Here is a 57,671-nt window from a genome sequence, read left to right as displayed (position 1 = left end):
GCGCGACGCCGGCGTTCCGGATGCGGCGCTGACCCTGGTCGAAGACCTGCGTCGCGAAACCATGCTGGAACTGCTGCAGCTCAACGATGTGATCGACCTGGCCATTCCGCGCGGTGGCGAAGGGCTGATCCGCTTCGTTGCCGAACATGCGCGCGTGCCGGTGATCAAACACTACAAAGGCGTGTGCCATCTGTACGTGGACCGCGCCGCGCAGTTGCAGCGTGCGGTGGACCTGCTGGTGGACGGCAAGTGCAGCCGCCCGGCCGCGTGCAATTCGCTGGAAACGCTGCTGGTGCATGCGGAAGTGGCCGCGGCGTTTCTGCCCTTGGCAGGCAAGGCACTGGCCGAGCGAGGCGTGCAGCTGCGCGCCGACGCCCGCGCGCGGCAGTGGCTGCCAGAAGCTTCCGAAGCGACCGAAGACGACTATGCGGCCGAATATCTGGACCTGATCCTGGCGGTGCGGGTGGTCGATGATCTGGAACAGTCGCTGGCGCATATCCAGCAGTACAGCTCGGATCACACCGAGGTAATCGTCACCGAGGATGCAGCGGCGGCCGAACGCTTCGTGCAGGCGCTGCGCTCGGCGGTGGTGATGGTGAATGCCTCGTCGCGTTTTTCCGACGGCGGCGAGCTAGGGCTGGGCGCGGAGATCGGGATCTCGACCACGCGGCTGCATGCCTACGGGCCGATGGGGCTGGAGGCGCTGACCGTGGAGCGCTTTGTGGTGCGTGGTGAAGGGCAGACACGACACCCGGTCTGAGGTGTGCCTGGCCCGGTAGCGCCGAAGAGAACGGCAGGAGCCGTTCTCAACGTCGCTTAGCGACGGCCCGAAGGGCGGACGCCAGGACGGCGGACGTAGCGTTGGCCGGCCCAGGCGATCCGTGGGCCGGCCAACGGCCGGCGCTACCGGGGTTTCCGATTACCGCATCACTTCATAGCCAATACGCCGGTTCGCTGCGCGCCCGGCCTCCGTGCTGTTGTCACCCACCGGCCGGTTCGACCCGAACCCGCGTGCCGCCAGCCGCTCCGCGGGTACGCCGGAGGCAATCAAGGCATCCGCGACCGCCCGGGCACGCTGCTCACTCAGCAGCTGGTTGCGGGCGGCGTCGCCCTGGCTGTCGGTATGCCCACCGACCTCCACGCGGGTACCGGCGGGTGCGCCTTCGATCGCATCCGCGGCCTGGCGGATGATGTCCTGGCTGCTGCGGGTCAGGTTGGCCGAGCCGGTGTCGAAGCGCACCGTGGTGAGGTTCAGCGCTTCGGTCAGCTCGCTGGCGCTGTAGCCGGCTTTCAGACCCTTGATCGCTTCCACGCCACGATCAAACAGACCTTCCACCTTCACCTTCGGCAACTGATCCCGGAACATCGCGCTGACGGCCACGCGTTCGGCTTCGGGCAGGGCGGTGGTGTCCAGCTTCACCGCATCGCCATTGAAGGCGAACTTCAGGCCCTCTGCTTTCAGACCGGGCAGCATGGCTTTCAGCCGGTCAAGCCACGACGCCGGTTTGACGCTGGCGTCGACGTCCAACCGCGCAGTGACCTTGTCGCTGCCAAAGGTGGACTTCAGCGCGTCCAGCAGCTGGAACTTTTCCGCGGCGGTGGCCAGGGTCCCGCTCACGTCCACCTTGCCGCCACTGTGCTGGAAGGCAAACGTGGGCGCGCCGACCGACTGCGCGGTGCCATCGGTCATGGCGACCGGGGCGGTGGCGGCGGCAGGTGTTCCCAGCGGCGGTGACTTGCCGCGCATCTGCCAGCCGCAGTACGCCAGGGCCAGCAGCGCCAGCACCGGCAGCAGCCAGCGCCAGAAGCTGCCGCGCTTCCGGTTGCCGCGCAGGTGAGTGACCTTGCTGTCGCCCCAGTCGAGCTTGCCCGCCAGGCCGGCCAGACCACTGGGAAGGCCATTGGGAATGGTGCCGCCGGCGGTGACCGACCGGACAATCAGGGGCAGGGCACCGGCCAGCGCTGTGCCGATGAAACTGCCTGGAACGCCGGCTTTTTCCGCGATTGCGTTGACGTCACGCACGCCCAGCGCGTTCTGGATCTGCCCGGCATTGATGTCACGCATGGCGGGGCTGCCGCTGAGCCAGGATTCGAAGATGCCTCCGAGCCCGGCCTTCTGGAACAGTTTCTGGAACCCTTTGAAGCCGTCTGGCCGGCTGAAGATGTAGCTGGCGAGAACGCCGACGAATTTGCGGCTGTTGTCGCCAAGGCCGGTGGCCCGGGCGACCTGATCGATCAGGTTTTCGACGAATGACATGAACGTGCCCTCACATGGATGTGCGGGCGGGTGTCTCCCCATCAGCAGCATACGCCTGTTGTGGGGAAAAGCGGCCATTCAGCCGGTCGGCCACCCGATTGACGCGCATGGCGCGTCACTACGCGGGGTTCGGGGCCGCGTAGGGACGCGCCATGCGCGTCCGAACGGAATGCCGGGCCGGGTTACGCCAACCGCGCGACCGGTTCGGCCCCGTCCAGACCCTGATGGCTCAAGCCCACCGGGCGGGCGTGGTCGTCCATGTGCAGGGTGAAGGCCTTGCCGGACAGCAGCTCGGCGGCCAGCGCCGGGCTCGCACCCAGCTCGCGGGCCATCTCCTCGCGGGTCACGTCCTGGCGCGGGTTGCGTCGTTCCTTGCCGGCAAAGCGGAAGCGGTTGTACTCGGCCCAGGCGATCAGCAGCACCGCCGAGCACACCAGCATGATCGGCAACGCGATCACCAGGAACGGGTCGATGCTCTGCTTGTACTCATACAGCTGCAGCCACGCCAGGTGCCCGCCCAGCAGCCACGAAATCGCGGTCACCAGCGGAGCCCACAGGTAGAAGTAGAAGCCCCAGAACGCCAGGGTCACGAAGCCCCAGGCGGTGCGCTGCAGGCGCGGTTGGTTGCGCGACTTGCGGATCAGGCGCGAGTCGAAACGGCGGCTGGATTTGGGCGTGGTGTTCATTTGATACCCCGGTCAGGACTGACCCACACAGCCCGCTTGCCACGGCGCTTGAACAGCGTCTTGGGCAGGGCCACCAGGGTCGTGAACAGACTGATGAGCCAGTACGCCATCGGGTACCAGATCACCCAGAAGTAGTTGCGTCCAATATGTGTTTCGTAACGGCGGTCGATGATCAGGCTGCTGGCAAACTGCAGCAGGCACACCAGCGCCAGGATCACGCCATGCCACTGGGGCAGCAGCGTGGCGATGTACAGCTCGTTGGGCAGCGGCATGAACTTGCCCAGTGCCCACAACACCACGATCGCCAGCATGGTGTAAGCCCAGAACACGCTCAGGATGTACTCCAGCAGCACGCCCCACATGCGCCGCTTGCGCCAGCTGAACAACGAACGGCCATGCCGCAGCAGCACTTCCACGCCGCCCTGGGCCCAGCGCAGGCGCTGCCGCCACAGACCCTTCAGGGTTTCCGGCATCAGAATGAAGCACAGCGCGTTGGGTTCGTAGCGGATGTCCCAGTGGTCCAGCTGCAGGCGCCAGCTGATGTCGATGTCCTCGGTCACCATGTCGTCGGCCCAGTAGCCGATGCGGTGCAGGGCGGTGCGGCGGAAGCCGGCAATCACCCCGGAAATGGTGAAGATGCGACCGTACACGCGCTGCGCGCGCTTGATCATGCCGATGATCGAGGAGAACTCGGCCACCTGCAGGCGGCCCAGCAGGGTGGAGCGGTTGCGGATGCGCGGGTTGCCGGTCACCGCGCCCACGCGCGGTCCGGACGTCAGGTGCCAGACCATCCAGTGGGTGGCGTATTCCTCCAGCATCGCATCGCCATCGATGCACACCAGGTACTCCGAGCGCGCCGCCAGCGCGCCCATGCGCAGCGCATTGGCCTTGCCCAGGTTGCGGTCCAGGTGCACCACGCGCAGGCGCGGGTGCTTGGCGGCCAGCACGTCCAGGCGTGCACCGGTGTCGTCGCGGCTGCCATCGTTGATGGCGATCACCTCGAAGTCCGGGTACTTCTGCGCCAGCGCCGCGCCGAGTGTGTCTTCCAGGTTGTCCGATTCGTTGTGGCAGGGAATCAGGATCGACGCGAACGGGTAGTGGTCCATCGGCGGCGGGTTGTCGCGGTCACGCGCCTTGCGCTCGCGGCGGAAGAAGTAATAGAGCCCGCCGGACATCCAGAAGAACGCCATCACCATCGGATAGAAGAAGGCGAACTGGAACAGGAGATAGACGAAGGGGTGCATGGCGGGGCCTCACTTCTCCGGATACGGGAAGTTGCGCGTCGACATCGCCGCACGCGCGTCCTTGGTCGACGGTTTGCCGGCGATGAAATCATCCGGGTACCAGGCGAAATGGCGCACGCCCTGCGCCTGCAGCCGGCGGATCTGCGCGCGCAGGCGCTCGCCCGGAATGGCTTTCTGGGTACGCCAGTCCACGGTCTGCAGCTCGAACATGGTCTGGCTCAGCTGCGGGTCGTGTTCGCGCACCGCCACCACCAGCCGGTCCAGCCACTTCTCGGGATTGCGGCTGCCTTCCATCCACGGCATTGCCATCAGCGCGGTGTGGTCATACGCCTTGTTGAACAGGTCCAGGCGCTGCGCGAACCAGCTGGCGCTCTGCGGCTGCAGCACCGGTTGCGCGTACAGGTTGCGCACCGTGGCCAGCTTCGGCCGCCAGCGCTGCGCGGCATTGCGCAGTTCCAGGGTGAAGTCGATCAACGCCTGGGTGCGTGCGCCGTCGGTGCCTTCCTGCGGCAGGTTGCTCAGCTCGGTATCGCGCAGATAGGCATCGTCGTGGAACAGCAGCCCCTCGAAGTACGAGTTGATCGCCAGGTCTTCGTAGATGTCGTCAATGATGTGACGCACCTTCGGGTTGGTGAAGTCCAGACGGAAGATGCCGTCGCTTTCCGGGCTCTCGATCGCCAGCGCCTTGCGGATCGCCGGATCCTTCAGTTCGAAGCCCAGCACCGGCAGCCACGCATAGACCTTCACCCCGGCGCGGGTCTTGAGCTGCCACGCCACGCGGTTGAACAGGTCCGCACGCATCGGCAGGTGTCGGTTGGGGTAGTACAGCGCATCTGCCGAGCCATTGCCGTCCGGGTCGGCGAAGGCCTGCAGGAACACATGGGTCGGGCCCACCGTTTTCACGCGCTCGATCAGCGCGTCCAGGTTCTTGCCCTGCTGCACCGGGTCGGCGTCGTACACCGCATCCAGGTCGATCTGCAGTGCACGCACGCCGTCACGTTCGACGTCACGGCGCAGTTCATAGGCCATGTTGGTCACGGTCGGGTTGCCGGTGACCAGCAGGCGCGCCAGGCCGTGCAGGTCGCGGGTCACCGGCGTGCTGCGGCCTTCCAGGTCGAACGACACCGGCATGCCCAGGTCTTCGGCAATCTTGTTGCTCAGCGCGTTGTAGGCCGCATACGGCCACACGATCGCCTTCGGGCTGACCCCGACGTTGTCGCGGATGCGCTTCACGCTCAGCGCCAGGTCGGTGCGCAGACGGTTCTCGTACTGCTGCGCGGTCTCGTACTGGCCGGTAGCCGGGAAGTACGTACGGGTGATCACCGCCGGGGTCTGGTTGCCCTGCGGGTTGGACTGCACGCCGTGGTGCTGGTTGTCGGTGTGGCTGGCCAGCTCCACCAGCCCGCTGCGCTGCATCTCGCGCACCTGTGCCCAGGTCAGGAAGTCGTCATGGCCGAACGGGCGGTAGCCATAGTCGATGGTGCGGCCCGGGGCCATGTCCACGTAGTCGGTGATCACCGCCACCAGCGCCGGGTAGTTGTAGGCGCGCAGCAGCGGGAACACCTTGGTGTAGACACTGCGCAGGCCGTCATCGAAGGTCAGCAGCACCGGCTTCGGCGGCAGCGGCGCACCGCCCTGCGAAGCGGCGATCAGCTGCGATAGCGACACCGGGTGGTAGCCATGCGCGGCCAGCCAGTCCAGGTGCGCGGCGAAGTTCTGCGTGCTCACCGCATACGCGTCCGGGTCGCCCTTCACCGCCACGTCGTCGCGCACGTCGTGGTAGCTGAGCACCAGCAGGCCGTTGTCGGCCGAATCCAGAACGCGGGCGGGCAGCTGTGCCGGCACCGGTTGCGCCTGTGCATTGCCCAGCACTGCCAGCAGGCCCAGCAGGGCAATGGTGATGAAGCGCTTCAAGTCCATGTGTCGCATCTCATTGCCCCCAGCGCAGACCGGCGTCGAAGCCGATGTGTCGTTCACGTTGTCCGTCGTAGACCGGTCGCGACCAGCTCACGCCATATTCGAAAATGCGGCCGTCGGCCAGCTGCCATTCGTGCCGGTACTCGGCCGAGGGAATCAGCGCGCTGCCATAGCCCTGCTGCCAGTAGTTGCCCACCGAAACGGTCAGGCGATGGCGGAAGTGGCGCTCGTAATGCCGCCACAGCTGCTGGTCCACGCGCAGCCCGATCTCCACCGAGCGATCTTCAGAAGGATTGAAGTAGGGCACGTCATCCAGGCTGCCGCGGCTGGCGTACACGCTGCCCAGGCCGTCCAGCAGCACGGTGGGGCGGGTCAGCAGGCGCTGCTGGATGCTGGTGGTGACCGTGTCGCGGCGGTTGCCGTCGTCGTAGCGGTACTGGCTGCCGCCAATGCTCCACTGGGTACGCTCGCTGCGGTGGTAGTCCACCGCCACCGCCACGCTGTTGGCGGTGATGCCGGATACGCGCGCCTGCATCGAGGCGTCGGCGTCATTGCGCGCGGCGGTGATGCCGGCATGCCAGCGGTCGTTGAACTGCCAGCCAATGCCGCCGCTCAGGCCGGTATCGCCCACATCGTCGTTGGCGCGGTTGACGAAGGCTTCCGCATCCAGCTGGCCGAAGCGGTAGCGCGTACCGGCACCCAGTCGCAGCGGGTTGATGGTCTGGTCCTGGAAGTCCACGCTGCGGCGGTCGGCGAAGGCCACCAGCCGCCAGCGGTCGTCCAGAATCGGCGACTGCACTTCCACGCCATAGCGGCCGTCGTTGTTGCCCAATGGCGACGCGCCACCGCCACCTTCGCTGCGGCCACCTTCGGCGTAGGCATGCAGCTGCCAGCCACGGTGTGCGCGCCAGGCGCGGTCCATGCGCTGCACCGAGGGCTGGTTCGGATAAGCCTCCAGCAGCGAATCGTGGATCGGCCGGGCGAGGTCGTCGCGCTGCAGTTCCACATAGGCATCAATCTGGCCGATGCGCGCGGACACGTCGCGCGGGTCCAGCGTGGTCGCCATGCCGTAGCGTTCCAGCCCGCGTCGCGGCCAGCCGCGCATCATGTACACGTTGCCCAGCGAGGACTGCGTGCCGCCGTTACCCGGGGCCATTTCCACCATCGCTTCCAGATCGCGCTGGGCGGTCGGCAGGTCGCCGGTGTAGGCACGCACCATCGCCAGGTTGAGGTCGGCCTCGTAGCGCGGCCAGTTGGCGTAGGGCGCACGCGCGCCATTGGCCCAGCGCCAGGCCGGTTCGGCCGCGCTCCACTTCTTCAGCAGGTTGATCGCCTCGTAGGGCTGCTCGTCTTCCAGGTAGGCGTAAGCCAGTTCCGAATGCACCTCGCTCTGGCCTGGGTCGGCTTTCAACGCCGCTTCCAGGACGGGAATGGCTTCGGCCGGATGCTGGGTGGCCATCAGCGAATCGCCGACCGCTGCTTTCACGTAGTCCGGAACCAGGTGGCCTTCAGCGAGCAGGGCGCGGTACTCGTCGCGCACCTGGGCATGGCGGCTGAGGCGGTTGAGCAGGATCAGGCGATCGTAGCGCACACGCAGCGGCGCGGTCGCGGCGGTCAGGCCGTCACGCTGCAGCATGGCGTCCATCTGCGCCAGCGCTGCTTCGGCTTCGTCCAGGCGGGTGTCTTCGCTGGTCGCGTACGCCAGGCTCCAGCCCACCCGCTTGGCCAGGTAGTTGGCTTCAAATCGCTGCTTCTGCGCGTCGTCAAACAGCTCCGGGCGCTGCTGGTACAGCTGCCAGGCACGGTGCGCGTTGCCGATATCCGAAAGGGTCAGCACCTGCAGGCGGTACAGCAGGTCGTCGTTCGGAATGTCAGCCTGGGCGCGTTCGATCGCCGCCAGCGCATCCAGCCAATGGGCCTGGTCGCGGTACTGGCTGATTTCGGCCAGGTGTTCGGCGCGGGTCGCGGCCGAAACCGGGGCGGAAAGGCAAAGCGTGGCGCATGCCAGGCTGACGGCAAGCGTCAGCGGCCGGTGGTTGTACATGGAGCCCCCAGAGCGTCCTTTCAAAAATGTCGGTGTGCGAAAAGTGTGACGCACATCACATGCCAATCGTGCCCGATTTCTCATATGCGCACAAATCGTTAACACACGGAAGGTAGTCCGCAATCCGGCCAACGGACGCAGAAAACTGGTCAAGCTGTTGATTACCAAGACCTTCCGGCCGCCGCCACGGCGCTGTTCCGGGGGTCGATACACCCTGAAGCAGTTCAGCCAGACCGGACCGCTCCCACGGGTCCGGGTCACTGACCTGCCACTCAGGTCAGTTTTGGACACGCTACGTCAGGTGATGCCTACGGTGTGTGTACACGCGCCACCGGTAGGTATCGACCGTTGGTCGATACACCCTCACCAATGGTCTTCCAACTTCTGCGGCTTGCACGCCACCCAAGACGCACCCAGCAACACACACAGACAAACCCCAAGGAACCCGAACGGCAACACCCACCCACCACTCACATCATGCAGCCACCCAAACAACAGCGGCCCAAGGCAGCTGAAACTGTAGCCCACCCCCTGCATGAACCCCGACAGCGCCGCCGAGCCGGCCGGCGTACGCGTTCTCAGGTTAATAAGCGTCAACGCCAACGGGAAGGTAGAGGGCCCCCCCCCCAGCAGCGCCACCCACAACCAGGGTGCCTTCATCGGCGCGAACAACAGCCCCGCAAACGCGATCACAAACGCGCCCACCCCGATCAGCACCAGCGGGAAGGGATTGCGCAACCGCACCGCCAGCGCCGGCATGGTCAGCGAAGGCAGCAATCCCAGCGCAGCGAACACCGCCACCATCAGCCCGCCAAACCCCGGCGTGGCCCCGGCTTCCACCACGATGCGCGGCAGCCAGGTAAACATCGAATAGGTCATCAATGAGGTCATGCCGAACATCAGCGACATGCCCCAGCCCAACGGCGTGCGCCAGACCTTGCCATGTGGCTGTGCACCGGCATCAACGGCCGGCTCCAGCGGATCCGGGTGCGGCCGGCGGCGGGCCAGCATCAACCAGGGTAGGGCGGCGGCAATGGCCAGCAGCGCCCAGATGCCCAGCGACACCCGCCAGCCCGCCTGTTCGGCAAGCGGCACGGCCAGCAGGGCGGGCAGCATGGTGCCCAGCTGCAGCACGGTGATGTACAGCGTGCTGACGGTGCCGACGCGGTTGGCGAAGTAGCGCTTCACCAGCGGCGGCACCACCACGTTGCCAATGCCCATGCCAGCCAGCGCAACGATGGAGCCGAACAGCAGACTGGTGATGCCGACCGAGCAGGAGCGCAGCACCAAGCCGGCGGCGGCCAGACCCATGGCGAGCAGGGCGGTGCGCTCCAGCCCGAAGCGGCGGGCCAGCATCGGCGTAGCCATGCCGAACAGCGCGAACGAGGCCGTGGGCAGCATGCCCAGCACACCGGTCATGGTTGTGCCAAAGCCGAAGGTGCGGCCGAGCAGGTCCAGCAGCGGGGTGACAGAAGTGACGGCCGTACGCAGGTTTACGGCAGCCAGCAGAATGGCGGCAAACGCCAGCACGCGTCCGTGCAGCAGGGACGCGCTGTGGGGTGGGGGAGTAGTCATGGCGCAATTGTACCTGTGCCCCGTAGAGCCGGGCTCGCCCGGCTGCTTCACTCCAAAAAAAGCCCGAAGGAGCATCGCCCTCCAGGCTTCAGAGATCAAGCGCTACTCAAGGCGCGGGCGGAGCGGCAGAAGTCGTAACCTTGGCGCACCCAAGATTCCGTTGCGCAGACTTGCCATGCATCAGGTAGGAGCCCACCAGCTGCAGCCCGGGCCGAACAATGGAGCCCGGCTGGTAAGTCATGAGCTCATCCAACGGAATAGCGTTGAAGGTCACGCTCTTGGCGGTCGTCCGCAGTTCGATCCAGAATTCGTTTCCTTCCATATCTTTGTCACATCCGGGGTCGTCGGTAAGCAGTATTCGGACTGCGGAAGGAGCATTTTCCAGTTGAAGGGAGTGCGTGGTGTTAGCGGAGCACGGTCCCCATGGGTTGTCGTGGTCTTCATCTCCTTCCTTCACGTCCAGGGAATGATATTGCCTGCGCGCCACCGTGCTCTTGGGTACCGCAAACGTGCACGGCAAGTTGGTTTTCCAGTGCGAGAGAATGACTGAGCCGGCAGTTTGTTGAGGCTCGTCGGTAAAGATCACGTCAGCGCAAAGGACCCGCCCCTCTCTCCAGCCCGCCAGAACTTTTTGTAGGCAGCTCCCATGCGCCAACCAGCTGTCGTCCGGCCGGATAATCAGCTTGGTTTCGTTCAAGTAAAGATAGGAGGCTCCTGCGTCGTAATAGCGGCTCTCGTAAACCTTGATCCGGGTCAGTGCCGATTCGGCGGGTGCTACTACCAACTTCATCTCCTGTCCCCACTTATCAGGCACAAGGTAGCGAATGAATTGGGATCTTGCGGGGATTCCCGCAAGTTTGGCGTGGACGCAATGGAAGTGAAACCCCTCAGTGCTTATCCACGTGCTTCGGCCTATTTGATTGAAATCGTCACAGGAAAGCAGTTGCAGTGGCCAATAATGGTACGCCAGTAAAGATTCACCTCCTGTTATCTCAAGTGTCTGCGAATTGCTGAGTGGTCTGTTTTTTCCATCAGACTCTGATGTCGATGGAGTGGGCAAAGTACCGCACCCGGTGAGCACGCAGAGGGCAGCAAGGATCAGGGGGCTGTGCCGATTGATAATGCTGCGACAGTAAGGGACGCGTTTAGCGCATTTCATGAGGATTACCTCTGGAAACTGCAACGCAGTGCCGAGGCCGGATGTTGGGTCTCCGGCGGCTGGTCCGCGTTCGCATTTCCCCCGCAGGTTGAGAATAGGCGCAGGGGCAACTGTCTGGCAAGCGGCCTCGCAGTGGCTGCAGCCCAGAGTAGGGCAGGTGAGAAGCGAGGGGGATTTATTGGTCCGAGGGTGGTTCGTAGATTGCTTGGGCCGGTGCAATGGCGGGTTCGGCGCGCGTGGAATCCATGGCCCGCTTCGATCCGGGTCATGCGTTACCGAATGGTGATTGTTTCAGGGGCGTCGTCTTGCGACCGACGCTACCGGGCGTGCTACGGCCCGAAGGGCACCGGCGACGGCAGTTGGGTACAAAAAAGCCCGGAGGACTTTCGTCTTCCAGGCTTGAATGTGACCATTGGATGGTCGGGGAGACAGGATTCGAACCTGCGACCTCTACGTCCCGAACGTAGCGCTCTACCAGACTGAGCTACACCCCGAAGGAGCCGACAAGGATACGGTGTGAAGGTGTTATCGGCAAGTTTTATTTCACGGTTGCCGGGCATGGCCCGGCACTACGTGGGTGGTTCGATTGTGCGGAGCCGGGCAGAGCCCGGCTCTACGGGGTGGGTCAATCGGCGGTGCCCTGCTCGCGGGCTTCGTACCACATGCCGTTGAGGATGGCCGCGGCCGAGGCCAGGCCGGTGCCGAGAATCCAGGCGAAATACCACATGATCGTTCTCCTTTAGCCGGGCAAGCCCGGCTCTACATTAATATGCGTTCGGGTTGTCGGCCATGTCTTCGGCCGTGGTCTTGCCCTTCATCACCCGATAGACCCAGCTGGTGTAGGCAATGATGATCGGCAGGAAGATGATCGTCGCCACCAGCATGATGAACAGCGTCAGGTGGCTGGACGAGCTGTCCCACACCGTCAGGCTGCCGCTCGGTTGGCTGCTGGAGGGCAGCAGGAACGGGAAGATCGCAAAACCTACGGTCAGGATGATCCCGGCAATCGAGGTGCCCGAGGCCAGGAAGGCCGCCATGCCACGACGCTTGCGCAGCAGCACCGCGCTGGCCAGCGCACCGCCCAGGCCCAGCACCGGGAAGATCCAGGTCCACGGCATGCTGCTGTAGTTGCGCATCCAGCCGCCTGCGGCCGCGCCGATCTCCGCCGTCTTCAGCAGCGGGTTGGTCGGACCATCGGTCACCACCTGCGAGGTGATCTGGTAACCCGGCAGGCCGAAGGCCACCCACACACCGGCCGCAGCGAACAGCACGAAGCTGAGGATCGCGGCGATGCTGCCGTAGCGGGCCGAACGCTCGGCCACCGGGCCGTCGGTCTTCAGAACCAGCATGGCGGCACCGTGCGACACCATCATCGACACACCGACCAGGCCGGCAATCAGCGCGAACGGGGTCAGCAGGCCGAAGAACGTGCCGGTGTAGAAAATGCGCATGCTGTCATCGAAGTGATACGGCACGCCCAGCAGCACGTTGCCCACCGCCACGCTGGAAATCAGTGCCGGCAGCAGACCGCCCACGAACAGCACCCAGTCCCAGTTGTTGCGCCAGCGCTGGCTCGGCATCTTGCTGCGGTACTTGAAGCCCACCGGACGCAGGATCAAGCCGAACAGCATGGCGAAGATCGCCAGGTAGAAGCCCGAGAAACTCACCGCGTACAGCGGCGGCCAGGCGGCGAAGATCGCGCCACCGCCCAGCACCAGCCAGACCTGGTTGCCTTCCCATACCGGGCCGACGGTGTTGATCACCAGCCGGCGCTCATCATCGGTTTTCGCCACGAACGGAAGCAGGGTGCCCACGCCCAGGTCGAAGCCGTCCATCACCGCCCAGCCGACCAGCAGGATGCCCAGCAGCAGCCACCAGATCACGCGCAGCGTGGTGTAATCAAGTCCAAGAATTTCCATGGTGTGTCTCCTGCCTTATGCCTGACCGGGAGCCGGTGCGGCGGCAATGGGGGTAAGCGGCTTGCGGTCGGGCTGCAGCGAAGGAAGGATGTCGGCCGGTCCGGTACGGATCGCCTTCAGCATCAGCTTCACTTCAATCACCAGCAGAATCGTATAGGTGACCGTGAACACCGCCAGGGTGGTCAGGATTTCGTGCAGCGCCAGGCCCGAAGCGGCGTAGAAGGTCGGCAGCACGCCGTCCACCGCCCACGGCTGACGGCCATACTCGGCCACGAACCAGCCGCATTCGATCGCAATCCACGGGGCCGGCATGCTCCACACTGCGAGCTTCAGGAACCAGCGCTTCTCGTGGAAGGTGTTGCGGCACGAGTAGTAGAAGGCCAGGGCGAAGAAGGCGATCAGGTAGAAGCCCAGCGCCGCCATGATGCGGAAGGTCCAGAACAGCGGAGCCACGCGCGGCACGGTGTCCATCGCCGCCTTGGAAATCTCTTCCGGGGTGGCGTTGAGGATGTCGTCGCGGTAGCGCTTCAGCAGCAGGCCATGGCCCAGGTCCTGCCAGTGGCGGTCGAACATCTCGCGCGCTTCAAGGTCGTTCTTGTCCTTGCGGATGCGCTCCAGCGCCCCGTAGGCCAGCTGCCCCCCCTTGATGCGGTGTTCGGCGCGTTCCACCAGTTCCAGGATGCCGGGAATCGGCTGGTTCAACGAACGCGTGGCGATCAGGCCCATCACATACGGGATCTTGATTGCGAAGTCGTTGCTCTGGGTGGTCTGGTTCGGAATGCCGAAGGCGGTGAAGTCGGCCGGGGCGCGCTCGGTTTCCCACATTGCTTCAATCGCGGCCAGCTTCATCTTCTGGTGTTCGCTGGCGGCATAACCGCTTTCGTCACCCAGCACCACCACCGAAAGCGAGCTCAGCAGGCCGAAGGCGGCGGCCACCGCGAACGAACGGCGGGCCATGTCCTTGTGCTTGTTGCGCAGCAGGTAGAACGCGCTGATGCCCATCACGAAGATCGCACCGGTCACGTAGCCGGCACTCACCGTGTGCACGAACTTGGCCTGGGCCACCGGATTGAACAGCACGGCAGCGAAGTCCACCACTTCCATGCGCATGGTTTCCGGGTTGAACACCGCACCGGTCGGGTTCTGCATCCAGCCGTTGGCGATCAGGATCCACACCGCGGAAAGGTTGGTGCCCAGCGCCATGAACCAGGTCACCGCCAGGTGCTTGACCGGGCTCAGCCGCTTCCAGCCGAAGAAGAACAGGCCGATCAGGGTGGCTTCCAGGAAGAACGCCATCAGGCCTTCAATGGCCAGCGGAGCACCGAAGATGTCACCCACGTAGTGGCTGTAGTACGACCAGTTCATGCCGAACTGGAATTCCATCACCAGGCCGGTGGCGACACCGATGGCGAAGTTGATGCCGAACAGCGTGCCCCAGAACAGGGTCATCTGACGCCAGACCTGCTTGCGGGTCATGACGTACACGCTTTCCATGATGGCCACCATGAAGGACAGGCCAAGCGTGAGGGGAACAAAAAGGAAGTGGTACATCGCGGTCAAAGCAAATTGCAGCCGCGACAGCTCTACGACTGTCGAATCAATCATGGCCTGGCTACCTCGTTGGGGGGTTTTGCCGTTTTGGGGTGGCGGGAAGGGGTCTACGTGATGAATTCTGTGACCGGCAACTTCTACGAGCCTTGATTCAGATCAATGAAGCGGCATTCAGCGAGCGCGAAGGTACACATCCCCCTGCGACCGCGTGCCGCACCGGGAGCTTGCGCCAGACCCTATTACAATGTCTGGCATCGCCCCGATGGCCGCCAGTGATCCATTTTGAGCATATCTCCCGACGCGCCCCCCATCGAGACTTCCACCCTGCGCCGCCAGCGTCTGGCATGGCTGAATGGGCTTGCCGTCACAGTTCGGGGCCGGCAGCGGGCGGCCGCTCTGTGCATCTGTACGTCCGGGGCGCTGCTGATCGGCCAGGCGGCCGCCATTGCCTGGCTGATCCAGGCGGTACTGGTGGAACACCGTCCGCTGGCGGAGGTGGGCCCGGTGCTGCTGGGCCTGCTGGCCGTGCTGGCGGTACGCGCGCTGCTGGGCAGCGCCACCCAGGCGGCGGCGGGTGATGTGGCTGACGCCGCCCGGCTGACGCTGCGCGAGCGGGTGTACACCCGGCTGCTGGGGCGGGGCCCGTTGTGGCTGCGCCAGCAGCGAACCGGCGAATTGGGCGAGCTGATGCTGGCCCACGCAGATGCCGTGGAAAACTACTACTCCGGCTACCAGCCGGTGCGGATTGAAGTGGTGGTGGTGCCGCTGCTGATCGCTGCCGCCGTGGCCTGGGTGGACTGGGTGGTTGCGGTCATTCTTATATGTACCGCACCGCTGGTGCCGTTCTTCATGATGCTGGTGGGCTGGGGGGCGGAAGCCGCCGGCCGCGCCCAGCTGGGTGAACTGGCCCGCATGAGCGGGCACTTTGCCGACCGTATCAAAGGGCTGGGGCTGCTGCGCCTTTACGGGCGGGGGGAGGCTGAGCTGGAAGGCGTTGCGGCCGCGGCCGAAGGTGTGCGCGAGCGCACCATGAAGGTGCTGCGCATTGCTTTCCTTTCTTCCACCGTATTGGAATTCTTTGCGTCAGTCAGCGTGGCGATGGTGGCGCTTTACCTGGGCCTGAGTTATCTCGGCCTGATGTCGTTGCATGCCACGGTGCCCACGCTGGGCGCGGGGATGTTCTGCCTGCTGCTGGCCCCGGAGTTCTATGCGCCGTTGCGGCGGCTGGCCGCGCATTACCACGACCGCGCCAATGCCTTGGCGGCTGCGGCGGAAGTGGAAAGGTTGCTGGGCGAACTGCCGGATGCGCCAGCGGCCAACGGTACGGCGGCTGTGCCGCGTGCACCGGAACTGGCCGTGCAGCATGCGCCACCGGTGGTGGTGCGCGACGTGGTGCTGCGTCCGCTGGGCGCACCGCACAACGTGATTGAACGGCTCTCGTTCCAGATCGAGGCCGGCCAGCGGTTGGCACTGGTTGGCCCCAGCGGCAGCGGCAAGAGCACGCTGCTTGAGGCGTTGGCCGGGTGGTTGCCACCGGAAGGTGGCAGCATCGTGCTGCGGCCGGGGCTGGAAGTCGGCTACGCCGGGCAGCGGCCTTATCTTTTCCACGGCAGCATTGCCGACAATCTGCGCCTGGCTGATCCCGGTGCCACGGATGCGCGTCTGCTTGCCGTGGCCGAAGCTGCGCAGGTGATGCGTTTCGCGCATGCGTTGCCGCAGGGACTGGATACCGTCATCGGTGAGCGCGGCTTTGGCCTGTCCGGAGGTGAAGCGCGGCGCATCGGATTGGCGCGGTTGCTGCTGCGTGACCCGCAGTTGCTGCTGCTGGACGAACCGACCGCCTTCCTCGATCCGGATACCGAGATGGCGTTGTTGCAGACCTTGGCCGCCTTCGCGCGCGACCGCAGCGTGGTCATCGCCACGCACAGCGAGGTGGCAATGCGTTGGGCGGATACGCGCCTGGAACTGACGACACTGGCCGCCCCGAAGTGGGGGGCGCAGGCATGAGCGCCGCACGCACCGATGGCTTGAAACAGGTGTTCGCCCGCCACCGTGGCCGCCTGCTGCTGACCGTGTTGCTGCTGTGGACCACCATGCTGGCCGGCACCGCGTTGCTGGGGCTGTCTGGTGGTTTCCTCACCGCCGCCGCGCTGGCCGGTGCCGCAGGGTTGGGCAGTGGTTTCAATTTCTTCTCGCCCTCGGCCGGCATTCGCGGACTGACCATGGCGCGGATTGTGTCGCGCTATTTCGAGAAGCTGGTCGGTCACGACGTCACCCTGCGCATTGCCCGCGACCTGCGCGTGTGGTTCTTCCGTCGCGCGCTGCCGCTGGCTCCGGCCAAGTTGGCTGGCGTTCGCACCGGTGAACTCCTGGCGCGGCTGTTGAGCGACATCAATGAGGTGGACGGCCTGCTGGTGCGCGCCATCGGGCCGTTGATCGCACTGGGTGGGGTGTCGCTGGCTGCGGTTGGCTCGGCGGCCTTGATCTACCCACCGGCGGCCTTGCTGCTGGCGGTGCTGGCACTGGTGATCGGGCTGGGCGTGCCGTGGTTCACTGTACGCGGTGCCGGCGCGCATGAGCGCGACCGCGCGCTGCACCGTGCACAGCTGCGCACACAGGCGTTTGAAGGGCTGGAAGGCGCAGCCGACCTGACCGCGCTGCACGCCCGCGACCACTGGCAGCAGCGGGTCAACGTGGCAGCCAAGCAGCTGCGCTCGCGCGACCGTCGCCGCCGTTGGAGGTTGGTGGCGGGCAACGCGCTGCATGGGCTCTGCGCCTCGGTGGGGCTGGTGGCGATGATCTGGCTGGCGCTGCGTGCATTCGAACACGGCACGGTGGATGCCGCCTACGCGGCGGCGCTGGTGTTTCTCACTGTGGCGCTGATTGAACTGTGGGCCGGCATCGGGCTGGCGTGGCAGTCGTGGTTGAGCGGCCGCGTGGCCGCAGGGCGGTTGGAAAGCATCGTAGATCAGGACAGCAGCGTGGTTGACGCTGCCGTGCCGGTAGCGCTGCCAAGCGGCGCGGCCGTCCTGGAACTGCGCGACGTCTGCTTCCGCTGGCCGGGGCAGGGCAGGGCGTTGCTGCAAAACGTGAACCTGCGCGTGTCCCCGGGTGAGCGTATTGCGCTGCGCGGGGACAGCGGCAGCGGCAAGACCACGCTTTCCGCCTTGATGCTTCGATTGTGGGACCCTGAATCCGGCAGCGTGCGCTATGGCGATGTGGATGTTCGCACGGTCGCGCAATCCGAATGGCACAGGAAGATCGCATGGCTGCCGCAGAACGCGCCCGTTTTCGCGGGCACCGTAGCGGATAACCTGCGCCTGGGAGATGTCACTGCAAGTGATGAGCGCCTGTGGCGCGTGCTGGCCGATGTGCGCCTGCAGGCGTGGGCCGAAGGCATTGGCGGCTTGAGCGCCTGGGTCGGCGAGAACGGCGCAACCATGTCCGCCGGGCAGGCCCGACGGTTGGCCTTGGCGCGGGCGCTGCTGCGCAATGCGCCGATACTGCTATTGGATGAGCCGACGGAAGGACTGGATGTCGATACGGCTCAGGCCTTGCTGCAGGACATGGTGGCCGCGTTGGGTGAGCGCAGCCTGATCATGATCACCCACGACCCGCTTCCCGAGGGCATCGTGCACCACAACTACCGGCTCCTCGACCATGCCTTGGTCGACGCCGGCACCTGAATCCCAACCGGTGAACCCCAACCAATGAAACCCAACCGGTAAATTCCAACCGGTAGAGTCGCACGACAGTCGACCGCCGATAACAACGCAACGTCCGGTAGGGCATGACCCCACCGGACGCCACCTCACACCCCCCACCTACGCAAATTGGTACGCACGCCGCCCGATCTTGTTCGTCTGGGTCCACCCCGCCAGATCAACGCCTCTGGCAGGCGTACTCACCTGAGGCAGCGATCGCGGAGAACCTCCCACCTTGGCGAACGCAAACAGATTGGCCGGCGCTTTGGTGCCGCTGAAGCGCGTGTTGATGAAGTGGGTAGGAGTTCCCACGCCAGGCACCCGGCTCACCCGCGGTACCATGGTGAAATTAGCGAAGTTCCCACGCGGCGAGAACTCCGGACCCTTGGCAAACGAGTTCGTCGCCTGCGATGGCCCACTTGGCACACTGGCGTTCCTGCCCAACGTTATTGGCTTCATCTGCGCGGCCTTCTGGCTTTTGATGAGGGCCTTCCCGGCAGCGGCTCCCTTTGCTGTCACCATGCCGCCCACAACGCCCGCAGCCATGCTGCCGATCATCATCACCATCTGCAGGGTGGGATCTTCTGTGACCGTGCCTATCACCTGCATGGCCAGACCGACGGCTTGGATCGCCATACCTTTCAGCGCGGTGATCATGGCCGGTGCGGTGACTCCCAATGACCAAGGGGCCGTCACTGCGGAAACGACGAGGAAGACACCCGCAATCGCTACGCCGAGCCACTTCATCCAGCCGCCTCCCTTCGGTTTCGGCGGCGGCGGAGGCGGCGGTGGCGGATAGAAATACTCCGGTGTGTCACGCACGATGTGGCCGGAGGGATCCTGGAATGCGACCGGGTTGCCCTGGCAATACATATAGGGATTCAGCCCACCCAGTCCAAACGGGCTTTCCGAATCGGGCCGGTTGAAGCGTTTCAGGTAGGGGTTGTACGCCCGATAGCCGCGTCCCAGCAGATACCAGCCGTGCTGCCTGGGCTCTGCGTTGAATCCCAGCAGGAATGCCAGTGTTCCGTCGCTTTCCCCATAGGCGGTATAGGCCGCCGTCACCAGTTCAGACTGTCGTGCCTCGGCAATGACGGTTGCCACCGCATTGGTCAACAGCAGCCGGGTCCGGTTTATCTCTTTCCCGGCGCTGTAAGCCAGCGGCACACCGTCAGCGTGCAGCACATGCGTGACCGTTTCACCACGCACTTCATGGCTCAACTGGTAATCCTGATAGAACCGCGTCGTCTCGGTGCCATCGGGATTCACAACCCCCGCCAACTCTCCGTGTCCGTCGTAGTGGTAATGCAGCGTCCCTTGCGCGCTGCCCATGGACAGCAACCGACCCAGGCTGTCGTAGCTGAGCGTGCGACCCTCCGGATCGTTGCTCAGATTCCCATCAGCGTCGTAGGCAAACTCTTCCGGCGTCGGGTATGCGTCATGACGGTGGGTGATCCTGATCAGCTGACAAGGGTCCACCCCGGAAAAGTCGTAAACCGCGGGATCCATAGAGCCATCCGCGTAGAACGTAGTGCATCGGGTGATGTTGTCGAGGTCGTCGTAGGTGAACACCTGCGAGGTGATCGGGTTGCCCAAGCGGTCCTGGGGCAGCAGGTCGCCCTCGCAGGCGTGCCGCTGCAGCCGCGAATGACGGTCATAGTAGAAGGATTCATCGAGGCGCACGCGTCCTTCCTGCGTGAGCGTACGTCGGGACAGCTGGCTGTCACCGGACCACTCCTGCGATACCTGGAAGACCTGGCCGTCCACGGTCAAGGTGCGCAGCATCTCCCGGCTGAAACAGTCGTAGCCCACCTCGGTGACCAGTTCCTGCCGGGTGATGACATTCTGCGTGGTGGTTCGCCACACCCGTCCCAGCGCGTCATACTCGATCCGGGCACGAACCACCCCTTGCTCGGTCCATTCCAAACGGCCGGCCGCGTCGTAACGGCAAGAGGTGGTCACCGTCTGCCGGCTCGTGCCGGGAAGCTGGTCCTTCCGAGTCAGCGACCGGCCCAGACGCGACGTCTGGAAATCGCTGGTGCAGGCCTCCTGTCCTTCGACTTTCCAGACCTCCTGGGTGAGCTCGCCACTCGGGGAATACACATAGCCGCGCTCCCCGCGTGCGTTGCGTGTGCCCAGCATCGCCCCGCTTTGCTTGTCGTAGGTGAAGGTCGCCCAGTCGTCCGGTGCGGTGATCTCACGCGGGGCCTCACCCAGCTGTTCCTCGTACTTGAGCTCGACAAGCTTGCCGGCGGGCGTCGTACGCGAGCGGGGCATCAACCTGCCGCCCTCGTAATCGAGACTCAGGGTCCGGCCTCCGACGGTGCGACTCACAAGCCGGTCCAAGCCATCAAAGGTCTGCGTGGCCAGCAGTACTTCGGGAAGATTGATGTTGGAGGGTTTGACGCGCAGTTCCACCGGGTGCTCGTCGCTGCTGTGCCCGGCAAACACGCGGTTGACGGCCGTTCCATTGGGCAGTACGGCAGAACGTACCCGGCGCCAGGCGTCATAGTGGGTCTTGGTGATCCGCTCCTGTCCGTCGAACTGCTCGTGCTGTTCGATGCTCTGTCCCAACCCGTCATAGATGTGTTGGAGCGTGAAGAAGGCCTCGCCACTGTCATCCAGATACTCTTCGCTGTCGACCTTGCCGAAGCGGTTGTAGGCAATGACGCGAAGCTGCGTCTTCAGATCCGGATTCCCTGCGTTTTCCAGCCAGCTGCGCTCAACCGGGCCCGCCGTCCCGAACGGCGAACGTTCGGTGACCTCCACCACACCGTCCGGACGCGTGGTGCGCAGGTCCTCGCCCCAATCATCGTAAGCGTAGGTGGTGGTCAGGGGCCTGTCCTCGCCCAGCAGCCAATCGACATGCACCTCGCTTTCCAGGTCACCCCGATCGTCATAGTGCGCCCGGTAGATGTCCCTGAATGGAGCCTCGTTAATGGGCACGCCTGCCGCCGACGTGGCATCAACGTCCTGGCGACGCTCGAGCACCGTGCGTGACAGGCCGTCCAGGCGCGTCATTGTCTTCACGCCACTCAGGTCGGTTGTCACCTTCCATGCCTGCGGGTCTTCATCGCCTCCCACCAGATGATACTCATGGGTGATGCGCGCAACGAACTCGGTGCCGGGCGAAATCGTCTCCGAGGTAACACGGTTCAGTGCGTCGTAGCTGCGCCGGACCTCGATGCCCTCCAGACCGCGCATCACTCTGGGTTGGCCGCTGCGCAGGGAGTATTCGGCCATGATCGACTGCTGGGTGTTGTCGAAGCCGGTGAGGGTTTCGGTAGTCGCCAGAACTTCTTCGCCAGCAATGTCGCTGAAACGGCGCTCATAGCAGAACGCCGTCACCGAGGCCGCGCCGTTGAGGGTTTCTGTCACAGCGCGATTGCGACCGAACCGCAGCAGATCATCCACATCTTCGTGGTACTCGGTGTCGATGCGTTTCAGCTCATCACCCTGGACCACGGCAAGCACCTGGGAGGATTCTGCCAGGAAATACGTACCGTAGTCCCACGGCAGGCTCTGGATGCCGCGATAGGTATAGTCGGTGCGCAGCACCGGCGCATGTCCATTTGGCGTCTCGGCCGGGTAAACCGTGCGTGATTTGACCGTGCGTACGAACCCGTCCGGGTCGCGCGGGCATCGGTCGCCTTCGCCTTCTGCCGGGTAGTACTCCGTCACTTCCCGCGTGCCGTCGGTATTGATCTCCTCGATGAGATTGCCATGATCATCAAAGCGCTTGCCGGAGGTCTCGGTGCGGCTGAAGCGGCTGTCGTCAGTGATTTCCCACACCGTGTTCACCTGCATGGGCAGCTGGCAGATCGCGGGCTGTTCGCTGAGCGGCTTGTGCCTGTTCTCCGGCAGGTCGCAGAAGTAGTCCGTCTCCACCCGCTTGCGGCACTTGCCCTGGGCGGTGGATTCCTCGGTCATCAGATGGAAGCGGTTGTAGGTACGCTTGACCAGGCGCACAGGCGCACTGTCCGACAGCAGTTTGGCGATGGAGTAGTAGCTGAAGGTGTCATCGGTGACGTTGTACAGGTTGTCGAGACCATCCGGGTCCCACGCGCTGAGGGCGCCATAGCCGAGAAAATTGGACGTGGAGTACTCGTATTCCACGATCATGGGGGCCTGCTCAAAGCCGGGATCCACCTCGTGCCGCGTCACTCGGGGAATAGGGTCGCGCGCTGCACCGGGAAACAGATGTCCCTCTCCCCCGTAGCTGATGGTCTCGTGGGCCCCGCACGGAGTCCACACCTCATCCAGACAGTTGAAGCCGTGAAGGGTTTTGTAGCTCAACCGCCAGCACGCGCCATCCATGGGCAGTTCAACCCGGCTGACCCTTCGCTGGCCGTCCAGGTGCAGGGTGAAGCGCGCGACGGCTTCACCCCCCGGCCCCTCGCCGGGAAACAGCAGGATATGCACCCGCTCCGTCACGTTGTCGCGTTCGATGCGCACCAGTTCATGGGCATCGTCACGGATGGACTCCAGCCGCTCAACGCCCGCGAACGGGGTGTAGCCCAGGATCAAAGCACGTCCATCGGCACCAACGACTTTCTGCGGGCGCGCAAGCGAAAGCGTGCCCATCGGCCTCTGCAGAACTTCCGTTGTCCCCGACCGATGCACGACGCGGAAAACGTCGCCCTCTTCGTGGAAATGGAAGGTGTCCAGTTTCTTTTCAGCGATGGCCGGCTGGCTTCCGCTGCCGGTGACCTTGAAGGTCTCGCCTGAGCCAAGCGAGAGGATGCGGGTCCTGACGTCATACTCGGTGAGGTTGAACGTCCAGCCCTGGCCGAAGCCAACGTCGGCGGTGTTCATCGGGCTGAAGCCCAATGTGAGTGGCATTGAAGGACCCGCCAGTGCGCTGCTTTTGATTTCCGGCAGCGCCAGCGAAATGGTGTACTGGCCGGTTCGAGGATCCACGCCATGCTGCACATAGCTGGCGAAGTTGAAGGCGTTGGAATTGACGGACGTGGATGCGGACATGGCGTGACCCTTGGTCTGACCAACAGGAAGTGCCATGCTTCGCCGTCCGGGCGTTACGCGCCGGATGTTGGCAAGCATGTGCATTTCCCCCGCGTGTCCAGCATAGGCGCGGCGAATTTTTTTTTGCAAGCAGTTTCTTTTTGTTCTCGAATTTCACCCGGCGCTAATGAGTGCGGGAATAGTCTGCGCTCCCGGTCCGGATTTCCGCTTCACGTCATTCGGGCCGTCGCAGTATCGTCAGCCATGAACCACGGTGCGCCTCGGGGGAGGCCACTACCGGCGCGGGTGAGCGTCGGCAGGGTGTCGGTGTGTGATCGCCAGAGAGAATTCTGGCGCGAAACGATGGGTGATGGCTCCTGGCTTGGACAGCTTCAGGAGTACGCCATGCTTTCCACGTTGCTTCCCGTGCCCCAGATACGACAGGCGCACGACCTGCATCTCGACCCGGTGGACGCCTCGCCGGTCGCGCAGGTGGTGGCTGCGCCGTATGTCGGAATGGCGGCCAACGACCAAGTGACGTTCCGCTTTGTGCCAGTCGACGGCATGCCCCCCACCGCGTTGCGCCTTGAGCTGGGTGAGGCCGACATTGGTCGCGTGATGACGTGGTCGCTGGACAGTGGTGAGCTGTGGAACGTGTATGGCATGCAGGCGGAAACGTCCTATGACGTGGTCCGCGCGGGCGTGGAAGTTGCCACCTCGCAGGTGCAGGTCATCACACTGCTTCCGCCTTCGTCACCCTATTTGCCCGCACCCGCCATTGACGATCACGCCGGCGGCCCATTGGATCCCGGCGCATTTCCCGAAGGAATCACCGTCAGCGTGCCGCTGCACTGGTCTGCCGAGGTCGGCGATGGCCTCATGCTGTACTGGGATGGCGGTGCCGCTGCCCGCAGCACGGTGAAATGGCAACGGGTGCAGGCGGCGGATCTGGAATGCGGCGAGGTGCTGATTCCCGTAGAGCCGGAATGGCTGCTGGTGAATGCGGGACGACACGTACAGGTGATCTACCAGTACGCACGCGAAGGTGCCGCTGAGAGCGCGCTTCCGCTGGAAGTCGAGATCCTGGTGCCGCTGGTGCTTGATCCGCCCCGCATCGAGCGGTCGGAACAGGAGGGTGAGGACGAGGACGGCCACAAGCGCGGCTATCTCAAGGGCGAGGATGCCTTCCAGGGTGCGTACGTCGAGGTGCCGGAGTCGGATGCTGTCGCTGATGCGTTGTCTGTTGCCGTGCATTGGGAGGGCCACCCGCATGGCGGTCAGTACGTGGCGAGCGCGCCACACGAAGCCGGAAGACCGCTGCGCTTCCGGGCGCCTGCCCATGCAGTCGCGCCGAACATCGGCGGCGAATCGAAGCGCTTTCGGGTCGTCTATCGCGTAACCACCGAAGAAGGGCGAGTGCATACCTCGCGCCCTTTCATGCTGCGGATTCGACCCGTGCCGCAGGACCGTTACGAGCCCGCGCAATGTCGGCAGGCACAGGGAAAGCCTGGATTGTCGATGGGTGACGTTCCGCCCCAGGGCGCGGAGATCTACGTGTCGGCATGGCCATTCCAGGCGGCCGGACAGCTTCTCACGCTGCGCATCGAGGGGGTAGGGCTTTCAGGGGAAGTGGTGAATTACATCGTGAGGGACGCGGCCCCGGTCACTGAGCAGGAACTCGCTGCCGGTGCCGTGGACGGACAGTTGCCTCGCGACGTGCTCGCCACGCTGGGTGCCAACACCAGTTTTCGGCTGCATACCCACGTCAGCTACGACGGTGGGGAAACGACAACCGCTTTTCGAACGTCCGTGGTGCTGTGGTTGGGGTAAGGGGTGTGTTTGGTGCTTCCCATTCCGGAGAACGATCGTGTCTACCTATTCCCGTAATGAACTACTGGTAATTCTGAAGGACTACCAGGTGACACTGGGATGGGGAGCGGTATTTGTCTTCAGCCGCACCCGTATCAATGTGATGCTGGAACAGCAGTTCACGGCCGCGTTTAACGCGTCCCGCTTCATCAGTCCGTGCAGTGGAACGGTGGGTGACATCGGCTTCAGCGCCCTGGTATTCGGCGCACCGGTGCTCTCATTTGAGGTTGCTGAAGGCAACGGCGTATCCGCCCGGCTCAGCATCCCCATCCTTGCCGGGTCGTTCTGGGAAACGCAACGCCAAGCCGACTGCTCCGCGTCCCACGCACGTCACTCAGATGTCCAGCGCGGGGGTGGAACCGCGTTGCGGATGGACATCGACCTGGAACTGGTCAACAGCCATAGCGACAATACCGGTCGTGTGTCCATCGGTCTATCCAAGGCCCGCGACCCCGTCTGTGACCTCGTGTCGGACCCGGAGCAGCAGCGGGTGATCGGCGAGTATCTGCTGGAGTACCTGCGTGACCAGCCGGCGCATCAGACCACGTACGAACTCGCCGTGGTGGATTCGGGCAGGTACCAGCCGCTCAACCCGGTAAGGTTCGTGATCTGCACCCAGGCGGCTCCGGGTGCCAGGGTCCCAGGGGCGCAGAACGCGGGCGATGGCGCGATTCTCGTGTTCATGAAACTCCTGGCGCTGGACGATGACGGTGGAACGCTTCCAGGCGCGGACTACCCGTACCTGATTCCCAATGATGCGGATGATGGGGTGCCGCGCTACTCCGCGTCGCTTTTCATCTCAGAGAAGCTGTCACCGTTTGTCAACGACGCCAACGTGGACGTGCTGAAGGACGCGCTGCTACCGGATGGCTACACGTTTTTGGTGGAGGGTAATCCCTTCTGGCCCCGTGACTACGCCTACTTCGGTAACCTTGCGGCAACCCGGACCCATGTGCGGATCGAGCCGTCGCAGGCGGACATCAACATCATGGAGTCGTTGGACTTCACCGCACGCCGGGGCGACGGCTCAGCGGTGACAGATGTAAGCTGGACGTCCAGCTGCATCAACAGTCCGCTGTTGAAAGGTGAGATATCGTCGAGTGGCCGCTTCAGCGCAGCCAATTACCCGATTGAGGGACCGCCGGTGCTGATGACCACGGTCACCGCGCACTACACCGAAGACGGACGAGCCGCCGAGGCCAGTGCCTTCCTGTTGGTACGTTACTACCCGCTGCGGCTGGATCCGCTGCTGTCAACGCGCGCGCCGGGAGGCGAGGCGGTTTCCTTGGAGGCTGTGGGTCATGGCGCTACCAACGCCCTGGGCTGGCAGCTGCTCGAGCCTAAACTGGGCGAGCTGAAGGACGGCAGTGGCGGGGCGAGCCATGTCTATACGCCGCCGGGGGCAGGGGGCGTCCCGATGGTGGCGCAGCGCATCCAGTCAGACGCGACTGCGGAGGGGAACTCGGCACAGGCGGTGGTGATGCTGCTGGCAGGGGGCGGTGCGATTCCGGTCGAGCCTCCGCTGGTAAGCGGTGTCTACGGCCAGGGGGAACTGCATTTTGAGGTACCTGAGGACGTTTTGGGCACCCTGGGCGTAACCGCGACGGCTGAGGAAGACCTGTTCTGGCACTGGTCAGTCATCGGCGATGGCAGCCTGATTGCGGAAGGGCGCACGGCACGGTTCACTCCGCCGGCAAGCCGTGTCAAGGGCGCGGTCAGCGTGGTGACCTGCGAAGTGCTCGGGCCCTCGGTGGATCACCTTTGCGGCTATTCGCTGGTGGAGCTCGTCAACGCGAGTGACGCGCGCGAATCTCCCACCTGGGAGTCGCTGCTGGGCTTCGAAGTCACGGCTCCCGACGGCGCGCAGGCGTTTGCCAACGGCATGCAGCAGATCCGTGTGCGTATTCGCCTGGAGACGGCCGCGATCGAGCTGGACGGTGAGAACGTTCTGATTCCCGTCAGCCCAGCAGAAATGAACACGCTGACCCTGGTGTACCGGGACAGCCAGGGCGCGGAGGTACCGTACATCGATCCCAACCAGGAGGGCATGGAGTTTGAAGACGGGCGGCAATGGGCGGCAAGCGTCCGCCGCAATCGGTTCAATCTCCATCCGTCCGCGCTCGGGCCAGCCCAGGAGGATCCGCTGCCCGCCAGTGATGAGGGAACGACCTACGCCGACCGCTACCTGTATTTGAAGACGGACAGCGCGGTCGAGTTCTATGCGCAGTTCCGGGCCAGTACCGGGGCGATCATGCGGTCCACCTCGCTCGATGATCCCATCAACGAGAGCATCATCGTCAAGGGCGTCACCCCGCCTGCCGTCGTGCGCGACGACTACAGCTTTGAACGCAAGCGCGTGTGGAATGGCGAGGGCAAGATCGTCGATGACGATGACTTCAGCTACATGCTGCAGTCCATCGACTTCTGGAAGCTGAGCTTCCTCAAGTCCGGCTACGAGCCCGCCGGTTTCTCCACCCTCCGGGTCGAGGCAAACACCTCCAGCATCCAGTGGGAAAGCGAACTGCTGGACGAGACATTCTTCAGCTGTACGGGCTATGTATTCCAGCCCAAAGAGCGCACCGCACTCGTGCCCGCGCCGTCGGCGCTCTCGTTCGACCCCTACCTGCTGGCGATGATGGAGGAGGTCGATCACGCGAAGCCGGACAGCAGTTTCCATAGCAATCCGCCGCAGCCCGGCGAGCTGATCGTCAGCCTGCACCGGGAATCGGATGTGAAGTATTGGTACGACGGCATGGGCGGCGTGAATCCGATGAAGAAGTTCCGCGCGGTGCTAGACCGCCCCATGGTCTACAACCTGCGCGATGAGAACGGAAACCGGCACCGCATGCAGATTGGCTTCAAGGATTCTTCATTGCCGGGGAGCCGGAACGAACTTGACTTGATTCTTCGATAACGGGGGCTCTTTCATGTCATCCACCACCGCCATCCACTCCAACGCCTTCAACTTCATGAGCTATGTGCAGCATGGGGTGGATCCGCGTACGGGCCAGTACACCGTTTCGCTGGCGCTGCCGGACGTGAAGAGCCACGCCCTGGCCGGCCCCGCGCTCCCGCTCACGCTGGCTTTCAGCCCGATGAATGTCGGTGACGCAGGCTTTGGCGTAGGTTGGGGCATCAACCTCACTTCTTACAACACCCGCACCTGGATTCTGTCTGTCGGCACGGGCGAGACCTTCAAGGTCACCAGCAGTGGGCCGACCCCTGAACTGGCCGAGAAGAAGCTGGACAGCTTCCATTTCCATGTGGATGGAGGCGGGCGCTTCCGGGTGGTGCACCGCTCGGGGCTGGTGGAAGTGCTGCAGGAGATGGGCAGCGACGGCGTGGCGCTTCCGGTCGATGTGATCGGCGCGGACGGACGTACCTTGAAGCTGGCCTACACCTCGTTCGGCAGTGCGTTCCGGCTGCGCTCGGTCAGCGATGACAGCAGCGAACTGCTGCGGATCGAGCGCGACACCATTACCGAGCAGGTGCACCTGGATTTCTACCCGGAGAAGGGCGAGGGCGGCGGCGCGTTGGCACGCTTCGTACTGCATCTGGATGGCGCTTCACGCGTGACCAAGGTGGGGTTGCCGGTGGAGGAGGCCTGCTGGCGGCTCGCGTACAAGAGCATTCGCGGCATGTCCTGCCTTGAAGACGTATGGACGCCGGCAGGGGCACACGAGACGCTGACCTATGGCGATGATGGGCATCTGTTCCCCAGCGCCGCGCATCCGGCGTTGCCGCGGGTGACCCGGCACGTGATTGATCCGGGCTTCGAACAGCCGCCCATGGAAGTGCACTACACCTACTCCAATGCCAACTTCCTGGGCAACGGTGCGCTCAATTCCTGGAAGGACGACGGCCTGGACAATCTGTACAACGTGGCCGACGACACCTTCCGCTATTGGTCAAAAGCTTCCCATTGGCTGGCGGGAAAACCGTGCCGTGAGGTGAAGCGCGACTACAACCGGTTCCACCTGATGGTGGAGGAAGCCACCACGCAAGGCATCTGCCGCAAGCGCGTGGTAACGGTCTATCCGTCCGACCTGCCCGAGAACAGGCACAAGCCGTTTGCGCAGCAGCCCGCCAACTGCCAGCTGCCGCTGCGGGTGACCACGCATTGGGAGCTGACCAACGACAGCACTGCGCACCGCAGCGAATCGGTCACCACCCAGTTTGATGACGACGGCAATCTGGTCGAGCAGATCAATGCGGACGGCACCCGTGAGGTGCGCGAATACTATCCTGCCGAAGGCGAGGGCAGCCTGTGCCCGCCGGATCCGGAGAATTTTCGGCGGATACTGAAGTCGAGCACGGTGTATCCCGCCACCTCCGCGTACGGCAGCGCACCGACGCTGCGCACGGAGTTCACCTATCGCAAGCTGGATTCGATTCCGTGGTCACACAGCAGCTATTTCGTAGGCGAGGCGACCGAGGTCCTGCGCGAACCCGGCCAGGCCGAGCTCAAGCGCGTGGAGACGGAGTACTACGACAGCTCTGCGGACACCCTCCGGCTGGGCAGGGAAAAGTCGGTCACCGAGACTCTGAACGGAAAATCGACCGTCGTCGACCACAGCTACGAAGTGCTCGACAGCAGCGACGTGGCGCAGAGCGTACTGCAGGTGGTGGAAACCATCACCGGGTTCGACGGCAGTCATCGCCGTGTGACCCAGGAGCAGTCGCTGCTCAACGGTGAACCCTTGCTGGTGGAGGACGAGGACGGCGTCAAGATCCGCTATGTCTATGACAGCCTGGCCCGCGTGGTGCAGGAGACGGTCGCGCCGGACACCGTTTATGAAGCGACCCGCCACTATACGTACCATCTGGTGGGGGAGAGTGCCGACGACCACGCCTGGCAGCAGATGACCGACGTGAAGCAGGTCAGCACCCGGACCTGGCTGGACGGCCAGGCCCGCCCGGTAAAGGAAGAGCGCCAGGACGCCGACGCCGCACAGGAGCAGGGCCTGGATCCACGGGAGGCCGCGATGCGCCTGACCTTCCAGGCGAAGTACGACGAGCTGGGGCAACTGGTCAGCGAGACCGAGTCGGATTGGCTGGGTAACGAAAGTCGCGCACTTGAAACCGGCTTTGCCTACGACGATTGGGGCGAGCAGATCAGCACCACCCGGCCTGACAAAGTGGTGGAATGGAACGTGCTGGACCCGCTGGGCAGTGATGAGGCACCCGGCCCCATCCGCACTCAGTGGCTGGAAAGCACCGAAGGCGTGGCCGGTGGACGAACGGTCACGTGGATTGACCTGTTCGGCGAGCCCGTGCACATCGAGCGTTTCGATGCCGCCGGTACGTCGGTGAGCGTGGTGCTCAACCACCCTGACGGCCTGGGCCGCGTGGCGGAGAGTGTGGACGCCCGCGACATGACCACGAAGTACACCTACGATGCGTTCGGTCGCGTGCTGGACACCACGCTGCCCGGCAACGCGGTGGTCGCGCGTCGCTACGCGCAACACAGTGTCGAGGACCTGCCGGAGTCCATCAGCGTCAACGGCACGGTGCTGGGCACGCAGACCTTCGACGGCCTGGACCGCTTGGTCGAGTCAGTCACCGGTGGACGCCAGCGCACCCTGCATTACACCGCGGGCGACGCACGACCGTGCAAGGTGATCACGCCTGCCAGCAACGAGATCCAGTACGAATACCTGCCGCAGCTGGGCGAGGAAATCACCGTGCGGACGTTGCCGGGTGGTGCCGCCAGCTACACCTACGACAACCAGAACGCGCTGCTCACACACTGCAGCGAGCAAGGTATCGGGCTGGAGCGCGAGTACTACAGCAACGGCGAGCTGAAGAAAGAGACCCGCAAGGTGGCGGGCAGGGAGGACGAGATCGTCGAATGCGCCTACAGCCTCAAGGGGCGGTTCATGCAATGGTCCATGGGCGATGTCCGCCACCGGACAACATACGACGCCATTGGCAGACCTCATACAGCAGTTGGCGTAGGCATTGCCAGTACATTCACCGAGTTCAAGTACGACACGTTCGGGCGGGTGGAGTGGATCATCGTCTCGGAGCCGGCCGAGCAGCTGAAGCTGCAAACCCAGATCTGCTACGACGACTTTGGCCGTGAAGTCATGCGTTGCTTCACCAGCCCGCAGGGTAACCGCACGCTGGAGCTGACCTATGACGCGGCCGACGCCCTGGAGACGCGCACTCTGACGCAGGGCGAGACAGTCGTTCGCGCGGAGTCGTTCTTCTACGACGTGCGCAGCCGCCTGCAGCGGCACGAGATCTCAGGCACGGAGCTGCCCATGGACCCGGATGGCAAGGCGTATACGCGCCAGGTGTTCGTGGCCGACGCCCTGGACAACATCACCAACTGCATGACCGAGTATGCGGACGGGGGCCGTCTGACGGCCCGGTATCAGTTCGAAGGCGAGGACCCCTGTCAGCTTTCCTCGATCAGCCGCGAACTGCAACGCAGCGCGGACAGCGCGCCGGATGCACCCGTGGTGGAAGAGCTGGAGTATGACGCCGACGGCAACCTCACCCGCGACGAGCAGGGCCGAACGTTGCTGTACGACCCGCTGGGCCGGCTGACAGGGGTGGAAGCGCTGGGCGGGCTGGCCGAAGCCACCTACCGCTTCGACGCACTGGATGTACTGGCCGAACGCGTGTCCGGCAGCGGCACCGAGCGCCGCTTCTACGTGGATGACACACTGGTGGCACGGGTGCAGGACAACCAGCGCTGTGCCTACCTGCGTGGGGGCGGCCATCTGCTGGCCGAGCAGGTGGAGGGTGACGAACCCGGCACGATTCTTCTGGCCACTGACCTGAGCAACACGGTGCTGGGGGAGGTGCGCCCCGGTGATGAACAACACGTAGCCTACACGGCCTACGGCTTTCCCTACCGGGGACCGCGCTGGACCGAAATAGGGTACAACGGCGAGCTGCATGAAACGGACGGCCGCTGGCAGTTGCTGGGCAACGGCTACCGCGCCTTCAATCCACTCCTGCTCCGTTTTCAGAGCCCGGATGACGTGAGTCCGTTTGACGTGGGTGGGCTGAACGCATACTCGTATTGTGGCAATGATCCGGCCAATCATCTTGATCCGTCCGGCCATTGGATGATGGGCGCAGGCGCAATCGCGCTCGGCTTGGGTGCTGCAACGGCCGTGGGGGGGGCTGATTTTTGCCAAGGACCACCCTGAACTCAAGTTGGCGCTGGTGGCTTTCGGTGGTCTGGTCGCGCTGGGTGGCCTGGGAACCTTTGCTGTTGGCGCGGTCAGGCGATCGGGAGGGGCGGGCGCACCCAACCGAAAGGTCGAAAAGCCAGGGTGGGTGCTGGCGCAGGATGACGTGTCGACAGGCAGCCCTGCCAAAGTGCAGGGCAGCGGAAATAGTGTCACCCGCTCTGTCTCGGACAACTCAGGCCCCCAAGCCCAGGCACAACATCCCATGCCTGCGTCGAAAGAAGGCACGCGGGGCTATCAACGGGTTGCCTCAAGGGCAGCCGAAGCCGGGCCTGCCACGAAACCCACCGCCGGCGCACCAGCGAATGTGCCGCGACAGACAAACACGCCGGTGCAGAACGCAAATAAGAGCATGCGTGGCGCAAGGGCAGACATCAGGGCAAAGAAGTCCGGCTCCGCCAAAACCCAAGGCTTCTGGAAGGGTAGAGACACGAAGAGCGACGTCCTGTACTGAAAGCACGCGCTGTACCTGCTTCGCCATTGGAGCGCACCATGAACCGTACTCAATCGCTGGTTCCGCCGGAGTTTCCACCGGATGTCATGGTGGACCCAGCCGACGGCACGCTGAACAAGGATGTCATCGTGGCCGGCCAGGGGCTGACCGTGTGGCTGCCTCGCTGGCCACAGGCCGCACCTGCTGCGGGTGCGGTGGATACGGTGGAACTGGAGTGGGGCAGCGGTGCCGACCCGGGAGACGGAGACTACGTACTGGTTGACATGCAGGCATTCGAAGGGCCGCTGGATGAAGCCTCCTTCCCGAAAGTGATGGTCGTTGCTGCGGACATGCTGCGCCCGGATGGCGCGTACAGTGTGCGCTACCGGGTGCATGCGTGGAACGGGACGGTGTCGCAGTCACTACCCGCCGCTGTTCGTTGCGACACCGTGCCGCCGGGTGGCATGGACGCACCCTTGCAAGCTGGCATCCCGGAACAGTTCATCAGCGATGCGTACCTTGCGGAGAATCCGCAGGGCGTGGCGTGCGAGATCCCCGGCTATGAGGGCGTACAGGCTGGCGACCAGGTGCGCTACTGGTGGCTTGATGGCCTGCTTGACGATCCCACCGGGGTCACGCCTGCCGGCGAGTTGGAGATCACCGCTGTGCCCGTCACTGTGCATGTGGCAGCGGAGGTGGTGCGAACGGCGGGCGACGGCGGCTGTTACGTTCTGTATCAGCTGCACGACAAGGCGACCAACGCCAGCCGCATTTCCATGCCCACGCGTGTTGCCGTCGCCCTCGGCCCGTTACCCGAGGCGCTCCAGGCCCCCACTGTGCCGCTCGCAGAAGACGGCGTGCTCGATCTGGCCGATGCACTTGCCGGCATTGATGTGCTGGTCCCGGCGTTTGCGAACTACAAACCCACCGACCGCTTCGTTCTTGAGTGGGGTGGACTCCGTGCTGTCGAGTTGCCACTGGGCGAAGCGCCACGCTTCCCGCTCACCGTCCGGGTGCCGGCTACCGTACTGCGCCAGGCCTACGGCAACGCCAATGGTCCGGTTGCCACCGAAGTGCATTACCGGGTGATGCGTGGCGACGTGGCGTTCGATTCGCCGTCCGTCACGGTCAACGTGGACTTCCACGTTCCCGGGCCGGGACTGCCTGACTGGCCGGATCCGGTAAATCCGCAGCTGTCTGCGCCGCGCGTGTTCGGTGCTATCTCCAACCAGTTGAACGTACTGACCCGCGAAGACGAGGAGCAGGACGCTACGCTGCAGCTGGACCTGTACGCGCCGCTGCAGGCGGGCGAGATCATCGACATCTACTGGGACGGCACGCCCGTGTCGGAGGCCAGCCACATCGTGGGCGTCGACGACCTGCCCGGCAGCCAGCTCACCGTGTTCGTCCCGTGGAGCTACATCGCCGACGCCGGAAATCACCCCGAACTGCCGGTGTACTACCGCATCCGCGTGCCCGGTTCACCCAATCACCAGCAGTCACCCACCACCTACGTCAATGCCGACGCCTACACGCTGCGGCCCCCTGCGCCGGCCTTCCAGAAGACGGTGCAGAGCCAGTACGGCGAAGCCCTGGTCTGCAGTTCGCTGGACGGGGCCGACCATGCCGTGCTCCTGCAGATCCCCGACCTCTCTGCGTGGCTGGCCGATGGCGATGTGGTGACAGTGACCTGGACGCCCGTGGCGCGACCAGCGGGCGAGGAGATCCTGACCGAGGCCATCAAGGAGGAGCCGATCACGCTTGGAGAGCCCGGCTTTCCGGTCACCGGGTTCGTATGGCGCGTGCAGCCCTACATCGACCACATCCTGCCCATCCACGACGTGGATCCAGAGGGCGAGGACAAGCGTGGACGGGCGCGCGGGCACTACAGCTTCCTGCTGGCCGGGGAGCTGATCCGTTCTCACCGCCACGAGTGTGTCGTCGGGATGTACACCGCTGACGGTCCCTGCAACGTCTCCTTCAATACATAGACGGCCGTTCCCCAATGCGAGGCTGCTTCCATGAACAGCAAGAAGCGCACCACACGCGCCAGCAGTTCGGCGAAAAACCAGTTTGGCCCGGTTGTGGTCGAAGGGCTCATTGATCTGGGCGACGGCACGCTGCTGCTTCCCGCCGACCTGTATGGCAAACCCGTGCCGATTCAGGCACCCCTGTGGACTGAAACTCCCGACGGTACCGCGAAGGTGACCTTCAAGTTCCTGTTGAATGAAAATCCCTTCAACGAATGGGACGGTCCACCTCCTGTTACCGAGGATATGCTCAAGAGCTTCATTGATGCAGACAGGCTCGAGGGGGAGGGAACGCACGAGCTGTGGTATCAGGTGCAGTTCGACGAGGGCGAGGTTGTTCCCGCCAACCCGCGCGTCAAGATCGTGGTCGACAAGGTGCCTCCCACGTTGGACGACCCGGATCTTCTGCTTTTCGCCACATCGGTGGAGCAGGACGGCGTCACCCGCGAGTACCTGGACAGCAACAGCAACGTGCTGCCCGCCACCCTGAATTACGCGGCCGCGTCCCCCCACGACGTGGTCAAGGTGTACTGGGATACCACGGCAGACGAAGACAACGAAGTCCTCGCCGTGACGTTGCAGGCGGCCGACGTGGGCAACCCCATCACCTTGAACATACCCGCCGCCGCGATCGAAGCCAGCGGTGACGGCGCGCGCCACGTGCGCTACGTGATCTTCGACCGTGCCGGCAATGGCAGTGGCTTCTCTGGCTACAAGGGGCTCACCGTGAAACTTGATGACGAGGAAGTACCAGAAGACGGCCTGCTCGATGCACCGTTCCTGCACGCCGAGGACGTGGCAGACCCGGCCGACGGCACGATCAAAGGCGCGATCGTGGTGGATCAGGTAGGCCTGCGCATCCGGATTCCGGCATGGGCCAACCTGCCGCTGCCGAACGAGACCCAGACCATCCAGTTGAACGCGGCGCGCGGGCACGACGAGGAAAATGCCGAGTACCACCTGGCCGCGCTGCTGGATGTGACCGGTCCGGTGGATGAGGCCACCGACTTCCCGTTGGAAGTGGTCCTGCCGCCGCAGTTCCTGAGTCCTGACGGCCCCCTACTGGTGCGCTACCAGGTGGTGCTCTGGACGGGCGATCCCACTGACTCGCGCGCGATCAAGCTGATCGCCGACGGCACGCCGCCGTGGGGCCAAGCCTATCCGGATGAGGCTGTTGTGCCCGCCGAGGACATCACCGACGCCTACTTCGATGCCAATCCCACCGGGGTGAAGTGGACGCTGCCCGATTACGCGGCATTCCAGCCGGGCGACATGCTGCTCTACTGGTGGCTCAACACGCTGCCAGATGACGTTGACGGTTTGCCACCGACCGGCACGCAGGCCGTCACCCAGCCCCCGATGGACCTGGAGGTGCCCAAGGCGCACGTGGACGCGACCGGCGACGGCGGCTGCTATCTGGTGTATGTGGTGGTCGACAAGGCCGGAAATCAAAGCAACATTTCCAAATACCAGCGCCTGAAAGTGGCGCTGGGCGAGCTGCCCACCTCGCTCGCGCCGCCTACTTTCCCGCAGGCGGCCACTGACGGCGTCATCGACCTGCTGGATGTACACGAGGGAGCCATTGTCGCCATTCCGCTGTTCGAGAACGTCAAGCCGACCGATCGCATCAGTGTTACCTGGGGCAGCACCGAGCTGGAGGGTGAGCAGGTAGGCACGGCACCGGGCTGGCCACTCAAGATCCGCATCCCCAGCGACGTGGTCAGAATTGAGTACAACGATGCACAGGGCCCAGTGGCCACCACCGTCAGTTACGTGGTGTACCGCGGCGACGTGGTGTTCGGGCCGGAGACCGCCACCGTGCAGGTCGACATTTCCGTGGCGGGCCCCGACCTTCCCGATTTCCCGGATCCGGTAAACGGAAACCTCAAGCTGGGCGAGGCCTTGGGGAACACCTCCCAGACCCCGAACGTGATCGATATTACCGACGCCGGGCAACCGGCCACCTTCACCATTCCCATGTACGCCAATCCTGTTGCCGGCGAGGAGATCCGCGTGTACTGGGGTGAAGTGCTGGCAGGCACCTACCCGGTTGACGGTACCGAGGCGGTAGATGATCCGATCGTGGTGAGCATTCCGTGGGACATCATTGTCGAAGTGGGTAACAACCCGACACTGGACGTGCACTACCGCATCGGCACGGCGGCCTCGCCCAATGAACAGCACTCGCAGATGACCGTGGTTTCGGTCGACGCCGTGCAACTGGTTCCCGAAGCGCCTGTCTACGTCGGCACCACCACGGCACCCGGCGGTGCGGACGCGCTTACCTGCTCGTCGCTGCAGGGAGCCGAGCATGCGGTGCACGTGGAGGTGCCTGACCTGTCCAAGTGGCTGGGGGAGGGCGACATCGTGACCTTGACCTGGACGCCCTACGACGCCGAAGGCGGTGCGGAGCTGACGGCGGCGATCAAAGTCGAAGACATCACCCTCACCGCCGCTCAACTGGCGGGCTTCACCTGGGCGGTGGAGCCGTATGCCACTCACATTCTGCCCACGTATGAGTCACCGACCAACCGCTCGGGATGGGCGTCAACGGTGTATGCGTTCGAGTTCGAGGGTCGTACGGCGACCTCTTTGCCTGCCGAGGCCGAGGTGCACATGTATTACGCCGGCGGTTCCTGCCCGCTGGACTGAGTGATAACCGGAACCTGCCGTCATGACCGTATCCACCTACCTGCTGGCACCGCCGGAGGTGCCCGCCGCCCTGGCGGACATCCCCGGCGGCGAGCCCAACCTGCTGCCTATCGCGGCGCTGGAGGGGCCGCTGCGGGTGGAAATTCCCATGTGGCTGATCTCCGACCCGCAGCCGGGGTTCCCCGAGCGCCTGGAGGTTTACTGGAACGGCGTGGTGTTCCACGAAGACGAATGGACCGCAGCGGTTCCGCCGGCAGACCTGCTGTTGAACGTGCAGGATCTTCATCAACAGCATGGCTCGCACCGCGTGTACTACCGGGTGATGATCAGCACCGGTGTGTGGGGCGATTCCGAGGAGATCGAGCTGACCGTGGATCGGGTGCCGCCCACTTTGGGAGGTAATGGGGGGCGCCTGGGCTTCGATACCACGGAAGTGACGGCGGAATACCTTGAACAGAACGGGGATGAACTGGTCGGGCAGGTGCCCGACTACAGCACCCTGAGGCCGGGCGACGTCATCAGCTGGTACTGGGACACGCGCTTCGAGGAGGACCAGCGGGTGAACACCCACACGCTGACCGAGGATGACGTCGGCAAAACGCTGGAGCTGGTGTTCGACGGCAATACGATCCGCGCGTTGGGCGACGGTACGCGCATGGCCCGCTACCGGGTGCTGGACCGCGCAGGCAACGCCAGCAGCTACGCCAGCTACGTGAACCTGGAAGTCTCCGCCCATCGGCCCGAGCGCGAGTTCGGCTGGCCCAACATCAAGAATGCCACCGGAACCGGCGCGAAGGTCTCGCTGGATCCGCTGAAAACCACGCAGGGCGGGGCGACGGTGGAAGTTCCTGCATCGGCGCAGATCCGCGAGGATGACGTGGTGTGGATGCAATGGGGTGAGCTTGGGGCACCGGGCAGTTTCCGCAGCGATGTGATCGTGAGCCCCGGGGTGTATCACTTCGTGGTGCCCAAGGAACACGTCGCTTTCCACATTGGTCGGACGCTCAGCGTGCAGTACGAGGTCACCGATGCATTGGGCCGCGAGTACGTGTCCGCGCCGCGCCAGGTGGAGGTGCTGAAGATTGCTCCTGAGAACTTCACCAATGTGCAGTGCGAAGGCGTGAGTGGCAGTGGGTCGCTCAGCCTCGCGGCAGTTCCTGCAACCGGTGCAAAGCTGACGCTTGCCCCGTGGGTGATGATCAGTGCTGATCAGTGGATCACCATCAAGGTGGAAGGGCTCAGCGCCAATGGCACGGGGGCCATGCACACCGTGATTGAAAAGCGGCAGCTCACTGCGGCCGAGGTCATTGATGGCATCGGCAAGGACGGTCTCACGGTCATTCCCAAAACCTTCCTGGCAGGCCTGAAGTTGGACACCGATTTCAACGTGCAGGTGACGGTGAGTTTCAACCAGGGCCAGAACTGGCCGTCCACCCCCAACTTCAGACGGCTGTACGTAGAACTTGCCCCATAAGATCAAGCGCCCTTGGGCGGCGCACCCGAACTGCCACCAAAACAGCGGATCCATGCTCTTCGCACACGCGTATCGCGATTAATCCAGGTCCGTCACTTTCGCAGGAGTTGTGTAATGTCCAACGATAACATCAACACCAATTTACCGACCGAGCAGCAGGTTCTGGAATGGATGAGGGTGCGGTCGCGGACCTACGACTGGGACGCGCTGATCTTCTATGATCGCTTCAAAACTAATCGAATCCTGCTGAAGGAATACATCGATCGATACTCACGTGAAGAGAGCTTTTTCGACCCTGTCGAAGGCAGGATGGAAATAATCGAGGGTCGTCATTGGGAGTATCTATACAATACGCTGTTGGACGCGCCGCGACTCTCGTTCGAGAAGAGTACGATTGCAAGCTCGCGTGCAACGCTGACACTCCAGGTGCTTGGAGGGACGCATTTGACGGTGGAACAGCCTGCCAACCAGGCCAAGATCGTCACAAGGATCGAATCGTACGACCCCTTACAGGCTCCGAAGGTGACAGCGGGTCTCTTGCTTAATGATTCCGACGGCCACGTTGGTGCTGGAGATGTGGTCAAAATTGATCTGTCGAAAGGCGTGGATATAAAACTTACCTTTGGATCTACTCCAATCGTCCAGGAGGACGGGGGGCGATTCTTCCAGTCAATCTTCAATGGCTGGGATCCGGAAAAGAAGATATTTGTTCTGAATAAACTACAGCGAATATCTGACGCGGACTTCATGCAGCCAGATCGATTTCGTTTCCGGGTGATGCCGGCACCCGGCGCGGACAATCGAAATTCCGCGAGCTTCGGCGACGGGGCGGTAATGGTAATGGTCGCAGCAGTCGGCAGTGAGGTTGGGAGTCAGCCTGATCCCGATGCTGACTGGGTGTATCCCATTCCGCAAGACCGCTCTCTGACGATGTTGCTCGGAAACGCTTTCATGATGCGGCAGCTGTTCGCCAAAGGTATACGGAAGGTCGCGAATGGGTTCGGCAGCGAATTCAACTTTGACGAGATTGGGGGTAATGGGGTAATCAGCGGTATCTCCATAAAGGCTGGTAATGCAAGGATGTATAGGCAAATTGATCATCCAACCCTGGGCGTTCTTGAGCTAGACATCTGGTTGATACTTTCCTTCTTCGATGACATAACGTTCGATGTGAAGAAGGTTGGCGAATTGTTCATCTTGAGTTGGAAGGGGTACGACAGCGGTATTGTCGGGCCGGTCAAGTTGCGTATTGATGGGGGGTATGGGGAATATAGAGTTCTTGGCGCAGATGCCACCTGGTCAGCGGAAAGGTCTTACCGAATTCACCTCGATGACGCAGGGTCTGTGCGAATGGTTCCTGTGGATGCAGATATAACCGTCGATCTGGTGGCGGAGTATATGAGCGATGAGTGGAGGCCATACGCAGACAGTATATTGGCGGCCGCCAGGCCGGCTGTGATTGAGCGGTTTCAAGACTTTTTCGATAGGATCATCGATTGCGTAGGGGAGATCGATCTTCTCAGGCTGCATGGTCTTCTCTTCAGAAGTCTGGATGTGGCAAGCATCAAGAGCGGATATGCGCCTGTTGATGTGGCGTTGTTTGGTGACCTTGCCCTCGAGGCGGGACGCTTTGTGGTCGACCCCATGGAAGTAATCGTTCCCGCCGGTGGAAGTCTGCAATGCAGGACCGATCCGCCAGCATCATCCGTAACCTGGAATCTGGAAAGGGTGCCGGGGTTCTACGGGGACATTGGAACTTTGTCTCCCACAGGGCTCTACACGGCCCCTCCAGTTTCATCATTTCCAAGCAACGTCGCTTACACGACGGTGCGAGTTGTTGCCTCAGGCAGCAACGGCGAAAGCTCGGGTCTCATTCGTGTCGTGACGCGGAGTGTCATGATCAATCCTCTCGTGACAGCCGTCACGCCAGCCGGGGGGAAAGTCAGGATGATGGGAGGGGCGCTTGGCGGCGCGCGACTTTCATGGGATCTGGTCAGCATGACGGGCGCTTCGTTGACCGACATCCCTCCGGACAACGGCGCGGAGTTCGATGCGGACGATATGTTCTACGTGCCAGGCGAACAGCCGAGTGGGGATGCCTTCAGCATCGACGAAGTGAAAGTCACGGACAGCAATGGAAACACTGCGACGTCTTACATACTCGTGGTCGAGAATGTGCTCGGTGGGAAAATCTCGATAGCGGAGGACTCCGGTCTGCCGGAGAACAAACTTAAACTTGAGTTCGATCCCGGCAAAGGCCCTGTCGATGGCGTGGTCTGGAAGGTAGTCGCCGGCGCGGGGGAGATCGACGCTGACGGCATCTACACAATGAATAGCTCCTCACCCCATCGATTCGCGGTGATAACAGCCTTCTTCGAGTCGGTTGTCGCTGATTTCCACAACTACTTGATCCTTCCGGTTCCTCTGCTGGACCTGGAAGACTTTAGTCGTGCGGTCTCTTGAACGGTTCGCTGGCGATTGACTTGGTAAACAGGAGCTACCCACATGAAAGGTGACATTTCTAACCGCTCACGGCCTTCAGAGGTTGAACTACTGGAGTGGATGAAGCAGAAGTCTCGCGCACTAGGCTGGGACGCATGGCTCGCCTATGACGGCGAAACGGCAAATGATTCGCTGCACCGGGACTACATTGAAAGATGGGAGGTCCATCCGCTGGCGCGGCCTGTGACTGGATCAGTTGCATTGGTTCAGAACAGAATATGGGAGTACTTTTATGACGTGCGCTTTGGTACGCAAAGAGTCAGATTTTCGGGGGTCGACCTTGGCAGTGTTCATCTCCCGATGTCGATCAGGGCGAACATGGGGGCACAACTGACCGTAGATCTGCCAGACGGATCCTTAAGGCGGGTGGTCAGCCTGTCCAGGTACACGCCGCTCCAGGCACCTCGCTTGGATTTCCTTGCTCGGCTGGACGACGAGTCCGGGCTTGCGGAGGATGCGAGACAGGTTCACATCGATCTCTCAACTGGAAAGGACTATCTTTTCAGTATTGGCAATACTTGGGTTGTTCAGGACACTGTGGGTGCCTTTTTCAAGGCACGTTTTGACGCGATGAATGCCGAGTCGCGCTACAGCATTCTGAATAACTTCGGCTCCTTGGACGGCGGGTATCTGGTGCCAGGTCGGTTCTGCGCTCGGCCCATCGCCGCATTGGATGCGTCAGAATCAGGGGACGGAGCGATCGTGGTCTTGATCGCAGCGAAGGATAACGAAGCCGGCCAGATTCCTGATGGCGATGCCGGGTGGATATTTCCGGTGCCAGAAGGCCTCAACGCGTCTTTGCTGGTGTCCCGGAGCGCCGTCATGCAGAGACTTGTGGCTGACGCGATTGGCTCTGTCTCCTCAGCGCCTGAGTTCGCTTATGGTGAGCCGGGTGGAGAGCCCACCCTGGAAGTGACTGAGGGCGTGCTTGATCCAATATCCGTCGAGGCGGTTGTCAGCCCATTTGAAACGACAGCCTACCAGGTGGGGCTACCTCTGGTGGGCATGCCCGGAGATCGAGATAGGCTTCGGATTTCGTTAGTCGATGGTGCTCTAAGACTGAACTGGAAAACCTCGTCATCCAGTCTGAATCAGGTGCCAACCTTCGCAACCACCGGACCGTCCGGCATTTCCGGCATGGATACGGCGCTGCTTGCGAAGAGACAATGGACGTATAGAGCAAACTCGGATGGCTCGGTTCAGCTGGATTCGTCCGAACCTGGTAGCCAAACTTGGATCCAGCCTCTTTATCGGCATGGCGCATTGCTGAGCTCAGTTCACTATGAGAATTTCAAGAGGCTGAGTGAAGGCGTTGCGGAGGAGCTTGAGTTGCGTGCTGACGCTGTGATCGGTTCGATTGCAGATCATATCGGGAAGGAGGGGATTGATCGATTTCGTTCGGACGGCCTACTTTTTCCTGGAGGATGGAATGTGCGTGCGACAAGTGCACACTTCCCTTGGGACACAGCCTTGTTTGGAACGACGGCACCACAATCTTCCTCATTTTCGATCGATCCTTCGTCCGTCCGTTTGATGGCCGGCGGCACTCAGAAATTTTCGGTTTCATCCGGGGCTGGTGCCGTACAGTGGACTACTGAAGCACTGGATGAGCCCGGCGGGGAAGGAGGCTCTGTATCGTCGGATGGAAGCTACAGCGCTCCAGCCGCCGAGTCGTTCAGCGGCGATGTCAGACTGGTCAGGATCACCGCAAGAAGCGGAGACAAGCAGGCCTCTGCTGTGGTTTCTGTCTTGACGAGGGCATTGGACATCAATCCCTTGGTCTTCGTTTCTTCTACGACAGACGGAAGAACCAGGTTGTCTGCAGGAAGCTTGGATGCTGGTGAACTGAACTGGACGATCAGCAGTGAGACCGGAGCCACACTTGAGGAAGTTGTTCCGCAGGAGGGAGTGATCTTTGACGCTGGCGACCGAAACTACGTTCCGGGAGGGGGTAGTAGCGGTAGAGCATTCAGCGTGGACGAGATCACAGTAGGCAATCCACGTACAGGCGATTCGCAAGCGGCGTTTGTCATGGTGGCGGAGTCACCTCTTCTTGGCGTGATCAAGGTCGACGACGAGACCTCTGTTCCGCCTGATCAGGTTCAACTGGTGTTCGACGCCGGGAAGGGCCCTATCGCTGGAGCGAGCTGGGCCTTGCATGTCGGCGGCGGATCCATCGACGACAACGGCCTGTACACCCTTGATCCATCGTCGGCAGTGCCGTTTGCGCTGGTCACCGCAATGTACTCGGACCCGGCCGCCGATCTCTTCAATTTTATGATTCTGCCACTGCCCCTGGTGAGCCTTAACGATCTTCGGCACGCACTGGCATCATGATCGAGCTCGCGTTAAACACGCTCTCGCGATATTTCGTCAGGTCGGCGCGCACATCTTGCTGAATGCGACACCGCGAGTTGGCGGGAAAGGGCGGCGATTGAATAGCTGTGCGGTGTGGTTGAATTGGCAGAATGTGTAACAAGGGTCACGTTTTTCCCTTAAGAACGGGCTGATATCGTCAGTTGTGGCGTGGCGTCGTCCCGTCTCGATGGGGTGTCTGCGAGAAGGTCATTTCCTCTATCCTCTCAACCTGTCGCATCCTGTGACTACGGAGCTTGAGAATTCCGTCAGCTGTTGTTGAACGTGTCATGTCGGGAGGGTGGTGGAATAGAACACCCTCGGGAAATACACCATGCCCGGCTAACAGCTGACGGATCTCAACCTCCCGACTCCCTCGCCATCCCGGCGAGGAAGAACACCACAGGAGATCCTTGATGCATGACGATGACGTTGGCACACCACCGAAAGACGCCGGTACTCCTCTACGTTGCCGCTGTCGGCAGATGCCTTTCGAGGTACGTGTCGTGGAGAGACAGCGCCGCAGCGAGGTTGACTGTCCGGTTTGCCCGCCGCCACCGGAGGTGGCGCTGTTTGGGTGGTGGCTTCGAGGCTTGAACATTCACCACAGCGCGCTGTTGACGCTGCGGCACACCGATGAAGGATTGGTGCTTAGTTTGCCTGGGATGCGTAAGCCGCGGCGGCGGCGGCGCTCGCGCGGTGGGGCGCGATGATGGCGGAGGGTGGATTACGGGTGCGTTCCGTGGGGTTCTTGGATTCCACGGAACGTTTTGAGCACATGAGGTCTTTAAGAGCGGGTAGGGTCGATCGACAGACGACCGCCGATAGCGGTGATCGGCGCGGTGATGCATGACCTTTGGCGGAGTTGCGCGCGATTTGGGGGGTTCGTGCGTTGTTTCGGTTTAGGTCATGCGTTAAAGAGCGTTGCACTGTTATCGGCGGTCGTCTGGCGACCGACCCTACCAGTTACCGGTCGTCATCATGTGTGTGTGCAAAGGTCACAGCGCTTCGAGGAAAGCTCTTACGGCTGGGCCGAAGCGTTCGAAGTCGACCAGGAAGGCGTCGTGGCCCTGCGGTGATTCGAGTCCGATGAACTGTGCGTCGGCACCGCCGGCGCGCAGTCCGTCGGCGATCTGCTGCTGTTGCTGCACCGGGAACAGAATGTCGGTGTTGGCTCCGATGGCCAGCGCTTTGGCGACCTTGATCTGCGCCAGGCCTGCCATGACATCGCCGTCACCGTACTCGGCCAGGTCGAACCAGTCCATCGAGCGGCTCAGATACAGATAGCAGTTCGGATCGAAGAAACGCACGAAACGGCGTGCGTGTCCTTCCAGATAGCTTTCTACCTGGAACTCCAGCCCGAAGGGGTCATCGTCGGTCTGGTCCGAATCCAGCCGCACGCGGCCGAAGCGTCCATCCCATTCCAGTGCGGAGCGGTAGGTGATGACGCCCAGCTTGCGCGCCATACGCATGCCCGATTCCGGGTAGTCGGTTTCGGTGTAGCGCCCGCCGTTCCATTTCGGATCCAGCCGGATTGCTTCACGTTGCAACGAGCGGATGGCGATGGAGAACGGCAACGCCTGCGCGCTGCCGGAAATGTTGATGTGGCTACGCGCAATGCCCGGGTGCAGGCGCAGCAGCGCCAGTGCGGTCATGCCACCCATGGAATTGCCGATCAGGCAGGCCAGTTCGGTGACGCCCAGAGCGCGGACCACTTCGACCGCCGCACATGCACCGTCTTCAATGGAGAGTTCCGGGAAGCTCAGGCGGTAGGGCTCACCCGTGGCCGGATTCACGGTGGCTGGGCCGGTGGAGCCTTTGCAGCTGCCCAGCGAGTTCACGCAGATCACGAACCAGCGGCCGGTGTCGATGGGTTTGCCAGGGCCGACCATCGCCTCCCACCAGCCTGGGGCCGGGTTATCGGCATTGGCGGCGGCATGGGCGTCGGGGGAAAGGCCAGTGACGATCAGCACCGCATTGCTGGCGCTTTCGTTGAGGGTGCCCCAGGTCTCATAGGCTACGTGGCCGCCGTGCAGTTCACCGCCGCGCTTGAAAGCGAAGGGCGAGGGCAGGGGGTGGTAGCGGGTGCCGGGGGGGATGAATTCGGTCATACGGCCAGTTTAACCGGCCGGCGTGCAGGGATCGCATTGGTGGATGGAACACCGTAAAGGCACGCCCTGCGTTGCCCTTCGCTCTACTCTTCCGAGAGCCGTTCTACGCGCTCCAGCGCGCTTTTGAGCTTTGCATTGGGCTGGAAGGGAGCGTCCAAGGTCTGCAGGAACCGCCGGGATTCCTCGGCAGACATGAGTGTCTGGTCAAACGGGGGGCAGGTGCTGTTCAGGAATCGAAGTACGTTCAAGGCGGGTCCCATATGGCGGCAGATCGAGTTTCGGGAAATGGTAGTCCCCTGCCGCGCGATGGGAAGAGTCGTTTCCGTCAGTATCTGAAGCAAATCAGAGACGCAGCTCCACGGTGCCGCTGTGGGGAAGCTTCACCCGCACCGGTGCGGAATCCACATCGCCTTCCTGCCGGTTGGCCTGCCCGCTGGCGGACACGCGCGCAAAAACCTCCACCTCGTCCAGCGCCGACAGCTTCACCGTCGGCATCGGGCTGTCGCCATCATCCAGCGTCACGGTGAGTGGCAGATCCGCCAACGCGTGCTTCTCCACCGCCACCGGCATCGGCGGGCCGCCGGGCTGGCGGGCGATGATGAACACCGTGGCATTGGCCGGGAGGGCACCAACCTTGGTACCCGGAGCCAGTGCCACCGATACCCGCAGCGCGTGCGCACCAGACTCCGCAGCCGGCCCATCGCCGTCAGCCTGCCGCGCAATCGCAATCTGCTCGCGCAAGGCCGCCGCCGCCCCGGGTTCCAGCTTCGGCAGCAGCGTTTCCCACACCTGCGCGGCTTCGGCGTTCTGTCCCCGCTGGCGCAGCGCGACGCCAATCAACCACGCCGCGCGCTCGCTGTTGGGGTCCAACTCTTGCGCGTGCAGCAGCCACTGCAGCGATGTATCGTCGAACTGCCGGGTGGGGCTCGTCTGCGCGCGCGCCTGTGCGGCCTCAACCAGCACGGGTACCTCGTCGGGAGCCAAAGCCACCGCGCGCTCGAACGCCGCGTTGGCTTCCTGCAACTGCCCCAGCGCCAACTGCGAACGTCCCAGCAACGCCCAGCCGTCGGCACGTTGTGGTTCGCGTTCCAGCGCCTGCTGCAGCTCGCGCACGCCCTGCTGCAGGTCGTTGGCCGCTGCGGTTTCGGTGCGCGGGGTGGCCGCTTCAGGCGTGCCGACCAGCAGGTACAGCGCGCACCCGGCCACGCCGAGTGCCACGGTCAGCCCGATGAAGCCCTTGCGCCCGCTGCGACGAAGTGGCCACAGCACCATCACGGCCATCACGGCGGCGGCCAAGGCGGCAAAAGCAGGCAGCCACAGGTTCACCAGCGTTCCTCGCTTTGGTCCATCGGTTGGATGCTGCGGCCGCGTCTGCGTACGACCCAGAATACAGTGCCCGCGCCGATGAGCAGAATGCCCAGCGGCCCGAACCACAGCAGGCTGTTGCGCGCGTCCATGGCCGGGCGGTACAGCACGAATTCGCCGTAACGTTCGACCAGGAACTGTTTGATCTGCGCGTCGGTGTTGCCCTGCTGCATGAGGGTGAGCACTTCGCGGCGCAGGTCGTGGGCAATCTGTGCGTTGGAGTCGGCCAGGGATTGGTTCTGGCACTGCACGCAGCGCAGTTCGGCGGCCAGTGCGTGGAAGCGGGCTTCTTCGGCGGGGCTGCGGTATTGCAGGGGAGTGGGGTCGCTGATGGCCTGTGCGGATGCCGGCAGGGGCATCATCAGGGTGAGGAGCAGCGCGAGCGAGATTGCACCGCACGACCAACGGTCGTGCGCTACCACCGTTCGGCCCCATCCCGGTGGCGCAATCGCAACGCACCATGCCGGTAGCGCACGACCGTTGGTCGTGCGGCGCACCAGCGCAACGCACCACGCCGGTAGCGCACGACCGTTGGTCGTGCGACGCGCACCCGCGCGGGCTTTATTCGGCCGGCGGTGGCGTAGCAACAGGTTGCGCATGGGCACGGTCCAGTTTGTCCAGCTCGGGCAGCAGCTGGTCGTCGATCACGCGCTGGGTGAGCGCGCCACTGTACTTCCAACGCACCACACCGCTGGCATCCACCAGGAAGGTTTCCGGCGCAGCGGTCACGCCCCAGTCAATCGCGGTGCGGCCTTCCATGTCGGCCAGTACCAGCACGAACGGATTGCCCAGCGTTTCCAGCCAGCGCAGCGCATCGGCCGGCTCGTCCTTCCAGTTGTAGCCGATCACGCGCACGCGCTTGGTTTCGGCGAACCTTGTCAGCACCGGGTGTTCTTCACGGCAGGCGGCGCACCAGCTGCCCCACACGTTCAGCACATAGGGCGCGCCACGCAGTTCCTCACTGCGCACCATGGTCTGCGGGTCATGCAGGATCGGCAGCGCGAAGGCCGGGGCCGGCTTGTTGATCAGTGCCGAAGGCAGGATGTCGCGGTCCGGCGCACCGGACTTCATCACCCCGTAGATCATCAGCCCGAGCAGCCCGAAGAAGAACAGCACGCCGATGACGATGGCAACGGGTGGAATGGGGCGGGGCTCAGACATTCGGTAATTCCTTGATACGGCGGAAGCGGCGGTCAGCGGCGGTGACGAACCCGCCCAGCGCCATCAGCAGCGCACCCAGCCAGATCCAGCGGACAAACGGCTTGATATGCACGCGCAGCGCCCAGGCATTGTTGCCCAGCGGCTCGCCCAATGCCACGTATACGTCGCCACTTACCCGCGCATGGATGCCGGCCTCGGTCATCACCTGGCCGCCGCTGGCGTAGGCGCGCTTTTCCGGGTGCAGCAGGGCGATTTCACGCTCGCTGGCGAACACCCGTACGTGACCACGGTCGGCCACGTAGTTTGGCCCCTGCTGGTGGTCCACGCCTTCAAACTGGAAGGCGTAGCGGCCGATCTCGATCTGCTGGCCCGGTGCAAGGGCGATCTCGCGCTGCACGTTCAGCGCCTCCACCAGCAGTGCGCCGACCAGGAATACGGCCACGCCGAAGTGCGCCAGCAGCATGCCAACCATTTCCGCGTTGAAGCGGCCATTGCCGCGCAGGCGTGACCACACAAATCGGGCGGTGCCGAAGGTCACCCACGCGGCGGCGGCAATGCCAGCGGCGGCTTTCAACTTGTCCTGCGGGGCCATGAACCAGGCGATGGCACCCAGCACCAGTGCAAACACGGCCCACGGGGCCAGCAGCGCCAGCCGGCGCGACGCCTGGTCGCGCTGCCAGTTCACCAGTGGGCCGAACGGCAGCAGCAGCACCAGCGGTGCCATCAGCAGCAGGAACAGGGTGCCGAAGTACGGCGGGCCCACCGACACCTTGCCCAGTCCCAGCGCATCGGCCAGCAGCGGGTACAGCGTGCCCAGCAGCACCATCGCACAGGCGGTGGCCAGCAGCAGGTTGTTGGCCAGCAGCAGGGTTTCGCGCGAGGTGGCCATGAAGCCCTTGCGCGGGTCGTCCGCGTTCAGGCCGCCGGCGCGCAACGCGTACAGCAGCAGCGCCGCACCGACCACGAGCGCCAGGAACACCAGAATGAATGCACCGCGCGCCGGATCCGCCGCAAACGAGTGCACGCTGGTCAGCACGCCCGAGCGCACCAGGAATGCCCCCAGCAGCGAAAGCGCGAAGGCGGCAATGGCCAGCAGCAGGGTCCAGCTGGCGAAGCTGCCGCGCTTTTCGGTCACGGCCTGCGAATGGATCAGCGCGGCTCCCGCCAGCCAGGGCATGAAACTGGCGTTCTCGACCGGGTCCCAGAACCACCAGCCGCCCCAACCCAGCTCGTAATACGCCCACCAGCTGCCCAGCGCGATGCCCAAGGTGAGAAAGCCCCAGGCGATGTTGGTCCACGGGCGGGTCCAGCGCAGCCAGCGTGCGTCCACACGGCCGTCCAGCAGCGCGGCAATGGCGAACGCGAACGGCACCGCAAAGCCCACATAACCGATGTACAGCATCGGCGGGTGGATGATCAGCCCCGGATCCTGCAGCAGCGGGTTGAGGTCGCGGCCCTCCAGCGGCGCGGGCAGCAGGCGGGTGAACGGGTTCGAGGTGAAGAACAGGAAGGCGATGAAGCCCACGCTGATGATGCCCATCACCCCCAGCACGCGGGCACGCACGGTGTCGGGCAGCTGCTTTGAGCCGAGCGCCACCGCACCGCCCCACAGCGCCAGCACCAGCACCCACAGCAGCAGCGAACCTTCGTGTGCGCCCCATACGGCGGAATAGCGATAGGCCAGCGGCAGCAACGTGTTGGAGTTTTCGGCCACATAACGCACCGAGAAATCCTGCTGTACCAACGCGGCGGTGAGCACGGCGAATGCGCCGGCGATCAGCACCAGCTGCGCGCAGGCAGCGGGACGGGCGATGGCCATCCACTCCGCACGTTGGCGTTGCGCGCCCAACAGCGGCAGCACCGCCTGCAGCAGCGCGGCCAGCAGGGCACAGCCCAGCAGAATCTGCCCCAGCTCAGGCAGCACTCAGCGAGCCTCCACGGCCGGCACCGGCACGTCGTGCTTGGTGTGCGCCGCGCCCATCTTGTCGGCCACTTCCTTGGGCACGTAATTCTCGTCGTGCTTGGCCAGCACTTCATCGGCGATGAAGCGGCCATTTTCCAGCCGTCCGCTGGCAACCACGGCGGTGCCTTCGGCAAACATGTCGGGCAGGATGCGCGAGGTGCTCACCGGCAGGGTGGCGTCGCCGTCGGTGACCACGAAGTGCGCTTCCAGCGAACCGTCAGCCCGCTGGAACGAGCCCTTCACCACCATGCCGCCAAGGCGGAAACGGTCCTGGTTGCCGGCGTCGCCGCGCAGCACTTCCGCCGGCGTATAGAGGTAGGCGATGTTCCGCTGCAGGGCGAAGGCGACCAGGGTGGTTGCGAGGCCGCCGGCCAACAGTACGATCAGCACCCACATCAGGCGACGGCGCTGTACCGGCGTCATCGGCTCAGCTCCGTGCTGAGTGGGGCGGCGGCAGGCGTCTTGTCACGCGCGCGCAGGCGTTCCTGGCGGCGCAGGGCCTGGCGCCTCGCGCTGCGCAGACGCAGCCAGGAACCGAGCGCGTCGGCGGCCAGCACCAGAATGAAGATCGAGAACGCGGCAATCAGGAAAGGTACGTGGGTCACGGCGCGGACTCCCCGGTGGGGGTGCCGCCAAACCGTTCCGCCACCCAGGCCTTGCCGGCCTCGCGCGAAAGATTGTCGGCGCGGGCCTTGGCCAGCAGCGAACCGGCAAACCACAGTTTCGTGGCCACCACCATCCACCACAGCGGGCCAATCAACTGGTCGCGCACGGCGTTGTCGCCGAACACATTGATCGACTGGCGCTGATGCAGCCCGCCCCACCAGTCCACCGAATAGCGGATCACCGGCAGCAGGCTGACGCCGACGATGGCCAGCAGGCCGGCCGCGCGCGCTGCGCTGCGGCGGTCTTCAATGGCGTGGTAAAGACCAATGACGCCCAGGTACAGGAACAGCAGCACCAGTTCGCTGGTCATGCGCGGGTCCCAGTCCCACCAGGTGCCCCAGGTGCCCTTGCCCCAGATGCTGCCGGTGAGCAGGGTGATCAGGGTGAAGCCCGCGCCCATCGGCGCGCAGGCCATGGCCAGGATCTCGCAGATCTTGATCCGCCAGATCAGTGCGATGGCGGCGTAGAACGCCATCAGCGCGAACACGAACAGGCTCATCCAAGCGCTGGGCACATGGATGTAGATGATGCGGAAGGCGTCCAGCTGTTTGGCTTCGGCCGGCACCACAAACAGCCCTTGGTACAGCCCGATCAGCAGCACCGGCACCGCCGCCACATAGAACAGGCGCGACCAGCGCGCAGCGAAGCGGTCGAAGGTGGGCGGTGAACCGAATTGGTGGAACCAGCGGGTCAGGGAGTTCATGCAGCGGAAGCTATCTCAACGATGGGCAAAACAACGGCTGATCGTAGGGACGCGCCATGCGCGTCTGCGGTGAACGGGGCAACAGATGCAACAACCATCAACTCAACGATATCCGTATCGCCGCGGCGGTGGCCAACGGAGCCAGCACCAGCGCGACCACCAGCCCGGCCCCCAGCAGCAGCAATGCACCTACGGGGTCCTGCCCACGCGCGGCCGCCGCCACACTGCCCGCACCAAACACCAGCACCGGCACATACAGCGGCAGCGCCAGCAACGCCACGAGAATACCAGAGCGGCGGATGCTGACCGTCAGCGCGGCGACCACGCCGCCAATCAGGCTCAGCAGCGGCGTGCCCAGCAGTAACGATGCCAGCAACAACGGCAGCTGGTCATGCGGCAGATGCAGCATTTCCGCCAGCAGCGGGCTGACCACGATCAAGGGCAGGGCAGTGGTGGCCCAGTGCACCAGCACCCGCACCAGCACCAGCCAGGCCAGCGGCACCGGGGCCAGCAGCCATTGTTCCAGCGAGCCGTCCTCGGCGTCGCTGCGGAACAGCGAATCCAGCGCCAGCTGCCCGGCCAGCAGCACCGCCAGCCACAGCACGGCGGCGGCCACCCGACTCATGGTGTCCGGGTCGCGGCCCAGCGCCAGCGCGAACAGCACCACCACCAGCAGCGCGAACAGCACCGGCTGCAGTGCATCGCCGCGTCGCCGCCAGAGCAGCCGCAGGTCGCGGACCATCAAGGCGCGGGCGGTCTGCCACAGGCCCGGTTCGGTACCGGGGGCGATCATGCAGCACCGCCGTTGGCGTCGGACGACGAACGGGACTGCGGCTGCCGGGCATGGCCCGGCACTACGGATGCCGAAGCATCCGGACGTAGAGCCGGGCTCTGCCCGGCTGCCGTTGGCGCAATATCCGACAATTCGATAACCCGCGTCCGCACCGGCGGTGCCGCATACGCCCCATGGGTCGTCACCAACGCCGCCCCACCAGCCCGAAGATGCGCCGAAATCATCCGGTTCACCAGGTTGATCCCATCCAGGTCCAGATTCGCGTACGGCTCATCCAGCAGCCACAGCGGTGCCGGCGACAGCCAGATGCGGGCCAGCGCCAGCCGTCGCTTCTGCCCGGCCGAGAGCTGCCGCACCAAGGTGTCCTCATAACCGGCCAGGCCCACGATGGCCAGGGCATTGCCCGGCATCTGGCGGGCCCGGCGGCCATGCAGGCCGCACAGGAAATTCAGGTTCTCAAGCGTATCCAGGTCGCCCTTGAGGGCAGGGAGATGGCTCAGGTAGGACACGAACTGGGCACGTTCACGACGCCCCGCCGGCTTGCCGTCAATCTGGATCTGCCCGGACGAGGGGCGCAGCAGCCCGGCCAGCACCCGCAGCAGGGTGGTCTTGCCCGCCCCGTTGCCACCCTGCACCAGCAGGGCTTCGCCGGCATCCACCTGCAGGTCGAGCGGCCCGAACACCGGTTCATCGTTGCGGTTGAAGGTCAATCCGTGCGCAGCCAGCAGCGGCGGGGTGTTCGGGGTGTTGTGCATGGGGGGAGTGTAGCGGGATCGTTTCCCGTTGGATGTGCGTAGATGGCCGCGTGGACCGGATTCCGATCCCTTACACTTCAATGTCTCCTGCCCCACGCTCCGGATGTACATGAACCCGCAGACCAAGCTGCCCAAGGTGGGCACCACCATCTTCACCGTGATGTCCCAGCTCGCCGCCGAGCACGGGGCCGTCAACCTGGGGCAGGGGTTCCCGGATTTCTCCGCGCCGCAGCGGCTCATCGACGAGACCGTCAAAGCCATGAATGGCGGCCTGAACCAGTACCCGCCGATGACCGGCGTGGCCCCGCTGCGCCAGGCCATCGCCCAGAAGTCGCTGGATCTGTACGGCGCGCAGGTGAATCCCGACACCGAGATCACCGTCACCAGCGGGGCCACCGAGGCCATCTTCAACGCCATCCACGCCGTGGTCCGCCCCGGCGAGGAAGTGATCGTGCTGGACCCGGCGTATGACTGCTACGAACCAGCGATCGACCTGGCCGGTGCCCGCGCCGTGCATGTGCCGCTGGACCCGCAGACCTTCGCTGTCGATTGGGACCGCGTGCGCGCCGCGATCACCCCACGCACCCGTCTGCTGATGGTCAACACTCCGCACAACCCGTCCGGCGCGATGCTGACCGAAGCCGACATGCAGGCCCTGTGCGACGTGCTGCGCGGCACCAACATCTATCTCATTTCCGATGAAGTGTACGAACACATCATCTACGACGGTCGCCGCCACGAATCCGCACTGCGCTACCCCGAGCTGCGCGAACGCACCTTTGTCATTTCCAGCTTCGGCAAGACCTACCACTGCACCGGCTGGAAGATCGGTTACGCCGTGGCTCCGCCGGCACTGAGCGCCGAGTTCCGCAAGGTGCACCAATACAACACCTTCACCAGCTTCGGCCCGGCCCAGTTCGGCTTCGCCTCGATGATCCGCGACGAGCCCGAACATCATCTGGAACTGGGCGCGTTCTACCAGGCCAAGCGCGACCGCTTCCGTGAGCAGCTGCTGGGCACGCGCCTGAAGCCGCTGCCCGTGCCCGGCGGTTACTTCCAGTTGGTGGACTATTCGGCGATCAGCGACCTGCCGGACCACGAATTCGTGAAGTGGCTCACCATTGAAAAGGGTGTGGCCGCCATTCCGCTGTCGCCGTTCTATGAAACCGCGCCGGAAGGCCAGCGCCTGATCCGCCTGTGCTTTGCCAAGAATGACGCCACCCTGGACGCCGCCATCGAGCGGTTGAAGGTGCTCTGATGAACGCCCCCGCACGCCCCGACCTGCGCATCAGCCTGGTGCAGGGCAACACCCGCTGGCACGACCCGCAAGGCAACCGCGAGCACTACGGCGCGTTGCTGGCTCCGCTGGCCGGTAACACCGACCTGGTGATCCTGCCGGAAACTTTCACCAGCGGGTTTTCCAACGACGCCATCTTCCGTGCCGAAGGCATGGAAGGCCCGACTGTGGCGTGGATGCGCGAGCAGGCCGCCAAGCTGGGTGCAGCGGTGACCGGCAGCGTGCAGCTTCGGGTGGGCGAGGGTGTGTACAACCGCTTGCTGTGGGCCACGCCGGACGGCGACCTGCAGCACTACGACAAGCGCCATCTGTTCCGCTACGGCGATGAGCACCTGCGCTATGCGGCCGGCAATGAGCGGCTGACGGTGGAATGGAAAGGCTGGCGGATCAATCCGCTGGTCTGCTACGACCTGCGCTTCCCGGTGTTCTGCCGCAACCGCTACGACGTGGAGCGCGCGGAAGAACTGGATTTCGACCTGCAGATATTCGTCGCCAACTGGCCTTCGGCACGCGCTTATCCATGGCGTACGTTGCTGCGCGCACGGGCGATTGAAAACCTGTGCTACGTGGCGGCAGTGAACCGCGTGGGCGTGGACGGCAATCAGCTTCACTATGCGGGCGACAGCGCGGTGATCGACTTCCTGGGCCAGCCGCAGGTCGAGGTGCGCGAGATCGAGCAGGTGGTCACCACCACGATCTCTGCCGCCGCCCTGGCAGCACATCGGGCGCGCTTCCCGGCGATGTTGGATGCGGACGCGTTCAGTCTGAAGTGAGCCTCGCCTAGGCCTGACCTCATCACACGCGGCCAACAGTGCCCCGGTGACACTTTGCCTGCCTGCGGGGGACACGCGAGGCGAGCACAGTTGCCGCAAAGGTGATGACATGCTGTCGCTGACCCCAGCGCGATCCATCGCGCATTCCCGTATCGGTTTCAACGGACAGCTGCATGAGCCGGCCACTGCCTGGCAGGTGCTGGGTAATGGGCATCGGGCCTACAACCCGGTGCTCATGCGCTTCCACAGCCCCGATCACCAGAGTCCTTTCGGCAAGGGTGGCGTTCACGCCTATGCATACTGTGAGGGTGATCCACAGAACAGAATGGATCCCAACGGACAGCATTGGATCGCTTGGCTGGGCATCGGGGGCCTGCTGGCTACAGGCACCGGAATGGCAGTAGGCGCGGGCGTGGTCGACGACGGAGCGGTCAAAGGCGTTCTCGGAACGGTGGCGGCGCTATCCGTGATCGCCGCAGGGGCGGTGTTCGCCGGGCACACCCGTATCGGTAACCGGATGCTGGACAGGCTCATTTCCGCTTCAGCGTCCCGCCGGTCGTCCTCGTTGCCAGGCGCAGTGAACATGACGCCCAGGCCTTCGGTGAGCCCCTCATCTCCCTCGCTGATATCGATACCGCCACCGGCAGGTACGCCGCGAATGGCACCGATGGGGCAGAAGACACGAATCGCTGCTCCATCAAGCGTCCGGTCAGGCAGCGTGAGCTCGATTGATCCGGTTTCCCTGCCGCAGGTGCCTGAAACGAGAAGGGCAATGATGCTGGATGACCTCAACAGCAACTGGGTGTATACCGGTGCCGATGCCCGTTTCGTACAGCGCCTGCATCGTGGCGAATCCTTCAGCTCGGTGTCGACCACCGCTTCCGAGCATGCAAGACAGGCAAAAAAGATCAGGCGGAATGGCGCTTGGTAATCTTGCGGAGCCGTTCACCACAGTCTGCTAGATTCGCTTCCATTCTGTCTGCAGGAGATTGCCTCCATGAAAAAGTTCTCCCTCGCGCTGGTTGCCCTGGCTGGACTTGCCGCATTGCCCTCTGCCCATGCCGCCGGCAACATTGACTGCGAGCTGCATTACAACCTGTCCGGCTGGTCGGTGTTCTACAAAACCGCCTCGGGCACCGGCACGATTACCTGCGACAACGGCGCGCGCATCCCGGTCAAGATCACGGTCAAAGGCGGTGGCCTGACCGTGGGCAAGTCGAAGATCACCGATGGCAAGGGGCGCTTCAGCGGGGCGTATTCGGTCAATGACCTGATCGGGTCGTACGCTTCGGTGGAAGCACACGCAGGTGCCGACAAATCCAGCAGCGCGCAGGTGGTGACCAAGGGCGATGTGTCGCTGGCTTTGGCTGGTACCGGCAAGGGCTGGGACCTGGGCGTGGCGGGCAGCAAGTTCACGATCGAACGTCGCTGACCTGCTCCGAAGGCGCATCACTCTCCGCTAACCTGGCTGCGACGATCCTTTGCCTGCGGGGTAGGGGATCACCATGACAACGTCGATGCGGGTGGGCTTCAACGGCACCCTTCACGAAAACGGCTCCCACTGGCAGTTGCTGGGCAATGGCCAGCGGGCCTTCAACCCCTTGTTGATGCGCTTTCACAGCCCGGACCGGCTGAGCCCGTTCGGTCGCGGTGGCATCAACGCCTATGCGTACTGCGCGGGCGACCCGGTCAATCTTGCCGACCCCAGTGGTCAATCCTGGATACCCGCAATGGTGATGGCGCTGGGGGCCATAGGTGGACTCGGCACAGCGGGCGTCATGGCGGCAGCCAACCCTTCCTCCGGAGAAGGCGGCGATGGCGGGGTGAACCCCTGGATCGTCGCCGGGGTGATTGCGGCGGTGGGCCTGCTGGCGGGGGCGGGCATGGTGGGCCGTCAGCGGTTGATGAGACTGAAGGATTCCAGCGCCAGCAAGTCCTGGGCGAACAAGGCGGGGGGAACTTCCGCGGGCGCACCGCCGGCGACGCCGCAGGTGAGCGCAGTCAGCGCGTCAGCGCGGCCGTCCGTTCAACCAGCCCGCTCCCCCAGCCCTGTTCGTCCCGACAGTCTGTTCCGCAAGGACGATAGAGGAATGAGGTTGGTCGACATGCAGAGCCTTCCCTCTCCGGTCAGGAAACGCATCGTGGAGATCCGGGACTTCGGGCCGCACTCACCGAACCCTGACAAGACCCTGGTGGGGAACGGCAAATTCCTTGATCAGCCCATTGTCGGGGCTCGCCCCGACCCCTCCGGGCTCTATTACCGGAGGTTTACCGTTCTTCATGGCAGGGATCACACCTTTGGTGCCTGGCGTATCGTTTCGGGGAGCAGCCCCAAGGGCGGGGTGGGCGTCCTCATGGTGACGCCAGACCACGATGGCAACTTTGTAAAGGTGATCAACTGGAGCACCTGGAAAGAGCCTTGAGCGTCTGTGCGGGATAAAAGAAAACGGCCCCGCAGGGCCGTTTTCATTGAAGCTGATCAGCCGCCGCGCGGGCCGCCACGGTGACCGCCGCCACCCGGGCCGCGGTTGCCGCCACCGGGG

General features: G+C 63.7%; 37 protein-coding genes and 1 tRNA gene (1 of these 38 running past the window's edge). 16 read left to right on the top strand and 22 right to left on the bottom strand.

Features of this window, described 5'->3' with window-relative positions; genetic code table 11:
* Positions 1-760 carry the 3' portion of a glutamate-5-semialdehyde dehydrogenase gene (locus tag EGJ34_RS03135; RefSeq protein ID WP_125359024.1) on the top strand. Its footprint begins 497 nt before the window's first position, so only the last 760 of its 1,257 coding nucleotides appear in the window; its start codon lies off the left edge, out of view; the stop codon is at positions 758-760.
* A gap of 159 nt (positions 761-919) precedes the next feature.
* On the opposite strand, the gene EGJ34_RS03130 is transcribed toward EGJ34_RS03135, so the two are convergent.
* The 11 genes from EGJ34_RS03130 to EGJ34_RS03080 all read right to left on the bottom strand — a co-directional run bounded on the left by EGJ34_RS03130 (position 920) and on the right by EGJ34_RS03080 (position 14,406).
* Positions 920-2,257, bottom strand: a complete 1,338-nt coding sequence (locus EGJ34_RS03130) for an OmpA family protein (RefSeq protein WP_185750046.1) — start codon at positions 2,255-2,257, stop codon at positions 920-922.
* Positions 2,258-2,439: 182 nt separating this feature from the next.
* Entirely contained in the window at positions 2,440-2,943 is a 504-nt protein-coding gene (gene pgaD, locus EGJ34_RS03125) for a poly-beta-1,6-N-acetyl-D-glucosamine biosynthesis protein PgaD (RefSeq protein WP_125359020.1), read from the bottom strand.
* A complete protein-coding gene (pgaC, locus tag EGJ34_RS03120) occupies positions 2,940-4,187 on the bottom strand; it encodes a poly-beta-1,6-N-acetyl-D-glucosamine synthase (protein WP_125359018.1) in 1,248 nt (415 codons plus the stop codon). Before pgaC ends, pgaD begins: the two co-directional genes overlap by 4 nt.
* A 9-nt stretch (positions 4,188-4,196) precedes the next feature.
* Entirely contained in the window at positions 4,197-6,107 is a 1,911-nt protein-coding gene (gene pgaB / locus EGJ34_RS03115; RefSeq protein WP_125359016.1) for a poly-beta-1,6-N-acetyl-D-glucosamine N-deacetylase PgaB, read from the bottom strand.
* 10 nt (positions 6,108-6,117) lie between these two features.
* Positions 6,118-8,148: a poly-beta-1,6 N-acetyl-D-glucosamine export porin PgaA gene (pgaA, locus tag EGJ34_RS03110; RefSeq protein WP_125359014.1), complete on the bottom strand. Its 2,031-nt coding sequence runs from the start codon at positions 8,146-8,148 to the stop codon at positions 6,118-6,120.
* A gap of 363 nt (positions 8,149-8,511) precedes the next feature.
* On the bottom strand, positions 8,512-9,723 hold the full coding sequence (locus EGJ34_RS03105; protein ID WP_125359012.1) for an MFS transporter: 1,212 nt from the start codon (positions 9,721-9,723) through the stop codon (positions 8,512-8,514).
* A 106-nt stretch (positions 9,724-9,829) separates the two neighbouring features.
* Complete coding sequence (locus EGJ34_RS03100; RefSeq protein WP_125359010.1) at positions 9,830-10,513, bottom strand: hypothetical protein; 684 nt, start codon at positions 10,511-10,513, stop codon at positions 9,830-9,832.
* A 786-nt stretch (positions 10,514-11,299) separates the two neighbouring features.
* Positions 11,300-11,376 (bottom strand) — tRNA-Pro (locus EGJ34_RS03095).
* A 131-nt stretch (positions 11,377-11,507) separates the two neighbouring features.
* On the bottom strand, positions 11,508-11,609 hold the full coding sequence (gene cydX, locus EGJ34_RS03090; RefSeq protein ID WP_125359008.1) for a cytochrome bd-I oxidase subunit CydX: 102 nt from the start codon (positions 11,607-11,609) through the stop codon (positions 11,508-11,510).
* A gap of 37 nt (positions 11,610-11,646) precedes the next feature.
* Positions 11,647-12,801, bottom strand: a complete 1,155-nt coding sequence (gene cydB, locus EGJ34_RS03085) for a cytochrome d ubiquinol oxidase subunit II (protein WP_125359006.1) — start codon at positions 12,799-12,801, stop codon at positions 11,647-11,649.
* A gap of 15 nt (positions 12,802-12,816) precedes the next feature.
* Positions 12,817-14,406 carry a cytochrome ubiquinol oxidase subunit I gene (locus tag EGJ34_RS03080; protein ID WP_125359004.1) on the bottom strand — a complete coding sequence of 530 codons (1,590 nt, stop codon included), beginning with the start codon at positions 14,404-14,406 and terminating at the stop codon, positions 12,817-12,819.
* Between the two features lie 228 nt (positions 14,407-14,634).
* Here EGJ34_RS03080 and cydD point away from each other — a divergent pair, with 228 nt between their 5' ends.
* A complete protein-coding gene (cydD, locus tag EGJ34_RS03075) occupies positions 14,635-16,359 on the top strand; it encodes a thiol reductant ABC exporter subunit CydD (RefSeq protein ID WP_125359002.1) in 1,725 nt (574 codons plus the stop codon).
* Positions 16,356-18,038, top strand: coding sequence for a thiol reductant ABC exporter subunit CydC (gene cydC / locus EGJ34_RS03070; RefSeq protein ID WP_125359000.1), 1,683 nt, complete (start codon positions 16,356-16,358; stop codon positions 18,036-18,038). Before cydD ends, cydC begins: the two co-directional genes overlap by 4 nt.
* A gap of 138 nt (positions 18,039-18,176) precedes the next feature.
* Here cydC and EGJ34_RS03065 read toward each other — a convergent pair whose 3' ends face one another.
* Positions 18,177-23,117 (bottom strand): RHS repeat-associated core domain-containing protein, encoded by a 4,941-nt coding sequence (locus tag EGJ34_RS03065; RefSeq protein WP_185750045.1) that lies wholly within the window; start codon positions 23,115-23,117, stop codon positions 18,177-18,179.
* A gap of 165 nt (positions 23,118-23,282) precedes the next feature.
* Between EGJ34_RS03065 and EGJ34_RS03060 the strand changes: the two genes are divergently transcribed.
* From EGJ34_RS03060 to EGJ34_RS03025, 8 genes are all read left to right on the top strand, one after another.
* On the top strand, positions 23,283-24,848 hold the full coding sequence (locus EGJ34_RS03060; RefSeq protein ID WP_185750044.1) for a hypothetical protein: 1,566 nt from the start codon (positions 23,283-23,285) through the stop codon (positions 24,846-24,848).
* Between the two features lie 142 nt (positions 24,849-24,990).
* Positions 24,991-27,801 (top strand): hypothetical protein, encoded by a 2,811-nt coding sequence (locus EGJ34_RS03055; protein WP_125358994.1) that lies wholly within the window; start codon positions 24,991-24,993, stop codon positions 27,799-27,801.
* 13 nt (positions 27,802-27,814) lie between these two features.
* Positions 27,815-32,053, top strand: a complete 4,239-nt coding sequence (locus EGJ34_RS03050) for an RHS repeat-associated core domain-containing protein (RefSeq protein WP_125358992.1) — start codon at positions 27,815-27,817, stop codon at positions 32,051-32,053.
* A gap of 534 nt (positions 32,054-32,587) precedes the next feature.
* A complete protein-coding gene (locus EGJ34_RS03045; RefSeq protein WP_125358990.1) occupies positions 32,588-34,519 on the top strand; it encodes a hypothetical protein in 1,932 nt (643 codons plus the stop codon).
* 30 nt (positions 34,520-34,549) lie between these two features.
* On the top strand, positions 34,550-37,210 hold the full coding sequence (locus tag EGJ34_RS03040) for a hypothetical protein (protein WP_125358988.1): 2,661 nt from the start codon (positions 34,550-34,552) through the stop codon (positions 37,208-37,210).
* Positions 37,211-37,232: 22 nt separating this feature from the next.
* The gene (locus EGJ34_RS03035) at positions 37,233-38,684 is read left to right on the top strand and encodes a hypothetical protein (RefSeq protein WP_125358986.1); all 1,452 of its coding nucleotides are present in this window, start codon (positions 37,233-37,235) and stop codon (positions 38,682-38,684) included.
* Positions 38,685-38,798: 114 nt separating this feature from the next.
* The gene (locus EGJ34_RS03030) at positions 38,799-41,147 is read left to right on the top strand and encodes a hypothetical protein (RefSeq protein ID WP_125358984.1); all 2,349 of its coding nucleotides are present in this window, start codon (positions 38,799-38,801) and stop codon (positions 41,145-41,147) included.
* A 42-nt stretch (positions 41,148-41,189) separates the two neighbouring features.
* A complete protein-coding gene (locus EGJ34_RS03025; protein ID WP_125358982.1) occupies positions 41,190-43,523 on the top strand; it encodes a hypothetical protein in 2,334 nt (777 codons plus the stop codon).
* A gap of 1,016 nt (positions 43,524-44,539) precedes the next feature.
* Here the strand turns inward: EGJ34_RS03025 and EGJ34_RS03020 are convergent.
* From EGJ34_RS03020 to ccmA, 10 genes are all read right to left on the bottom strand, one after another.
* Positions 44,540-45,652: a homoserine O-acetyltransferase gene (locus tag EGJ34_RS03020; RefSeq protein WP_125358980.1), complete on the bottom strand. Its 1,113-nt coding sequence runs from the start codon at positions 45,650-45,652 to the stop codon at positions 44,540-44,542.
* A gap of 342 nt (positions 45,653-45,994) precedes the next feature.
* Positions 45,995-46,981 (bottom strand): tetratricopeptide repeat protein, encoded by a 987-nt coding sequence (locus tag EGJ34_RS03010; RefSeq protein ID WP_125359030.1) that lies wholly within the window; start codon positions 46,979-46,981, stop codon positions 45,995-45,997.
* Entirely contained in the window at positions 46,975-47,406 is a 432-nt protein-coding gene (locus EGJ34_RS03005; RefSeq protein WP_185750047.1) for a cytochrome c-type biogenesis protein, read from the bottom strand. The genes EGJ34_RS03010 and EGJ34_RS03005 overlap by 7 nt, the downstream gene beginning before the upstream one ends.
* Before the next feature lie 172 nt (positions 47,407-47,578).
* A complete protein-coding gene (locus EGJ34_RS03000; RefSeq protein ID WP_125358978.1) occupies positions 47,579-48,178 on the bottom strand; it encodes a DsbE family thiol:disulfide interchange protein in 600 nt (199 codons plus the stop codon).
* On the bottom strand, positions 48,171-50,102 hold the full coding sequence (locus EGJ34_RS02995) for a heme lyase CcmF/NrfE family subunit (protein ID WP_125358976.1): 1,932 nt from the start codon (positions 50,100-50,102) through the stop codon (positions 48,171-48,173). The genes EGJ34_RS03000 and EGJ34_RS02995 overlap by 8 nt, the downstream gene beginning before the upstream one ends.
* Positions 50,103-50,564, bottom strand: a complete 462-nt coding sequence (ccmE, locus tag EGJ34_RS02990; protein WP_125358974.1) for a cytochrome c maturation protein CcmE — start codon at positions 50,562-50,564, stop codon at positions 50,103-50,105.
* Positions 50,561-50,746, bottom strand: a complete 186-nt coding sequence (locus EGJ34_RS02985; protein ID WP_125358972.1) for a heme exporter protein CcmD — start codon at positions 50,744-50,746, stop codon at positions 50,561-50,563. The genes ccmE and EGJ34_RS02985 overlap by 4 nt, the downstream gene beginning before the upstream one ends.
* The gene (ccmC, locus tag EGJ34_RS02980; protein WP_125358970.1) at positions 50,743-51,510 is read right to left on the bottom strand and encodes a heme ABC transporter permease CcmC; all 768 of its coding nucleotides are present in this window, start codon (positions 51,508-51,510) and stop codon (positions 50,743-50,745) included. Before ccmC ends, EGJ34_RS02985 begins: the two co-directional genes overlap by 4 nt.
* 97 nt (positions 51,511-51,607) lie before the next feature.
* A complete protein-coding gene (gene ccmB, locus EGJ34_RS02975) occupies positions 51,608-52,303 on the bottom strand; it encodes a heme exporter protein CcmB (RefSeq protein ID WP_125358968.1) in 696 nt (231 codons plus the stop codon).
* Positions 52,300-53,058 (bottom strand): heme ABC exporter ATP-binding protein CcmA, encoded by a 759-nt coding sequence (gene ccmA, locus EGJ34_RS02970; RefSeq protein ID WP_260476885.1) that lies wholly within the window; start codon positions 53,056-53,058, stop codon positions 52,300-52,302. The genes ccmB and ccmA overlap by 4 nt, the downstream gene beginning before the upstream one ends.
* A 109-nt stretch (positions 53,059-53,167) precedes the next feature.
* On the opposite strand from ccmA, the gene EGJ34_RS02965 reads away from it, so the two are divergent.
* The 5 genes from EGJ34_RS02965 (at position 53,168) to EGJ34_RS22495 (ending at position 57,551) form a co-directional block, all read left to right on the top strand.
* Positions 53,168-54,316: a pyridoxal phosphate-dependent aminotransferase gene (locus tag EGJ34_RS02965; protein WP_125358966.1), complete on the top strand. Its 1,149-nt coding sequence runs from the start codon at positions 53,168-53,170 to the stop codon at positions 54,314-54,316.
* Positions 54,316-55,128, top strand: a complete 813-nt coding sequence (locus tag EGJ34_RS02960; RefSeq protein WP_125358964.1) for an amidohydrolase — start codon at positions 54,316-54,318, stop codon at positions 55,126-55,128. The genes EGJ34_RS02965 and EGJ34_RS02960 overlap by 1 nt, the downstream gene beginning before the upstream one ends.
* Positions 55,129-55,237: 109 nt before the next feature.
* Positions 55,238-56,059 carry an RHS repeat-associated core domain-containing protein gene (locus EGJ34_RS02955; protein ID WP_125358962.1) on the top strand — a complete coding sequence of 274 codons (822 nt, stop codon included), beginning with the start codon at positions 55,238-55,240 and terminating at the stop codon, positions 56,057-56,059.
* Between the two features lie 66 nt (positions 56,060-56,125).
* Positions 56,126-56,560, top strand: a complete 435-nt coding sequence (locus tag EGJ34_RS02950) for a hypothetical protein (RefSeq protein WP_125358960.1) — start codon at positions 56,126-56,128, stop codon at positions 56,558-56,560.
* 73 nt (positions 56,561-56,633) lie between these two features.
* Positions 56,634-57,551, top strand: a complete 918-nt coding sequence (locus EGJ34_RS22495) for an RHS repeat-associated core domain-containing protein (protein ID WP_221740373.1) — start codon at positions 56,634-56,636, stop codon at positions 57,549-57,551.
* Positions 57,552-57,671: the final 120 nt, after the last annotated feature.

It is taken from the genome of Stenotrophomonas sp. 278, assembly GCF_003935715.1.
Taxonomy (GTDB): domain Bacteria; phylum Pseudomonadota; class Gammaproteobacteria; order Xanthomonadales; family Xanthomonadaceae; genus Stenotrophomonas; species Stenotrophomonas maltophilia_AH.
The sequence above is the reverse complement of the archived record's forward strand: the minus strand, read 5'-3'. Positions and strand labels throughout refer to the sequence as shown.

Excerpts from the sequence above, each read along its gene's own strand:
- EGJ34_RS03060 (WP_185750044.1), top strand. The coding sequence starts at position 23,283 with ATGAACCACGGTGCGCCTCGGGGGAGGCCACTACCGGCGCGGGTGAGC.
- EGJ34_RS22495 (WP_221740373.1), top strand. The coding sequence starts at position 56,634 with ATGACAACGTCGATGCGGGTGGGCTTCAACGGCACCCTTCACGAAAAC.
- EGJ34_RS03080 (WP_125359004.1), bottom strand. The coding sequence starts at position 14,406 with ATGATTGATTCGACAGTCGTAGAGCTGTCGCGGCTGCAATTTGCTTTG.
- EGJ34_RS03030 (WP_125358984.1), top strand. The coding sequence starts at position 38,799 with ATGTCCAACGATAACATCAACACCAATTTACCGACCGAGCAGCAGGTT.
- EGJ34_RS03025 (WP_125358982.1), top strand. The coding sequence starts at position 41,190 with ATGAAAGGTGACATTTCTAACCGCTCACGGCCTTCAGAGGTTGAACTA.
- EGJ34_RS03105 (WP_125359012.1), bottom strand. The coding sequence starts at position 9,723 with ATGACTACTCCCCCACCCCACAGCGCGTCCCTGCTGCACGGACGCGTG.
- cydX (WP_125359008.1), bottom strand. The coding sequence starts at position 11,609 with ATGTGGTATTTCGCCTGGATTCTCGGCACCGGCCTGGCCTCGGCCGCG.
- EGJ34_RS03020 (WP_125358980.1), bottom strand. The coding sequence starts at position 45,652 with ATGACCGAATTCATCCCCCCCGGCACCCGCTACCACCCCCTGCCCTCG.
- ccmB (WP_125358968.1), bottom strand. The coding sequence starts at position 52,303 with ATGATCGCCCCCGGTACCGAACCGGGCCTGTGGCAGACCGCCCGCGCC.
- pgaC (WP_125359018.1), bottom strand. The coding sequence starts at position 4,187 with ATGCACCCCTTCGTCTATCTCCTGTTCCAGTTCGCCTTCTTCTATCCG.
- EGJ34_RS03130 (WP_185750046.1), bottom strand. The coding sequence starts at position 2,257 with ATGTCATTCGTCGAAAACCTGATCGATCAGGTCGCCCGGGCCACCGGC.
- EGJ34_RS03065 (WP_185750045.1), bottom strand. The coding sequence starts at position 23,117 with ATGCTTGCCAACATCCGGCGCGTAACGCCCGGACGGCGAAGCATGGCA.
- EGJ34_RS03055 (WP_125358994.1), top strand. The coding sequence starts at position 24,991 with ATGCTGGAACAGCAGTTCACGGCCGCGTTTAACGCGTCCCGCTTCATC.
- cydC (WP_125359000.1), top strand. The coding sequence starts at position 16,356 with ATGAGCGCCGCACGCACCGATGGCTTGAAACAGGTGTTCGCCCGCCAC.
- EGJ34_RS02950 (WP_125358960.1), top strand. The coding sequence starts at position 56,126 with ATGAAAAAGTTCTCCCTCGCGCTGGTTGCCCTGGCTGGACTTGCCGCA.
- EGJ34_RS03050 (WP_125358992.1), top strand. The coding sequence starts at position 27,815 with ATGTCATCCACCACCGCCATCCACTCCAACGCCTTCAACTTCATGAGC.
- pgaD (WP_125359020.1), bottom strand. The coding sequence starts at position 2,943 with ATGAACACCACGCCCAAATCCAGCCGCCGTTTCGACTCGCGCCTGATC.
- EGJ34_RS03100 (WP_125359010.1), bottom strand. The coding sequence starts at position 10,513 with ATGAAGTTGGTAGTAGCACCCGCCGAATCGGCACTGACCCGGATCAAG.
- cydB (WP_125359006.1), bottom strand. The coding sequence starts at position 12,801 with ATGGAAATTCTTGGACTTGATTACACCACGCTGCGCGTGATCTGGTGG.
- EGJ34_RS03000 (WP_125358978.1), bottom strand. The coding sequence starts at position 48,178 with ATGTCTGAGCCCCGCCCCATTCCACCCGTTGCCATCGTCATCGGCGTG.
- EGJ34_RS03040 (WP_125358988.1), top strand. The coding sequence starts at position 34,550 with ATGAACAGCAAGAAGCGCACCACACGCGCCAGCAGTTCGGCGAAAAAC.
- EGJ34_RS02955 (WP_125358962.1), top strand. The coding sequence starts at position 55,238 with ATGCTGTCGCTGACCCCAGCGCGATCCATCGCGCATTCCCGTATCGGT.
- ccmE (WP_125358974.1), bottom strand. The coding sequence starts at position 50,564 with ATGACGCCGGTACAGCGCCGTCGCCTGATGTGGGTGCTGATCGTACTG.
- ccmA (WP_260476885.1), bottom strand. The coding sequence starts at position 53,058 with ATGCACAACACCCCGAACACCCCGCCGCTGCTGGCTGCGCACGGATTG.
- EGJ34_RS02965 (WP_125358966.1), top strand. The coding sequence starts at position 53,168 with ATGAACCCGCAGACCAAGCTGCCCAAGGTGGGCACCACCATCTTCACC.
- EGJ34_RS02960 (WP_125358964.1), top strand. The coding sequence starts at position 54,316 with ATGAACGCCCCCGCACGCCCCGACCTGCGCATCAGCCTGGTGCAGGGC.
- EGJ34_RS03045 (WP_125358990.1), top strand. The coding sequence starts at position 32,588 with ATGAACCGTACTCAATCGCTGGTTCCGCCGGAGTTTCCACCGGATGTC.
- pgaA (WP_125359014.1), bottom strand. The coding sequence starts at position 8,148 with ATGTACAACCACCGGCCGCTGACGCTTGCCGTCAGCCTGGCATGCGCC.
- pgaB (WP_125359016.1), bottom strand. The coding sequence starts at position 6,107 with ATGGACTTGAAGCGCTTCATCACCATTGCCCTGCTGGGCCTGCTGGCA.
- ccmC (WP_125358970.1), bottom strand. The coding sequence starts at position 51,510 with ATGAACTCCCTGACCCGCTGGTTCCACCAATTCGGTTCACCGCCCACC.
- EGJ34_RS03035 (WP_125358986.1), top strand. The coding sequence starts at position 37,233 with ATGACCGTATCCACCTACCTGCTGGCACCGCCGGAGGTGCCCGCCGCC.